General features: G+C 71.2%; 41 protein-coding genes and 1 tRNA gene (1 of these 42 running past the window's edge). 33 read left to right on the top strand and 9 right to left on the bottom strand.

What is annotated here, in order from left to right:
* Nucleotides 1-355: 355 nt before the first annotated feature.
* From WMF26_RS15140 to WMF26_RS15105, 8 genes are all read left to right on the top strand, one after another.
* Entirely contained in the window at nt 356-829 is a 474-nt protein-coding gene (locus tag WMF26_RS15140) for a hypothetical protein (RefSeq protein WP_438000902.1), read from the top strand.
* A gap of 621 nt (nt 830-1,450) precedes the next feature.
* A tRNA-Arg gene (locus WMF26_RS15135) sits at nt 1,451-1,584 on the top strand.
* A 132-nt stretch (nt 1,585-1,716) separates the two neighbouring features.
* On the top strand, nt 1,717-3,312 hold the full coding sequence (locus WMF26_RS15130) for a TROVE domain-containing protein (RefSeq protein ID WP_438000901.1): 1,596 nt from the start codon (nt 1,717-1,719) through the stop codon (nt 3,310-3,312).
* Nucleotides 3,313-3,480: 168 nt separating this feature from the next.
* On the top strand, nt 3,481-6,147 hold the full coding sequence (locus tag WMF26_RS15125) for a DUF2169 family type VI secretion system accessory protein (protein WP_438000900.1): 2,667 nt from the start codon (nt 3,481-3,483) through the stop codon (nt 6,145-6,147).
* Complete coding sequence (locus tag WMF26_RS15120) at nt 6,134-7,198, top strand: pentapeptide repeat-containing protein (protein WP_438000899.1); 1,065 nt, start codon at nt 6,134-6,136, stop codon at nt 7,196-7,198. The genes WMF26_RS15125 and WMF26_RS15120 overlap by 14 nt, the downstream gene beginning before the upstream one ends.
* Before the next feature lie 18 nt (nt 7,199-7,216).
* Nucleotides 7,217-7,885 (top strand): DUF3540 domain-containing protein, encoded by a 669-nt coding sequence (locus WMF26_RS15115; RefSeq protein ID WP_438000898.1) that lies wholly within the window; start codon nt 7,217-7,219, stop codon nt 7,883-7,885.
* Nucleotides 7,886-7,907: 22 nt separating this feature from the next.
* Nucleotides 7,908-8,300, top strand: coding sequence for a DUF4150 domain-containing protein (locus WMF26_RS15110; protein ID WP_438000897.1), 393 nt, complete (start codon nt 7,908-7,910; stop codon nt 8,298-8,300).
* A 472-nt stretch (nt 8,301-8,772) separates the two neighbouring features.
* Nucleotides 8,773-9,990 (top strand): hypothetical protein, encoded by a 1,218-nt coding sequence (locus tag WMF26_RS15105; protein WP_438000896.1) that lies wholly within the window; start codon nt 8,773-8,775, stop codon nt 9,988-9,990.
* Between the two features lie 303 nt (nt 9,991-10,293).
* Here WMF26_RS15105 and WMF26_RS15100 read toward each other — a convergent pair whose 3' ends face one another.
* Complete coding sequence (locus WMF26_RS15100) at nt 10,294-11,475, bottom strand: hypothetical protein (RefSeq protein WP_438000895.1); 1,182 nt, start codon at nt 11,473-11,475, stop codon at nt 10,294-10,296.
* Between the two features lie 146 nt (nt 11,476-11,621).
* A complete protein-coding gene (locus WMF26_RS15095) occupies nt 11,622-12,869 on the bottom strand; it encodes an aspartate kinase (RefSeq protein ID WP_437561932.1) in 1,248 nt (415 codons plus the stop codon).
* Nucleotides 12,870-13,264: 395 nt separating this feature from the next.
* On the opposite strand from WMF26_RS15095, the gene WMF26_RS15090 reads away from it, so the two are divergent.
* The 11 genes from WMF26_RS15090 to WMF26_RS15040 all read left to right on the top strand — a co-directional run bounded on the left by WMF26_RS15090 (nt 13,265) and on the right by WMF26_RS15040 (nt 26,143).
* Nucleotides 13,265-14,449, top strand: a complete 1,185-nt coding sequence (locus WMF26_RS15090) for an ATP-binding cassette domain-containing protein (protein WP_437337723.1) — start codon at nt 13,265-13,267, stop codon at nt 14,447-14,449.
* A 5-nt stretch (nt 14,450-14,454) separates the two neighbouring features.
* Nucleotides 14,455-15,189, top strand: a complete 735-nt coding sequence (locus tag WMF26_RS15085) for an ABC transporter permease (protein WP_437946863.1) — start codon at nt 14,455-14,457, stop codon at nt 15,187-15,189.
* 8 nt (nt 15,190-15,197) lie between these two features.
* On the top strand, nt 15,198-17,039 hold the full coding sequence (locus tag WMF26_RS15080) for a GldG family protein (RefSeq protein ID WP_438000894.1): 1,842 nt from the start codon (nt 15,198-15,200) through the stop codon (nt 17,037-17,039).
* A 27-nt stretch (nt 17,040-17,066) separates the two neighbouring features.
* On the top strand, nt 17,067-18,164 hold the full coding sequence (locus WMF26_RS15075; RefSeq protein ID WP_438000893.1) for a DUF4340 domain-containing protein: 1,098 nt from the start codon (nt 17,067-17,069) through the stop codon (nt 18,162-18,164).
* Between the two features lie 342 nt (nt 18,165-18,506).
* The gene (locus tag WMF26_RS15070; RefSeq protein ID WP_438000892.1) at nt 18,507-20,312 is read left to right on the top strand and encodes a fatty acyl-AMP ligase; all 1,806 of its coding nucleotides are present in this window, start codon (nt 18,507-18,509) and stop codon (nt 20,310-20,312) included.
* Nucleotides 20,299-21,183 (top strand): class I SAM-dependent methyltransferase, encoded by an 885-nt coding sequence (locus WMF26_RS15065; RefSeq protein ID WP_061625092.1) that lies wholly within the window; start codon nt 20,299-20,301, stop codon nt 21,181-21,183. Before WMF26_RS15070 ends, WMF26_RS15065 begins: the two co-directional genes overlap by 14 nt.
* A 3-nt stretch (nt 21,184-21,186) precedes the next feature.
* Nucleotides 21,187-21,438, top strand: coding sequence for an acyl carrier protein (locus WMF26_RS15060; protein ID WP_020734986.1), 252 nt, complete (start codon nt 21,187-21,189; stop codon nt 21,436-21,438).
* Nucleotides 21,435-22,313, top strand: coding sequence for an acyl-ACP desaturase (locus WMF26_RS15055; RefSeq protein WP_061625091.1), 879 nt, complete (start codon nt 21,435-21,437; stop codon nt 22,311-22,313). Before WMF26_RS15060 ends, WMF26_RS15055 begins: the two co-directional genes overlap by 4 nt.
* Nucleotides 22,314-22,372: 59 nt before the next feature.
* Nucleotides 22,373-23,704, top strand: coding sequence for a beta-ketoacyl-[acyl-carrier-protein] synthase family protein (locus WMF26_RS15050; RefSeq protein ID WP_438000891.1), 1,332 nt, complete (start codon nt 22,373-22,375; stop codon nt 23,702-23,704).
* Nucleotides 23,705-23,777: 73 nt separating this feature from the next.
* Nucleotides 23,778-25,946 carry a thioredoxin domain-containing protein gene (locus tag WMF26_RS15045; RefSeq protein WP_438000890.1) on the top strand — a complete coding sequence of 723 codons (2,169 nt, stop codon included), beginning with the start codon at nt 23,778-23,780 and terminating at the stop codon, nt 25,944-25,946.
* Nucleotides 25,943-26,143, top strand: coding sequence for a hypothetical protein (locus WMF26_RS15040; protein WP_437337716.1), 201 nt, complete (start codon nt 25,943-25,945; stop codon nt 26,141-26,143). Before WMF26_RS15045 ends, WMF26_RS15040 begins: the two co-directional genes overlap by 4 nt.
* Nucleotides 26,144-26,224: 81 nt before the next feature.
* Here WMF26_RS15040 and WMF26_RS15035 read toward each other — a convergent pair whose 3' ends face one another.
* On the bottom strand, nt 26,225-27,973 hold the full coding sequence (locus WMF26_RS15035) for an OmpA family protein (protein ID WP_438000889.1): 1,749 nt from the start codon (nt 27,971-27,973) through the stop codon (nt 26,225-26,227).
* Nucleotides 27,974-28,229: 256 nt separating this feature from the next.
* Here WMF26_RS15035 and rpmH point away from each other — a divergent pair, with 256 nt between their 5' ends.
* The 13 genes from rpmH to WMF26_RS14970 all read left to right on the top strand — a co-directional run bounded on the left by rpmH (nt 28,230) and on the right by WMF26_RS14970 (nt 46,467).
* Nucleotides 28,230-28,379: a 50S ribosomal protein L34 gene (gene rpmH / locus WMF26_RS15030; RefSeq protein ID WP_012235155.1), complete on the top strand. Its 150-nt coding sequence runs from the start codon at nt 28,230-28,232 to the stop codon at nt 28,377-28,379.
* A 10-nt stretch (nt 28,380-28,389) separates the two neighbouring features.
* Nucleotides 28,390-28,956, top strand: coding sequence for a ribonuclease P protein component (gene rnpA, locus WMF26_RS15025; RefSeq protein ID WP_438000888.1), 567 nt, complete (start codon nt 28,390-28,392; stop codon nt 28,954-28,956).
* 64 nt (nt 28,957-29,020) lie between these two features.
* The gene (gene yidD, locus WMF26_RS15020) at nt 29,021-29,404 is read left to right on the top strand and encodes a membrane protein insertion efficiency factor YidD (protein ID WP_438000887.1); all 384 of its coding nucleotides are present in this window, start codon (nt 29,021-29,023) and stop codon (nt 29,402-29,404) included.
* 156 nt (nt 29,405-29,560) lie between these two features.
* Nucleotides 29,561-31,342, top strand: coding sequence for a membrane protein insertase YidC (yidC, locus tag WMF26_RS15015; protein WP_438000886.1), 1,782 nt, complete (start codon nt 29,561-29,563; stop codon nt 31,340-31,342).
* The gene (locus WMF26_RS15010; protein ID WP_236644599.1) at nt 31,335-31,898 is read left to right on the top strand and encodes a protein jag; all 564 of its coding nucleotides are present in this window, start codon (nt 31,335-31,337) and stop codon (nt 31,896-31,898) included. The genes yidC and WMF26_RS15010 overlap by 8 nt, the downstream gene beginning before the upstream one ends.
* 311 nt (nt 31,899-32,209) lie before the next feature.
* The gene (gene rplS, locus WMF26_RS15005) at nt 32,210-32,563 is read left to right on the top strand and encodes a 50S ribosomal protein L19 (protein WP_020734977.1); all 354 of its coding nucleotides are present in this window, start codon (nt 32,210-32,212) and stop codon (nt 32,561-32,563) included.
* Between the two features lie 271 nt (nt 32,564-32,834).
* Complete coding sequence (locus tag WMF26_RS15000; RefSeq protein WP_437946854.1) at nt 32,835-33,983, top strand: FHA domain-containing protein; 1,149 nt, start codon at nt 32,835-32,837, stop codon at nt 33,981-33,983.
* Nucleotides 33,984-34,211: 228 nt separating this feature from the next.
* Nucleotides 34,212-36,356: an FHA domain-containing protein gene (locus tag WMF26_RS14995; RefSeq protein ID WP_438000885.1), complete on the top strand. Its 2,145-nt coding sequence runs from the start codon at nt 34,212-34,214 to the stop codon at nt 36,354-36,356.
* A gap of 42 nt (nt 36,357-36,398) precedes the next feature.
* A complete protein-coding gene (locus WMF26_RS14990) occupies nt 36,399-38,813 on the top strand; it encodes a protein phosphatase 2C domain-containing protein (protein ID WP_438000884.1) in 2,415 nt (804 codons plus the stop codon).
* Nucleotides 38,814-38,989: 176 nt separating this feature from the next.
* Nucleotides 38,990-39,124 carry a hypothetical protein gene (locus WMF26_RS14985; protein ID WP_438000883.1) on the top strand — a complete coding sequence of 45 codons (135 nt, stop codon included), beginning with the start codon at nt 38,990-38,992 and terminating at the stop codon, nt 39,122-39,124.
* Between the two features lie 225 nt (nt 39,125-39,349).
* The gene (locus WMF26_RS14980; protein WP_438000882.1) at nt 39,350-42,397 is read left to right on the top strand and encodes an FHA domain-containing protein; all 3,048 of its coding nucleotides are present in this window, start codon (nt 39,350-39,352) and stop codon (nt 42,395-42,397) included.
* Nucleotides 42,398-42,401: 4 nt separating this feature from the next.
* Nucleotides 42,402-45,233: a TonB-dependent receptor domain-containing protein gene (locus WMF26_RS14975; RefSeq protein ID WP_438000881.1), complete on the top strand. Its 2,832-nt coding sequence runs from the start codon at nt 42,402-42,404 to the stop codon at nt 45,231-45,233.
* A gap of 1 nt (nt 45,234) precedes the next feature.
* Nucleotides 45,235-46,467, top strand: coding sequence for a hypothetical protein (locus WMF26_RS14970; protein ID WP_438000880.1), 1,233 nt, complete (start codon nt 45,235-45,237; stop codon nt 46,465-46,467).
* Nucleotides 46,468-46,526: 59 nt separating this feature from the next.
* Here WMF26_RS14970 and WMF26_RS14965 read toward each other — a convergent pair whose 3' ends face one another.
* The 6 genes from WMF26_RS14965 to WMF26_RS14940 form a co-directional block, all read right to left on the bottom strand.
* Nucleotides 46,527-47,396: a PTS sugar transporter subunit IIA gene (locus WMF26_RS14965; protein ID WP_438000879.1), complete on the bottom strand. Its 870-nt coding sequence runs from the start codon at nt 47,394-47,396 to the stop codon at nt 46,527-46,529.
* A 5-nt stretch (nt 47,397-47,401) separates the two neighbouring features.
* On the bottom strand, nt 47,402-49,597 hold the full coding sequence (locus WMF26_RS14960) for a cation:proton antiporter domain-containing protein (RefSeq protein ID WP_438000878.1): 2,196 nt from the start codon (nt 49,595-49,597) through the stop codon (nt 47,402-47,404).
* Between the two features lie 241 nt (nt 49,598-49,838).
* Nucleotides 49,839-51,464 (bottom strand): SDR family NAD(P)-dependent oxidoreductase, encoded by a 1,626-nt coding sequence (locus WMF26_RS14955; RefSeq protein ID WP_438000877.1) that lies wholly within the window; start codon nt 51,462-51,464, stop codon nt 49,839-49,841.
* A gap of 106 nt (nt 51,465-51,570) precedes the next feature.
* Nucleotides 51,571-52,161, bottom strand: a complete 591-nt coding sequence (locus tag WMF26_RS14950) for a hypothetical protein (RefSeq protein WP_438000876.1) — start codon at nt 52,159-52,161, stop codon at nt 51,571-51,573.
* Nucleotides 52,162-52,340: 179 nt separating this feature from the next.
* Entirely contained in the window at nt 52,341-55,394 is a 3,054-nt protein-coding gene (locus tag WMF26_RS14945) for an SNF2-related protein (protein ID WP_438000875.1), read from the bottom strand.
* A 287-nt stretch (nt 55,395-55,681) separates the two neighbouring features.
* Nucleotides 55,682-56,512, bottom strand: a complete 831-nt coding sequence (locus WMF26_RS14940; protein ID WP_438000874.1) for a hypothetical protein — start codon at nt 56,510-56,512, stop codon at nt 55,682-55,684.
* A gap of 433 nt (nt 56,513-56,945) precedes the next feature.
* Between WMF26_RS14940 and WMF26_RS14935 the strand changes: the two genes are divergently transcribed.
* On the top strand, nt 56,946-57,671 hold the 5' portion of the coding sequence (locus tag WMF26_RS14935; protein ID WP_438000873.1) for a hypothetical protein. The gene runs 321 nt beyond the window's last position; the window shows 726 of its 1,047 coding nt (coding positions 1-726); it begins with the start codon at nt 56,946-56,948; its stop codon lies beyond the right edge, outside the window.

Below are 57,671 nucleotides of genomic sequence, written 5' to 3'. Positions count from 1 at the left end.
GAGGAGAATGTCCTCTTGGATCTTACCCGTCTCTGCTGTGCTAGACACCAACTCTTTCATATCATGAAAAATCAAGAGCAGAGGCCATATGGTGATAGCGAACATTGCTCTCGCCCACCTAGTAAATCTCCCGATGCGAGCCGGCGCCCGCCGCGGATCGGCCGCCACGTACACGACGAGCCACCACCGCCTCTTGACGCGTGGCGGATGCAGCGCAGCCCACACCGCGTCCGGCAACGCCACCCGCGCCCCGCAGTAGCCGCACGGCACGATCCGGCTCGACCCGTCCGCCACGAGCGGCCCGCCGCACTGGGTGCAGGCGACGTGCACGGGCTCCCGCGGCCGCTCCTCGGCCATGGCCGGCTCGTCGCTCACGAACCCGAGCACCGGGCTGTCCGGCGGCAGCCACGGCGGCTTCGGCAGGATCGCGCGCCCCGCGCCGCACGCGGCGCAGACGCAGCCCCCCTGCGGCGCGAGGCGCATCGGCCGCTTGCAGCGCGGGCACGGCGGCGCGTCGTGGCCGCGAAGCCACTCGACGTGCGGCCCCGGCGGCGGCCCCCCCTCGCCCCACTCCGGGCCGTGCCGCAGGTACCCGGGCGCGAACTGCACCACGTCCTTCTCGACGCCGCGCAGCGCCTCGTCCCAGGCCGACGGCGGCAGCGCCGACTCCATGAGGCAGCTCGAGCAGCGGCACCGGTCGGCCAGCGTGTTGACCGCCATCGGCGCGCTGCAGTGGGGGCACGGGCTGAGGAGCTCGATGCCGGCAAACTCGACGGTCGCGGTGCTCATCCTGTCCTGGGTCGACGGCGCGCTCGGGCGCGTTGCGTGAACTGTACACGAAGCGGCAGCGCGCAACGCGGCTCGGCGGCGCACCCCGCAGGCTCGACCACGACGACCACGACCTCACCCCCTCGTCTCGGAGCCCCTGCGGAGGCCGCAACCAATCCGCCCCCTCGTTTCGTGGGCCCCGCCCACATCGCGACCTGTCCGTTCCGTTGAAATCATGCCGCGCGACAGGTCGCGACCTGTCCGTTCCTTCAAAATTACGCTGAGCGATTGGTCGCGACCTATCCGTTCCGTCGAAATCATGCGGAGCGATTGGTCGCGACCTCCGCGCGCGCTCGTCACGAGCGCCCGCCACGGTCGCCACCCCCCGGCCCCCTTCCGGCCATCCGGCCGGTGCCGCGCCGGCCCCGTCCTCGGCCGTGCGCCCCGGCGCGCCCGCCCCACAGCCCCCATCGCTCACCGCCGGCCGGGCGGCGCGAGCTCCGCCGGCCACGGCGCGCCCCCGCGTCCCGCCGCGGCGCTCCCCCATCTATCCCAAGGTCTACGGTTTTATCCTCCAGGATAGGCCGCCCCCGAGCCCCGCGCTCGCTCCCCGCGGCTCCCCCCGGAAAACCCCGCCCGAGGTCGCCTGGCATCCTCCCTGCAATAACCCCTCAGCGTCCACGCCAGAGTAGCTCAGCGGTAGAGCGCGAAAACAACTCCGGACGGTGTTCTCCGGCGCGATGAGCGCCGGCAGTGAGATCCGGGGTTACTTCCCTCCTAAGGACGAGGTCGCGGGTTCGAATCCCGCCTCTGGCACAAGGGCGCAGCGCGGCAGTGAGCGTCACGGTTCCTTCGTTTTGACACGACAACCCCGTGACCACCCTTCTCCGCGCTGCGCCCGCTCTCTCGACCCCTCGCCGCGCGTGCGTCGAGGAAGGAGGTGTCCCCATGGCGTTCTTTCAGCATCTCAAGCGCAAGGCTCAGCGCGACGGCGTCTCGCACCTGAACTGGATGGGCGGGCGCTCCTACGACATCGCCGATCCGCTGAAGCGCCTCCGCCTCGCGGCCTCCTCGTGCTTCTTCGGCGAGCCCATGTACTACCACCGCGATCCGGCGGACCCGCGCCCGGCGAAGACCAAGAAGAGGGCCGCCGACCGCGCGCGCCTCTCCGACGCGGACGTGAAGCGCCTGCGCGAGACGCTCGGCGCCGTGGATCCGGCCGAGTGGCGCGCGCTCTCGCCCGCGGCGCTGATCGAGAAGGCCATCGACGAGGCGCTCGCGGCCGACCCGGAGGCGACGCTCGCCGAGGCGGCGCGGCTGCGCGAGGAGGAGCACCTCCGCACGACGCCGCAGGTCATCCTGGTGCGGGCGGCGAACGCCGCCGCGGTGCGCGGGACCGGCCTCGTGCGCCGCTTCGCGCCGCGCATCCTGAAGCGCGCGGACGAGCCGGCGGTCGCCTTCGCGTACCAGCTCTACCGCTTCGGCAAGCCGGTGCCGAACGCGCTGAAGCGCGCGCTGCGCGACGCCCTCCAGCGCTTCGACGATCACGCCCTCGCGAAGTACCGGCTCGAGGGCAAGGGGAGCAAGACCGTGGACGTCGTGAACCTCGTGCACCCGAAGAGCCCGAGCGTCGACCGCCTCGCGAAGGGCGCGCTCCGCGCGACCGGCCGCACCTGGGAGGCGATCGTCTCGGCCCGCGGCTCGAACCGGTGCGCGTGGCGCAAGGCGCTGCCGGCCATGGGCCACATGGCCCTCCTGCGCAACCTGCGCAACCTCATCGAGGCGGGCGTGCCGGCCGAGGCGTTCCTGCCGAAGCTCGTGGCGACGGCCGCGGAGGGCAAGCAGCTGCCCTTCCGGTACTACAGCGCCTACCAGGCGGTGAAGGGCTGCGCGCCGGGCGCCGTGCTCGACGCCGTGGAGCAGTGCCTGCACCGCGCGCTCGGCGAGGTGCCGCGCTTCCCCGGCCGGGTGATGGTGCTCTGCGACAACAGCGGCTCCGCGCAGGGCACCACCACGAGCAGCCTCGGGACCATGCGCGTCTCCACGATCGCGAACCTCACGGGGGTCGTGGCCGGGATGCGCGCCGACGACGGCCACCTCGGCGTGTTCGGCGACCGGCTCGAGAGCTTCGCGGTGCGCAAGCAGGAGAGCGTGTTCTCGCAGCTCGACCGCGCGGAGCAGATCGCCCGCACGATCGGGATGGCGACCGAGAACGGCGTGTGGCTGTTCTGGGATCGCGCGATCCGCGAGCGGCAGCGCTGGGACGCGGTGTTCGTGCTGAGCGACATGCAGGCCGGCCACGGCGGCCTCTACGGGTCGCGCCCGAAGGACTACGCGGGCTTCGCCTGGAACGGGCACTACATCGACGTGGCCAAGCTCGTCGCGGCGTACCGCGCGGCCGTGCACCGCGACGTGCGCGTGTTCCTGGTGCAGGTCGCCGGCTACCAGGACACGCTGGTGCCCGAGTTCTACGATCGCACGTACATCCTCGGCGGCTGGGGCGAGGGGCTCTTGCGCTTCGCCGCCGCGATGGCGCAGGCGTAGCGGCGCGCGCCGGACATGTGCGGCGGGATTCCGGCCGCTGCATTGACGGACGCGAACGGCTCGGAGACAGTGCCGCCGCGGCGCAGCACGCGGCGACCCGGCTTCACGGCCTCGCACCCCTCGGCGCGGGGCCGTGGGCATGCCGTCCCGCGGCGCGCCTCTCTCCCCATGAAGACGATCAAGCCCCAGAAGCTCGGCCTCCTCCACAGGGTCTTCGAGGATGGAAGCGACTGCTATCTGTCGGTCACCATCCTGGCCTTCTTCTCGTTCGGCCCCGAATCGGCCCTTTTGTCCGAGATCGATCTCTGGAAGTTCGCCGCGGCCGAGCTCGGCAGGGACGCCGTGCTCGACATGGGCATGCCCAAGCCGAGAGGAGAGCTCTTGATCTCCGGGCGGGCTTACCCGCGAGAGCGTCCAGCGCAGGCCTGCGCGGTGAGGGCGCGGCTCGGCGCGGTGGACAAGGCGCTCTACGTCATCGGCGACCGGACCTTTCGGCGCGGCGTGCCCACCGAGCCGGAGCCGTTCACCGAGATGCCGATCGTCTGGGAGCGCGCCTTCGGCGGCCCGGGGTTCGCGCCCAACCCCGTGGGCAAGGGTCTCCAGCGGATCGAGACCGAGGCGGGAGAGATCCACCCGCTCCCGAACATCGAGCTGCCGAGGCATCTGATCACCTCGCCGAGCGATCGCCCCGCGCCCGCAGGCTTCGGCCCGATCGATCTCACGTGGCCGCAGCGCTTCGCCAAGATCGGCACGTACGACCAGAAGTGGCTCAAGGAGCGGTTCCCCGGCTTCGCCGAGGACACCGATCTCGGCGTGTTCAACGCCGCGCCGGAGGACCAGCAGATCCAGGGGTTCTTCCGGGGGGACGAGCCGATGGTGCTGGAGAACATGCACCCGGAGAGGCCGGTGCTCGAGGCGGCGCTGCCGGGGATCGCGGCGCGGGCGTTCATCAACCGCAAGAGCGGAGAAGCGGAGACGTTCAGCGAGATCGCGACGCACCTCGAGACCGTGCACCTCTTCCCGCACGCCGAGCGCGGGGTGCTCCTGTTCCGCGGGCTCGCGCTCATCGACGAGGACGACGCGGCCGACGTGCTGCAGATCGTGATCGGCGCGGAGGCGCTCGGCGAGCCCAGGACGGTGGAGCACTACCGCGAGGTGCTGCGGCAGCGGCTCGACCCCGAGGCGGGGCACCTCGCCGCGCTGCGCGACGGCGATCTCCTGCCGCCGCTGCCCTCGGGCGCGCGGCCGCCGCGCGACAGGTCCGACGTCGAGCGGCTGCTGGAGAGCGACGATCTCCTCCGGAAGAACCTCCGGGACGGCGCGCGGCGCCGGGCGGAGGCGAACCGCCGAGCGGCGCGCGCCACCGTCGTGGAGCTCGGGCTCGACCCGGCGCAATTCGGCCTGGACCAGCCCGAGGAGCCGCCCGTCGAGGAGGCCATCCCCGACATCGAGGACCTGGGGCCGTTCGTCGAGGCGCTGGAGGCCCGCGCGGAGCGGGAGCGGGCCGAGGCGGAGAGCCGCCGGGCGAGCGCTGAAGCCGAGGCGCGCGCGGCCTACGCCGCGGCCGGGATGGACTACGACGCGCTGCAGGCAGACGCGATGAAGCAGGCCGCCGGCCCGCCGAAGTTCTCGGCGAAGGCCGAGCGCGAGCGGCTGGAGGATCTCGCGACGCTGCTCGCGAACGCCGGCTACCCGAACGCCGCGCTCGAGGAGACGCTCGCCGACCCCGACCTCGATCGGAAGCTCGCCGAGATGGAAGCGCAGGTGCTGGAGGGGTACCGGCAGACCGCGCACCTCGGCCCCGCGGCCGGCCGGCTCGCGGGCGAGGCCGCGCGCCGCGTCCGCGACGAGGTGGTCGAGGCGCACCGCGCGGGGCGCTCGCTCGCCGGCCGCGATCTGACCGGCGCCGACCTCTCCGGCCTCGACCTTCGCGGCGCGATCCTCACCGGCGCGCTGCTCGAGGGCGCGAGCCTCGCGGGCGCCGACCTGGAGGGCGCCGATCTGGAGCGGGCGGTCCTCGCGCACGCCGACCTCTGCCGGGCCGCGCTCCGCGGCGCGAGGCTCGAGGACGCGAACCTGGGGCTGGCGACGCTCCGGGGCGCCGATCTCTCCGGCGCGGACCTCTCCGGCGCCGTGCTCTACCGGGCGGATCTCACGGGGGCCTCGTTTCGCGGCGCGGAGCTCACCCTCGCCGACCTCTCCGAGGCCACGCTGCGCGACAACGACTTCTCCGACGCGCTGGCGCAGCTGCTCACGCTGCTCCGGGTCGATCTCGCGGGGTCGAAGCTCGCGGGCGCGGATCTCTCGCGGTCCACGTTCATCGAGTGCAAGCTCGGCGGCGTCGATCTCTCGGGCGCCCGGCTGATCTCGACGGCCTTCTTCTCGTCGGAGGGCCGCGGCGCCGTGTTCCGGGGCGCCGTCGCCGACAACCTGCGCATGGTCAAGGAGTGCGCCTTCGACGGCGCCGACTTTCACGGCGCCACGCTGACCGGCGCGAACCTCCGGGGGACGAGCCTCCCCGGCGCCGATTTCACCGAAGCGCGGATGAACGGCAGCGATCTCAGCGAGTGCGACCTGCGCGGCGCGAGGATGGCGTGGATCGCGGCGCGCGAGGCGCGGTTCATCCGCGCCGAGCTGTCGGACGCCGATCTGACGAACGCCGATCTGATGCTGGGCGTCCTCCAGAAGGCGAGGCTCGCGGGAGCCGATTTCACCGGGGCCAACCTCTTCCGGGCCGATCTCGCGAAGGTGCTCGGCGACGACCGGACGCGCTTCGAGGAGGCGAACGTCCGGGAGGTGCGGTTCGTGCCGCGGAGGCAGCGTGGACAGGGCTGAGCTCATCGCGGCGATCCAGGGCGGCGAGACGATCGCGGGCGCCCGCCTCGACGGCGAGGACCTGAGCGGCGCCGACCTCTCGGGCGGGCTCTTCGAGCAGGTGAGCTTCAGGGGAGCGCGCCTCGCCGGGGCCTCGTTCAAGGAGTCGATCCTCACCGCGTGCGATCTCAGCGAGGCGGATCTGACAGGCGCCGACCTGCACCACGTGGCGATGCACCGGTGCGTGCTCGCGCGGGCCACGCTGGTCCGGACCCGCTGGGCGGCCGCGCAGGTCGCCGCGTCCGATCTGTCGTCGGCCGACCTCTCCGAGGCGGATCTGATCATCGCGGCGTTCGCGCAGTCGCGCTTCCACGGCGCGAGGCTCGCGCGCGCGAGCCTGGATCGCACGGTGCTCGTCGACGCGGACGTGGCGCACGTGGATCTCTCGGGCGCTCGGCTGGAGTTCACGCACCTCGTCAGGGCGGACATGACGACGGTCGCGCTGGCCGGGGCGCGCTGCCGGAGCGCGGTCTTCATCGGCGGCCGGTTCGCGGGCATGGACCTCGCGGGGCTCGACCTCACCCTCTGCCAGTTCACCGAGGCGGATCTCACCGGGGCGAACCTGACCGGCGCGATCCTCGCGCAGTGCGGCTTCAAGGGCGCGAAGCTCACCGGGGCCCGGCTCGACGACGCCAGAGCGGAGAACGCGATCTTCGTCGAGGCCGATCTGCGCGGCGCGAGCCTCCGCGGCGCGTCGCTCAAGCAGGCGATCTTCGTCGACGCCGAGCTCGGAGGCGCCGATCTATCGAGGGCCGGCCTCGAGCAGAGCATCTGGCACCGCGCGCGCTGCGAGCGCGCCCGGTTCCCGGGCGCGGAGCTCACGTACGCCGACTTCTCCCATGCCGACGTGCGGGGGGCGGATTTCACGGGGGCCACGCTCTTCCGGGCGCGCTTTCACCGGACGCGGGACGAGGGGGCCGTGTTCACCGGCCGCGCGCTCGCGCTGGGCGACGACGAGCCGCTCGCCGAGGCGGAGACCTGGCAGGACGAGCGTCGAGGCAAGGCCGGCTGAGCCGGCGCGGGAGGCGTGATGCGAAGCAACGTTGCGAGGAAGCTCGAGAGGATCGAGACGGTCGAGCCGGAGGCCGCCTACCAGGCGGTGGGGCGCGTGGTGCGCGCCGCGGGCACGGCGTTCGTGGTGGCCGCTGGCGCCGCCGAGATCGAGGCGCGCCGCGCGGTGAGCTGCATGGTCGAGCCCATGGCCGGGGACGAGGTGCTTGTCTCGGTGCTGCCGGAGCGCCGCGCCTACATCCTGGCCGTGCTGGAGCGGGAGAGCAGCGACGTCAGCGTGGTGCTCGAGGGGGACCTGCACGTGAAGCTGCCCCGAGGGCGGTTCGTGGTCGGCGCCGCCGAAGGCGTGACGCTCGCGTCCGGCAAGGCGGTGGGGGTGGTGGCCGGCGAGCTGAAGGTCAACGCGCGCCTCGGCAGCGTCCTCGTCGAGAGCCTGTCGTACCTCGGGACGGCCGTGCAGGCCGAGATCGAGAAGGCGAAGGTGAAGGCGGCGGCGTTCGACGCGTCGGTGGAGCGGGTGACCCAGCGGCTGAAGCGGGTGTATCGCTTCGTCGAGGAGTTCGAGCAGCTCCGGGCGGAGCGCGTCGACTACGTGGCGAAGAAGAACATGAGCCTGCGCGGCGAGAACACGCTCGTCACGGCCGAGGAGCTGGTCAAGCTCGACGGCGCGCAGATCCACCTCGGCTGAGCAGAACGGGGGTTGAGAAGCGATGTTTGCGAATTCACAGATGATGGGCGTCGATCTGGGGCTGCCGGACGTGTGCTTGACGCCCACGCCCGCGCCTGTGCCCGTGCCTTACCCGAACATCGCCGCCGGGCCGATGGGGGTGCCGGCGGTCTACAACGTGCTGTTCATGGCCGCGCCGGCGCACAACCTGGCGACGACGATCCCGCTGACGAACGGGGACAACGCCGGGATCGCGATGGGGGTGGCGTCGGGCACGGTGATGGGGCCGAGCCGGCACCTGACCGGGGCGTTCTCGGTGCTGATCCGCGGGATGCCCGCGAGCCGGCTGACGAGCATGTCGCTCCAGAACAGCACGAACTGCCCCGGGATGCGCGTCGTCCCGAGCCAGGTGAAGGTGCTGATGCTGGCGCCGTGAGGGGGGCCGGCATGGCGCTGAAGGGATCACGGCGTGCCATGGCCCAGATCCACGTCGTTTTACAGGGGTGTTGGTCATGCGAGATCGATGGCTTCGGTGCTGTTCCCGCCTTCTCCTCGTTGCGTCTGCAGGGACCGGAGCGGGGTGCGGGCTGCTCCTGGGATTGAACGAATTCGAGGATGCTCCGTCGTCGGAGTCCGGGGGGACCGGAACCGGAGGCGAGCTTGCAACCTGCGAACCAGGCGAAGCTGTAAGCTGCTACGAGGGACCGTCCGAGACGAGAGGAGTCGGCATTTGCAAGGACGGGAAGACAACGTGCAGCGATGAAGGCAAGACCGATGGGGAATGCCGAGGGCAGGTCATGCCTGTTCCGGAGACTTGCGCCGACACGCGGGACGAAGACTGCGATGGGAGCGATTGCGTTCTGTGGACAAAAATCTTCGGTGATATCAGCAACCAAAGCGTGACCGGCGTGACCATCGACAAGGATGGAAACATCATCCTGGCAGGCACATTCTCCGGAAAGTTGAGCTTCGTTCAAACTGCACCCCTGGAGGCAAGCTCCCCAACGGTCTACCTGGCCAAGTTCGACTCAGATGGAAACCACATTTGGAGCAAGAGCTTTGCGGACAGCCTCACCAGCGCACAAGCACTAGCAACAACCAGCAAGGGGAACATCATCCTGGCAGGCAGATTCAAGGAATCTTTCACATTGGGAGACACAACACATAACGCGACCGAAGAGTACGACGAAGCCGTCTTCATAGCCGAGTTCGACGCGAACGGAGCACCACTCTGGAGCGCCATGCACGAGGACGGAGAACAGGGTACAGACGTCGCCGCTGTCGCCGTCGACTCATCAGATAGCGTCATCCTCTTTGGAAGCAGCTACTGCCACCAGGCATGCAGCTTGCCGTTAGAGAGACTCTGGCTTCGGAAGTATGACCAAAACCGAGCGGTTGCATGGTCCAAAGGATTCACATACACCGAGGTCGGCGTCCGCCGGCCTGGCAGCGTCACCATAGACACGTCCGACAACATCCTGATCACAGGTTGCTTTGACGAGTCCGAAAACTTCGGCGGAGGCCTGATTTCATCCAATGGTGGGGCAGACGCCTTCGCTGTCAAATTTGACCCCGCGGGAACTCAAATATGGGCACGCAATTACGGCGACAGCGCTAGCCAGTGCGGCACCAGCATCGCAACCGACAGATCTGACAGCATCATCGTTGCAGGCACATTCACCGGAACCATACGAATCGGAACCAGACACTACTCGTCCATCGGAACGCAGGACACGTTTCTACTCAAGCTAGACACAGACGGTTCCCCCCTGTGGCTCCAAACACTCGGAAACGAGAATCGCACGTATGCACCCACCGTCACAACCGACGCGCTAGGAAATATAGGTATCACCGCCGAAACAACAGGGGCCATTGGTCTCGGAGGTAAGGTTTTGATGCCCGGCGGGGCAGCCGACATCTTGCTGGCCAAGTTCGGACCAGACGGCGCCCACGGTTGGAGCAAGCTCCTCGGCGACGCGGCAGATCAGCGCTCGCGCGCTCTGGCAATCACTGACGAAGGGGAGATTGTTCTGGTCGCAAATGTACAAGGAGCAATCGACACCGGCGCCGGCAAGCTCTTCTCAGCCGGTGGATTCGACATCCTGGTAGCCAAGTTCGCCCCCTGACAGTACTTGCAACATCTGAGGCGATACCTCCAGCCGACCGAAGCGCACACTGACGCGATCACATGCAGCGCAACCAAACCTCTCGCCGACAAGCAACGTAGCCCTGTCAGATCGGGCTCGGGTTTCTCCCTCTTTGTGGTTCACGGGAATCCTCGACATAGGCTTCGATCGCGCGACTGGCGCCCGTTCTTGAACCTCCCCGGCCCGTGGGGGACCTGGTACAGACTCACTCGAGCGCGCTGTTCTCCGCCCAATTTCGAGGTTCACATCCGCCAGTTCTCCACAAGAAGGGCGAACCCCGAGTCAGGGGCACACCAAGTTGTCCTCGACACAATCATCACTCGGAGGATCGATATCAGTGCACTTGTTCGTCAGCTGCAAACTCCAGATACAGAAGTTCTTGTAGATAAAACCGTCGACCCGATTGAATGTGACATTCACGTCCGAATAGACCGGTCCCTGGTGGCAAGCGCTCTGCGCGCCGCCGATGTAATAGACCTTGTTACCCACCTGTACGAGCCCGCCCTCGGTCCCATTCTCAACGTGAATATTCCCATAGGACCCAACGACGGTCTCCTCGCCCATGGTATTGGTCCGCAGCACCGGGGATAGCGATCCTTCCAGCCGGACCTTCACTCCTCCCCACTTGTGATAAAAAGGTGTCTCCGTGGGTGAGCTGAGCTTCACCACTTCGTCGGCTGTGAGGACGTGGGGCTCCGGGACATCAACACGACCGGTTCGCATGGCGCTCTTGATCCACTCGATCTGGAACTGCCCGATCGCGCTCTGGGGGATGAGCTCGGGGCTCGTGCCGCAATCCTGTCTACAGTTGCTCGCATTCTCCGGCGGTTCGCTGGCGGAATCGCACGTCAGATCGCCACAGGCGTCTCGGCAGGACGAAGAGCTGAAGTAAGTCGTCTCTCCAACGACATCGAGCACATCGCCCGGCGCGACGTCGTCAGGGAAAGGATCGCCCGCCGATGCGCTCTCGAGGCTCGGGCAGACGGGCTCGCCGTTCCCGTCGGTCGTTGCTTTGCTGCGGGAGACCGCCAGGATGCCCGAGTTGGCCGCAGTCTCTTCGAGACCCGGGCTGGAGAGAAACACCCCCCAGAGACAATCTCCGGAATTCGTATCGTCGAGGAAGAACTTCCGGCTCATCGCCACGACGCCCTTCAGCTCGACTACGGTGTCCCTCGGCACGACCTCGGTGGTGATCTCCTCGATCGTCACCACCCGCGCCGGCGGATCCTCCGTCCCTCCCCCGCCCCCACCGGCGCTCCCCGTCGTGGCCGCCCCCGCCTCGCCCTGGTCGCCGCCCGCGCTCGCCCCTGCCCCGCTGCCGCCCGCGCCGGTCGTCCCTCCCGGCCCCCCCGGACCCGTCGACAGGCTGCTGTTCCCCTCCGGCTGACACCCGCCGGCGCCCACGAGCAGCGCCACTGCGCAGAGCGCGCCTAGCCCCAGCAGCCCGACATCCCTGCTACGCATGCGAACCTCCACGACGAGAAAAACAACGCCGTGCGCCCCTCGCGGAGCGATCGCGACGCCATAACGCAGCGCGCTGCGAGCAGCCGCACCGACCATGTCGGTGAGCCGCTCACAGCGAGCGCATTACGACCGTAGCACAGGTTTCGTTACGCTTTGTTGCCGAGCCCGAAGCCGTCGTGCAGCGCGCGGACGGCGAGCTCAGCGTACTTCGTCGAGACGAGGCACGAGATCTTGATCTCGCTCGTGGAGATCGCCTGGATGTTGATCCCCTCGGCCGCGAGCAGCTGGAACATCCGCGCCGCCACGCCGGCGTGCGTGCGCATCCCGAGGCCGACGATCGACACCTTCACGATGTCCTCCTCGTAGCGGATGCCCACCGCGCCCACGCCGCCGGCGATCTTCTCCATCACCTGCTTGGCCCGCGGAAGATCGGCCTTGCCGACGGTGAAGGTCACGTCGGCCTTCACCTCGCCGGCCGCGCCGCGCGCCTCCAGCCCGTAGCTCGGCGCGTTCTGGATGATCATGTCGACGCTGATGTTCTCCTCGGCCAGCGCGCCGAAGATCTGCGCCACGACGCCCGGCTTGTCGTCGACGCCGACCAGCATCACCCGCGCCTCGTTGCGGTCGAGGGCCACGCCCGTCACCGTCACGCTCTCGAGCGACTGCTCCTCGCCGACGACCCACGTGCCCGGCACGTCCGAGAACGACGACCGCACGTGCACCGGGACACCATACTTCATCGCAACCTCCACGCTCCGTATCTGAAGGACCTTCGCGCCCAGCGAGGCGAGCTCCAGCATCTCTTCGTAGCTGATCCGCTCGATCTTCCGCGCCGTCTTGCAGATGTTCGGGTCCGTCGTGTAAACGCCGTCGACGTCCGTGTAGATCTCGCACTCGGCGCCCACCGCCGCCGCGATCGCCACCGCGCTCGTGTCGCTGCCGCCGCGCCCGAGCGTCGTGATGTTGCCCGCGTCGTCCACGCCCTGGAAGCCGGCGACCACCGCGATCTTCCCCCCCGCCAGCGCCTCGTGCAGCCGCTGGGCGTCGATCGCCTTGATCCGCGCCTTCGTGTACGCGCTGTCCGTCAGGATCTTCAGCTGGTGGCCGAGGAAGCTCCGCGCCTTGCCGCCCTGCGCCTGGATGGCGATCGCCATCAGCGCCGCAGAGACCTGCTCGCCGGTCGCCGCGAGCGCGTCCATCTCCCGCGCGTCGGGGACAGGCGCGATGTCCGACGCCAGCTTGAGCAGCCGGTTCGTCTCGCCGGCCATCGCGCTCACGATGACCACGACGTCATGGCCGGCCTGCTGTGTGGCGAGCGCCCGGGCGGCCGCCCGCTGGATGCGCTCGATGGACCCGACGGACGTGCCGCCGAACTTCTGGACGATGAGGCTCACGCGAGGTGTGGCCAACTAGTCCAACATGGACGCCCGGGTCAAGAGGAAATTTGACAGGGCCGTGAAGCAAAGCCGTGAAGCAAACGAACACGGCACGACCAGGACATGCCGGAGAAGCGCCGCCGTCCCGCCCACCCACGTCAACCGTGGATACCCCGGACAACCACGCCCGGCGCGGGCCCGACCGACGGGAATAAACCCCCGGCTCAGCCGCTTCGGGTCGGCGCTGTTGACACAGATCCCCCCGTCGCTACGATGGCGCCCCCTTCGCCTGGGTAATGGGCGATCCAGGGGGCCCCGACGGCGAGGTCGCCGGTGAGGGGCGGGGGATCGCCAAGGGCGAACCGCGGAGCAGGGCGCTCCGCTTCTCAAGGAACCATCGTAAGGAGGTCATTTTGGCTAGCGATGTGATGATCGAGGCGAGCTCGCTGACCAAGCGCTATGGGTCGCTGCGCGCGCTCGACAAGGTGAGCTTCGAGGTCCATCGCGGCGAGGTCGTCGGCTTCCTCGGACCAAACGGGGCCGGCAAGTCGACGACGATGCGCATCCTCACCTGCTTCATCTCGGCGTCGGCCGGGACGGCGCGGGTGCACGGATACGACGTCTTCGACGAGCCGCTCGATGTCCGGCGCAAGCTCGGGTACCTGCCCCAGCGCGCCCCGCTCTACGGCGAGATGAACGTCTGGGAGTACCTGTCGTTCGTCGCGGACATGCGCGGGCTCGACCAGTCGGTCTTCAAGAAGCGGATGAAGGGGATCGTCGAGGTGTGCGGCCTCGCCCAGGTGCTCGGCAAGGACATCGGCACCCTCTCCCACGGCTATCGCCAGCGCGTCGGCCTCGGCCAGGCGCTCGTCCACGACCCGCCGATCCTCATCCTCGACGAGCCGACGAGCGACCTCGACCCGAACGAAAAGGCGGAGGTCATCCGCTACATCAAGGAGATCGGCAAAGAGCGGACGATCCTCCTGTCCACCCACAACCTCTCCGAGGTCGAGGCCGCCTGTGCCCGCGCCATCATCGTCTCCAAGGGGCGCGTCGTCGCCGACGGCCCGCTCGACGACATCCGCGCGAAGAGCGGCAAGGTCCGCTACGTCGTGACCGTCCACGAGAAGAAGGTCTTCGAGGGCGGCGACGGCTACCGGTCGGGCGCGCGCAAGCCCCCGACCGCGCAGGAGGTCCAGGAGGCGCTCGCCGGGCTGCCCGGCGTCACCAGCGTGACCGAGCTGCCGACCGACGACAGCGCCCACAGCTTCCAGCTCCTCGGCGCGCTCGGCGGCGACATCCGGCCCGAGCTCTTCCAGCTCATCGTGCAGAAGGGCTGGCTCCTCCTCGAGATGCGCCGCGACTCGCAGAGCCTCGAGGACGTGTTCAAGGCGCTCACGCGCGGCGACGAGCGCAAGGACCGCGGCCGCCGGCTGATCACCGACGACCTCGACGACGAGGACGAGGCGAGCGCCGCGGACGACGAGGACGAGGACGACGAGGACGAAGACGAGGAGAGCGCCGGCGACGAGGCGAAGAGCGCCGGCGACGAGGACGAAGGCGCGGACGACGAAGCGCCGGCGAAGAAAAAGGGCTGAACGGCATGAGCACCACCCTGACCATCGCGAAGCGGGAGTTCCGCTCCAACTTCGATTCCCCCCTGGCCTATGTCGTGATCTGCTTCGGGCTGATCGCGCTCGGCGTCACCTTCTTCTTCATGAACGGCGGCTTCTGGCAGGCGGACCGCGCCTCGCTCGTGCAGCTGTTCTCGTGGGCGCCGATCGGGCTCTCCTTCCTCATCATCCCCGTCATCACGATGCGGCTCCTCGCCGAGGAGAAGCGGAGCGGCACGCTCGAGATGCTGATCACCCTGCCCGTGCAGGACCACGAGGTCGTCCTCGGCAAGTTCCTCGGGGCGTGGGGGCTCGTCCTCGTGCTGGTCTTCTCGACCATCCTCTACCCGATCCTGATGTTCACGTGGCCCTGGCACCTCGGCGCGCTCGACACCGGTCCGGTGGTCGCGGGCTACATCGGGCTCGTGCTGTACAGCGCGGCGGCGGTCTCGATCGGCCTCCTCATCTCGTCGCTGACCGAGAGCCAGGTGATCGCCTTCTTCATCACCTTCCTGCTGCTCGGGTTCCTGCACGGCGTGGACAACCTCGCCGACTACGCCCCGTCGGCCATCCGCGACGTCCTCTCCTTCATCAGCTTCGACACCCGCCTCACGCCGTTCGCGCGCGGCATGGTGTCCACCCGAGACATCGTCTTCTTCCTCTCCGTCACCGCGGGCTGCCTCATGGCCGCGTTCAGGGCGCTTGAGCGCAGGAAGTGGGCGTAAGGATTACCATGGAACGCAAAGCCAAAGCCGCGACGCAAACAGGCGTCTATCTGGCCATCGTGGCCGCCATCCTCGTGGTGGCCAACGTCATCTCGCACGGCGTTTACAAGCGCTTCGACATGACGAAGACCGAGAGGTTCACCCTCTCGAAGGGCTCGGCCCACCTCGTCCGCGAGGGGCTCAAGCAGGATCTCCAGATCGACGTCTACGTCACCCGGGGGCTCCCGAAGCACGAGGCGTTCATCCAGGACCTCACCGACCTGATGAACGAGTACGAGCAGGCCTCGAACGGCAAGCTCCGCTACGCGATCATCGAGCCGAAGACGGACGAGCAGCGCGCCGCCGCCAAGGAGGCGGGCCTGCAGGAGGCCGCGTTCGGCGAGGGGAGCGAGACCGGCCAGGACCAGGCGACGATCACCCGCGGGTTCATGGGCATCGCCTTCAAGTACGGCAGCGAGAAGGAGGCGATCCCGATGCTCTCGCCCGATCAGGGGCAGGGCCTCGAGTTCTGGATCACGAACACCATCCGGGAGATCCGCGACAAGGCGGACGGCATCGACACGAAGATCGGCGTCGTGACCGGCAAGGACGAGATCAAGCTCACCGACCCGAACCTCGTCGCCTCGCAGGGCGGCCGGGGCGGCCCGTCGATGCGGGCGCTGCTCGAGCATCACTTCCCGTTCTACAAGTTCGAGGACGTCGACCTGAAGGGCGGCGACGCCGAGATCAACAAGGAGCTCTCCGGCCTCGTCATCACGCAGCCGGGCAAGGAGTTCACCGAGAAGGAGCTGCGCCGCATCGACCAGTTCCTGATGCTCGGCGACAAGTCGCTCGCCGTGTTCGCCGGCGCGGTGAACCTCAAGGCGTCCGACCCGTCGATGAAGGCGACGCTCAACACCTGGGGCCTCGAGAAGCTGCTCGACGGCTACGGCGTCGAGATGAAGAAGGAGGCGATCCTCGACTGGAGCCGCTCGATGGCCATCCCGGTCCAGTCGCAGTCGGGCCAGCTCATGTGGTTCCGCGCGCCGGGCATCCTCCAGCTCCAGGAGGACAGCCGCTTCGACGAGAACGAGCAGATCCTCGACTCGTCGTTCCCCGGCTTCTTCCGCCTCCCCGAGCTCGCCTTCCCCTTCCCGTCGACCCTCGTGCCGCACCCGGAGAAGCAGCCCGAGGCGACGATGAAGGTCGTCGCGCGCTCCACCCCGAAGACCACGGCCGACACGTCCGAGACCATCGACATGAAGTTCTCGGCCGACTGGAAGCCGAAGGGCGAGTACGCGCAGCGCGCGATCGGCGTGACGGTCGAGGGCAAGCTCAAGAGCGCCTTCGGCGGCCAGGAGGGGCTCGGGATCACCGCGCCCGCGGAGAGCGCGGCCCCGAGCCGGATCCTCGTGCTCTCGGCGTCGCAGTTCCTCGCGAACCCGTTCGCCCGCGCGGGCAACCCGCCCCCCATGCCGCCGCAGATGGCGATGATGGGCGGGATGGGCGGCGACGAGGACCTCCTGATGCTCTCGCAGCCCTACGCGCAGAAGTACCTGACCGCCACCATCCTGGCGTTCAAGAACACCCTCGACTGGATGGCGGGCGACAGCACGCTGCTCGCGGCGACCGCGAAGATGTTCGGCGAGACCAACCTGACCTACGCGGACATCGAGAAGCCGAAGCAGGAGGCCACGGACGACGAGGCCGCGCTGGCCAAGAAGGCCGAGGAGTACCGGGCGGAGCGCAAGACCGTGCAGCAGCGCGTGCAGTGGACGCTCACGCTCCTGCCGGCGGTCCTCTTCGCTGCGTTCGGCATCGTCCGGTGGCGGCGGCGCGAGAGCGCGCGCGAGAACATCACGCTCGACTGAGCCAGAGCCCCATGGGGTGAAAGAGCCATGAAGACCGAGCACAAAATCTACATCGCCCTCGTCGTCCTCGCGCTCCTCGGCGTCGGCGTGTTCCTCACGCAGAAGCGGCAGAAGGACCAGCTGGCCGCCCACTCGGCGACCGCCGCGACGGCGGACCTGCCGAGCGTCGGGGTCTCGAAGGACGACGTCGAAAAGATCACGAAGATCTCGATCAAGAACGCCGACAAGTCCGACGTGACGCTCGAGAAGAAGGGCGACACGTGGGAGGTCACGAAGCCCGTGAACGCCAAGGCGAACACGGCGAACGTGCGGAGCCTGCTCGACAACCTGAAGGAGCTCAAGCTGAAGGAGGTGATCGACAGGACGAGCGGCACCTACGGCCAGTACGAGCTCACCGACGACAAGGCCGTCCACGTGGTCGCGTACAAGGGCGACGAGAAGGCGCTCGACATGTACTTCGGCAAGAGCGGGTCGCGCGGGCAGATGTCGCGCGTCGAAGGCAAGGACGGCGTCTACATCGCGGGCGGCTACTCGAGCTACCTCTACACGCGGGAGCCGAAGAACTGGCGCGAGAACTCGATCCTCAAGTTCGAGGACGAGAACGTGGTCCAGGTCTCGGTCGAGAACAAGAACGGCCTGTTCAGCTTCTCGAAGAACGGCGACAAGTGGGCCGGCACGTTCGCGCCTCGCGACAAGGGCGGCAAGATCGGCGCGGCCTCCGCGAAGTGGGAGAAGTTCGACGAGGCGAAGGTGAAGGACCTGCTCCGGGCCTTCAAGGGCCTCGGCGCGGAGGACTTCGGCGACGGCAAGTCGGACGCCGACACCGGGCTCGACGCGGCGACCACGAACGGCGGCATCATCACGATCAAGCTCAAGGACAACGCGGGCGACCACACGATCAAGGTGGGCAAGACCGCGAAGGGCCAGAGCCGCTACGCCGTCAAGGAAGGCGGCGACGGCACGATCTACGTGCTGTCGTCGTGGTCGGCCGACTGGGCCCTCGCGGACCAGAAGCGGTTCGAGAAGAGCGAGAAGAAGGACGAGAAGCCCGCGAACCCCCATGAAGACGAGGCCGCGGGCCACATGGGCATGCCGGGCATGCCGGGCATGGACGACGGCGAGTAGCCGGCGACATCGCGCGGGAGATCGGGAGGCGCCGGGCGACCGGCGCCTCTTCGTTTTTTGTGCGCCGAGGCGGGCGGCCGCCCGCGCCGCGCGAAACCCGGTTCGCACACCGGGGCCGATGTGACGAATATTCGACGCACTCTGCGCACGGATTTTCGTCACCCGGGACGCCACGATCAGACGGATTCATGAGCTCGCATCGCGGAATCAGGCCCAAACCAGGATTCCATTGTTTTCTGTTTGCCCTGGCCCGGATTTCGCTTATGGCTGCGCTCACTCAAGCCCCGGGTGTCCTTGTCGGACGGACACCTACGTCCGACCGGTCTGAGTCAGCAGAGAGCCATGCGAACGTTCGTCGAAGTTCTCCAGCAAAATTCGGTGCACGCCGACCGAGCGATCACGTTCATGCGCAGCTCGGGGGAGGAGCGGTCGGTCAGCTACGCCGAGCTCTGGCTCGAGGCGCGGCGCAGGGCCCACGCGCTGCGCAAGCTCGGGCTCAAGAAGGGCGACCGCGTCGCCCTGATCCTGGCCGAGGCCGACGAGTTCGTCCTGACCTTCGTGGGCGCGCTCACGGCCGGCATCGTCGCGGTCCCGATGTATCCGCCGCAGTCGCTGGCGAAGCTCGAGGCGTACAGCGAGACGGTGCAGCACATCCTCGCCGCCTCCGGCGCGCGCGTGCTCGTCACGAACGAGCCGCTCAAGGAGATGATCGACGCCCACCTCGCCGCGAGCGGCGACGGCCCGGCGGCCCTGCGCGTCGTCCTGGAGCGCGAGCTGCGCGAGCCCGAGGGGTTCGACGCGTCGGACGCGGCGGAGCCGTGGCGGGTGTCCCTCGACGACCTCGCGTTCCTGCAGTTCACGTCGGGGAGCACCTCGCGGCCCAAGGGCGTGATGGTGACCCACCGCAACCTGACCGTGAACAGCCACGCGATCATGTTCGACGGGCTGCGCTCCACCCCGGAAGATCGCGGGGTCAGCTGGCTGCCGCTCTACCACGACATGGGGCTCATCGGCTTCGTCATCGCGCCGCTCTACGCGCTCGTGCCGGTGCTGTTCCTGCCGACGACGGCGTTCATCCGCCGCCCCTCCCTCTGGCTCGACGCGATCCACAGGTTCCGCGGCACGATCACGTTCGCCCCGAACTTCGCCTTCGCGCTGGCGACGCGCGCCGTCACCGAGGCGCAGGCGGGCCAGTGGGATCTCTCCTGCCTGCGCGCGCTCGGGTGCGGGGCCGAGCCGATCCAGGCCGACGTGCTCCGCGCGTTCCTCGATCGCTTCGGCAAGCAGGGGCTCCGCCCGGAGAGCATCCTGCCGTCGTACGGCATGGCCGAGGCCACGCTGGCGATCACCTTCAGCGACCTCGCGGCCCGGCTCACCACCGACCGGGTGGACGCGAAGGCGATGCAGTCCGGCAAGGCGCGGCCCGCGAACGGCGGCGCGTCGCTGGAGCTCGTCTCCTGCGGCCGTCCCCTCCCCTGCCACGAGCTCATCATCGCGGGGCCCGAGGGCGCGCCGCTCGGCGAGCGCGAGGTGGGCGAGATCTGGGTGCGCGGCCCGAGCGTCGCCGCCGGGTACTTCAACGAGCCGGAGGCGACCAAGGCCGCGTTCGGAGGGGGCTGGCTGCGGACGGGCGATCTCGGCTATACCGTCGCCGGCGAGGTGTACCTCTGCGGCCGCTCGAAGGATCTCATCATCCTCGGCGGCAAGAACTATTTCCCCCAGGACATCGAGCGCGTCGCCTCCTCCGTGGAGGGGGTGCGCGAGGGCCACTGCGTCGCGTTCTCGTGCCTCACGGCGTCGGGGGCCGAGCGGGCGGTCGTCGTCGCCGAGGTCAAGCGCGGCGTGGCCGGCGTGGCGCAGGCGATCCTCCAGGCGGTGCGCGCTCAGCTCGGCGTCCAGCTGTCCGAGGTCGCGCTCATCAAGCGGGGGACGCTGGCCAAGACGTCGAGCGGCAAGGTGCGGCGCCGCGAGATGAAGCGGCGCTTCGAGGCCGGCGAGCTCGAGGTCGCCTCGGACGTTGACGAGGGCGTCACGCCCTCCCCCCAAGCCGACGCGGTCCGCGCGAGCGGAGCGGCGGCGCGAACCGAAGGGGGCCGCGCGGGCGGCGCCCCGGCACGTGTCGAAGGAGTCATCGATGGGATCCAGTAAGGCCGAGGTCGAGGTCAGCTACGACGTCTCGAACGAGTTCTTCAGGCTGTGGCTCGACGAGCGCATGAACTACACCTGCGCCGTCTACGAGTCCCCCGAGCAGTCGCTCGAGGCCGCGCAGCTGAACAAGCTCCGGATCCTGTCGGACTTCGCCAAGGTGGGGCCCGAGAAGAAGGTCCTCGACATCGGCTGCGGGTGGGGCGCGGCCCTCGAGTACGTGGCCTCGACGCGCGGCGTGAAGCGCGCGGTCGGCGTCACCCTGTCCACCGCGCAGGCCGCGGAGGTGAACGCCCGCAAGATCCCCGGCGTCGAGGTGATCGGCGGCGATTTCCGGACCTTCGCGACGCCCGAGCGGTTCGACAGCCTGATCTCGATCTGCATGATCGACCACCTGTGCTCGCCGGAGGAGGCGCGCCAGGGCAAGGCGATCGACATCTACCGGGCGTACTTCAAGAAGGCCTGGGAGCTCACGAACAAGGGCGCCTGGTTCGGCCTCCAGACGATCCTCCGCAACCGGACGCCGCGGATGACGCCCTGGGGCGGGCTCCCGGCCGGCACGAGGCAGGAGCTGGAGGACATCTACTTTGTCACCAAGGAGATCTTCCCCGGCGGCTTGAACCCGCGGCTCGAGGACATCATCCAGGCGGCGAACCCCTACTGGGAGGTGATGCAGGTGAACACGCGGCGCGAGCACTACCAGCGCACCACCGCGGAGTGGCTCCGCCGGCTCAGGCTGAACGAGAAGACCATCCGGTCGACGTGGGGGGACAAGGTCTTCGACGACTACGATCGTTACCTGTCGACGTGCGTGAACGCGTTCGACAAGCACTACAGCTCCCTCGCTCAATACGAGCTTCGCAGGATCGACTGAACCATGACGGACAAGACCAATCTGCTCGAGATGTTCAAGACGGTTGCCGCCCGCGTGGACAAGCGCGAGTTCCCCAACGTCACCGCGGCGTCGGTGATCACGGAGCTCGGCATCGACTCGCTCTCGATGATGCAGATCGTCGGAGAGATGGAGACCGAGCTCGGGATCATGATTCCGGACGAGGATCTGGTCGAGCTCATCACCGTGGGCGACCTCTGCAAGAAGGTCGGGGAGCGGCTGGAGGCGGGCGCATGAGCCGGCTCGAGGAGAAGATCTTCCGGGAGTACATGACGTTCTTCGAGAAGGCGGAGCGCGAGCGCCGCTGGAACATCTTCGAGGACATCCCCTGGGACCGCGTGAACAAGGAGGCGAGCGAGGAGCTCGCGCTCTGCGCGGAGACGTTCTGCTCGGTCGAGATGTACCTGCCCGACTACGTGTCGAACGGGATCAACCTCGTGCGCAGCTACTTCGGCCAGGCGTGGTTCCAGGCGAACTGGGCCTACGAGGAGTCGAAGCACTCGCTCACGCTGATGCAGTACCTCCTCAGGTCCGGCAAGCGCACCGAGGAGCAGCTCACCGATCTGCAGCACCAGATCTTCGCGAAGAAGTGGGACCTCCCGTTCCACACGCCGCGGCAGATGACGTTCTACGGCTGCGTGCAGGAGATGGCGACGTTCGTCATCTACGTGAAGCACCGGGAGCGGGCGGCGGCGGAGGGCGACGAGTGCCTGCGGGCGATCTACGACTACATCGCCCGCGACGAGATCGCCCACTGCCGCTTCTACCAGAGCGTCATCAAGGTGCTGCTCGAGGAGGACCGGCAGGGCACGCTCGCCGACATGGCGCACGTGTTCGCGAACTTCGAGATGCCGGGCGTCGGGATCGTCCCCGACTACGACTCGCGCATCCTGAAGATGCGCGAGGCGGGCGTCGATCGGAACGTGTTCATCCAGAAGGTCTACATGCCGATCCTCAAGTACCTCGGGGTGGGCCGGCACGAGATGCTCGCGGCCCAGCGCGCCGCGCTCGATCTGCGCCGCGGCGGAGAGCGCCGCCGCGACACGTCGATCGAGGCCCTCGCGATCGCCCCCAACCTGAACGACGCCGCCCCGCAGGCGCTGTCCGCCTGAGCGCGTCCGCCCCTCCCTGAACCCCTTCCCCCTTCCCTGAAACGAGCACGAGCAGTCCCATGCGAAGGCGCGTCGTCGTGACCGGGATCGGCGCCGTCTGCCCGCTGGGCAACGACGTCGCGACCACCTGGCAGAACCTCCTCGCCGGCCGATCCGGCGTCGACTACATCCGCGATTTCCCCGTCGACAAGCTCCGCAGCGACATCGCCGCCAGCGTGAAGGGGTTCGACGTCGGGAAGTACCTGTCGCCCAAGGAGGCGGACATCTACGGCCGGGTGACCCACCTGAGCCTCGCGGCCGCGGTGGAGGCGCTGCGCGAGGCGGGCATCGCGCCGCTCCAGCGCGCCCCCGCGGCGGACGACGAGGCGGCGGAGGGCGCGGCGCCGCGCGCGGCGGGCGCGGCGCCGACGGGCTCCGCGGCGCCGGGCGACGGCGGCCTCGACAGGACCCGCGTCGGGTGCCTGATGTCGACCGGGATGGGCTCCGTCGAGATCTTCGAGGAGCAGATCGCGAGGAGCGCGGCGCGCGGCCCGAGGGCCGTGTCGCCTTACTTCATCCCGGGCGTCATGCCGAACGGCGCGGCGGCGCTCATCGCCATGCGCTACGGGCTCATGGGGCCGTCGTACAACCTCGCGAGCGCGTGCGCGACGGGCACGCACTCGATCGCGACCTCGGCCCTGATGATCGAGGCGGGGGAGGCCGACGTGATGGTCGCGGGGGGCGCCGAGGCCGCGACGCGGCTCAACACCGTCGCGGGGTTCGGCAACGCGAAGGCGCTCGCCAAGGCGGTCGACGGCGACCCGACGCGCGCGAGCCGCCCGTTCGACCGGCGGCGCCAGGGCTTCGTGATGGGCGAGGGCGCTGGGGCGCTCGTGCTCGAGGAGGAGCAGCACGCGCGGGCGCGCGGCGCGAGGCCGCTCGCCGTCGTGGCCGGCTTCGGGATGACCACGGACGCCGAGCACCTCACGCGGCCGCACTCGGAAGGGCTCGGGCTCGCGCTCTCGCTGGAGCGCGCCCTCGCCAGGGCGGGCGTCGCGCCGCATGCGATCGGGTACATCAACCCGCACGCGACCTCGACGCCGCAAGGCGACGCCGCCGAGGTGCTCGCCCTGCGGCGCGTCTTCGGCGAGCGCCTCCCGCGCATCCCGATCTCGGCGACAAAGTCGATGATCGGGCACCTGCTCGGCGGCGCCGGCGCCGTGGAGACGATCGCGGTCGTGTGCTCGCTGCGCGATCAGCTGCTGCACCCGTCGATCAACGTGGATGAGCTCGATCCGGGGTGCTCCCTCGACATCGTGCGCGAGCGCCGCTCGGTCGACCTGCGTCACGCGGTGAAGTGCTCGGCGGGCTTCGGCGGGCACAACTGCGCGCTCGTGCTGGAGCGGGCGTAGCCCGGCGCGGCCTCGCCCGCCGCCGCCCGCCGCCCGGCTGGCGGTCCCCTCCGCCCGGCGCTAGGTGGGCCTCATGGCATCCCCCACGAACCGGCTCGCGAGCGAGCCCTCGCCGTACCTCCTGCAGCACGCGCACAACCCGGTCGCGTGGTACCCGTGGGGCGCCGAGGCGCTCGAGCTCGCGCGGCGCGAGGACAAGCCGATCCTGCTGTCCATCGGCTACGCCGCCTGTCACTGGTGCCACGTGATGGAGCGCGAGTCGTTCGAGGACGAGGCGATCGCCCGGCGCATGAACGAGCTCTTCGTGAACATCAAGGTCGACCGGGAAGAGCGGCCCGACCTCGATCACATCTACCAGCTCGTCGTGCAGCTCATGGGCCGGAGCGGCGGCTGGCCGCTGACCGTGTTCCTCACCCCCGACCAGCGGCCCTTCTTCGCGGGCACGTACTTCCCGCCGAGGGACAAGCACGGCATGCCCGGCTTCCCGAAGGTCCTCGACGCCGTCGCCGACGCCTACAGGAACCGGCGCGGCGACGTCGAGCTCCAGGCAAAGGAGATCACCGAGGCGATCGAGCGCGTGCAGCGAGCGCCGGCGAGCGCCGCAGCGGCCGCGAGCGCCGCGGAGGCGGCGAGCGCCGTGGATCTCGCCTCGTCCGACCTGCTCCGGCGCGCGTCGCGGCAGCTGCTCGCGCGGTTCGACAACCGCCACGGCGGCATCGGCACACGGCCGAAGTTCCCGAACACGATGTCGCTCGACGTGCTGCTCCGCCGCGGCGTGCTGGAGGGCGATCGCGTCGCGGCGGAGAGCGTCGAGCTCGCGCTGGACCGGATGCGCGACGGCGGCATCTGGGACCACCTGCGCGGCGGCTTCCACCGCTACTCGACGGACGAGCGCTGGCTCGTGCCCCACTTCGAGAAGATGCTCTACGACAACGCGCTCCTCCTGCGCCTGTACGCCGACGGCTTCCGCGCGTTCAAGAAGCCGATCTACGCGGAGACGGCGCGCGAGATCGTGGGCTACCTGTTCGCCGAGATGCGCGACCCGGAGGGCGGGTTCTACGCGTCGCAGGACGCCGACTCCGAGGGGAGCGAGGGCAAGTTCTTCGTGTGGACGCTCGACCAGCTGCGCGCGGCCGTCGGCGACGATCCGCTCGCGTACGACGTGGCCCGCTTGGTCTTCGGCGTCACCGAGGAGGGCAACTTCGAAGACACCGGCGCGACGGTGCTCTCGCAGCACCGCACGCTGGAGCAGGCCGCGGCGATCCTCGACGCGGGCGCCGGCGGGGGCTCCGCGGCGCACCTCGATCGGTGCCGCGAGGCGCTCGCGCGCGCCAGGGCCAAGATGCTCGCCGCGCGCGAGGCGAGGCCCCGGCCGGCGCGCGACGACAAGGTGCTCGCGAGCTGGAACGGGCTGCTCATCGGGGCGCTCGCCGACGCGGGCCGCGCCCTGGATGAGCCCGCCTGGATCGAGGCCGCCGCGCGCGCCTTCGCGGCGCTCGAGCAGAAGCTCGTGCGCGGCGGCCGCGTCGGCCGCTACCTCAAGGACGGCGCGCCCGCGGGCGCGAAGGCAGCGGGCGGCGACGGCGCGGCCGACGTGCGGCCGGGCTTCCTGGACGACCAGGCGTACCTCGGGAACGCGGCCCTCGATCTCTACGAGGCCACCTCCGACCCGCGCTACGTCGGCGTCGCGCGCGCGATCGCCGACGCGATGGTCGCGCACCACTGGGACGACGCCGCGCGCGGGTTCTTCTTCACGCCGGACGACGGCGACGCGCTCATCGCGCGCACGCAGGACATCTACGACCAGGCCGCGCCGTCGGCGACCTCGATGGCGGCGCTGCTCTGCCTGCGCCTCGCCGAGATCGCCGACGAGCGCTACCTCCCGCCGGCAGAGCGGCAGCTCGAGGCCCTCGCCCCGGCCGCCATCGAGAACCCCTTCGGGCTCAGCCAGACCGTGTGCGCGCTCGATCGCCTCGCGCGCGGCAGCGTGACGGTCGTCGTGGTCGGCGAGGCGGGCTCGGCCGCGGCGGGCGAGCTCGCGCGCGAGGCGTTCAAGACTTACCTGCCGAACCGGGCGGTCGTGCTCGTGGATCCGGCGCGCCCGGAGACCGCAGCGGCGGCGCAGGTCGTCGCCGAGGGCAAGCCGGCGCGCCCGGGCGCGGCCGTCGCCTACGTCTGCCGCGGGCGGACGTGCTCGGCGCCGGTGACGACGCCGGCCGAGCTCAAGGCGCTGCTGGGGTGACGCGACACGCGCTGAGCTCGCACGGCCCGCGCGCCGGGACGCTCGTGCAGGAGCATCCGGACACCGGGCCGGGCGCGTGGGTCTGCGCGCAGCCGCGCCCGACGCCCTCGGCGCGGGCCTCGGCCTTCGAGCAGACCTCCACGTCGAGCTTCGCGTCGGCGTCGAAGTCGGTGACGAAGGTGCAGCTGCAGCGATAGGGCGTGCCCTGCTCCGGGCCGCACGCGGACGCGAGGACTGCACACAGCAGGACGCCCGCGCGCGCCGCCCGGATCTCGGACCTAGGGCGTGACCGTGCCGCCACTGTTGCCGCCGCCGGAAGCCTTGTTGCCGCCGGTGTTGCTCTCCCGGATGTGGAACTCGACGCGCCGGTTCTTCTGGCGACCGGCCTCGGTGTCGTTGGTCTCGATCGGCCGCCGCGGCCCGAAGCCCGCCGCCGTGAGCCGCGCCGGGTCGATGCCGCCGCGCTCGATCAGGTACGTCCTCACCGAGTGCGCGCGGTCGTTCGAGAGCCGCTCGTTGAGCTGATCCGACCCGCGGTTGTCCGTGTGGCCCTCGATCGCGACGAGCGTGATCTCGGGGTTCACCTTGAGCAGCCGGACGACCTCGTCGAGGATGCCGTAGCTGTTCGGCAGGATCCGCGCGCTGCCGGTCGCGAACTGCACCTGCTTCAGGATCTGGATCTCGCTCGAGCCCGTGATGCGGCGGATGAACTGCGGGCAGCCGTTCTTCGCCGGCTCCGGGCTCGGCTCGCCCGGCTCCTTGGGGCAGGCGTCCTTCGCGTCCGGGATCTTGTCCTCGTCGGCGTCGTCCTCCGGGCAGCCGTCGGCGTCGTTGATCTTGTCGAAATCCTCGGCCTCGTCCGGGCACTTGTCGCTGACGTCGGGGATGCCGTCGCCGTCGCGATCGGGCAGCGCCGGGCAGCCGTCGCTGGGGTTCGGCGGCTTGTTGTCCTCGGGATCGGTCGGGCAGAGGTCGATGTCGTCCGGGTAGCCGTCCTTGTCCGTGTCCGCGGCGCGCGGCGGGGGCGCCTGGAAGCGCCTGCCGGGCGACATGGGCTCGACGTCCGAGATGCCGAACGCGTAACCGATGACCCCGGTCACCCGGAAATCCGGCGCGTAGCCGCCGGTGAGCCGCGTTCCGCCGCCGACCCCGAGCCACGCCTTCTTCCGCTGATCGAGGGCGAGCCGCCCCTCGGCCATCCACTCGAGCGGCGTGTTGTCCCCGTCGAACGTCGTGCCCCGACCGAGCCCGGTCGATCCGAAGAGCTGCGCGCCGAGCCGCAGGGTCCCGTTCCGCAGCGGGACGAAGCCGCCGATGCCCCACCGCCACTCGTGCGACACGTCGAAGTCGTTGACCGAGGCGTACGGCCGGAAGTGCACCCCGGTGTTCAGCACGAAGAACATGCTCTTGAGGTCGATCTCGCCCGAGAGCCCGATCAGCGCGCTCGTGCTCTTGTCGCCGGCGAACGAGAACCTGTGGCCCGTCGGCACCCACGCCGCCGCGTTGACGCCGAGCTTGAAGAAGCGATCGTCGGACCGGTACAGGATCGCCCGCGCGTCGAGCCGCAGGTCCATGATCGCGGCGGCCGACGGGCTCGCCGCGTCCTGCGCGCCGGCGATGGTCGAGTCGTTCGTCTGGTTGCTCGTCTGGAAGGCGATGAACGGCAGCCCCACCTGGACGCTGAAGCGGTCGAGGAACTCGACGCCCCCGTTGAGGTACCCGATGAGCTGCGAGGACACCGGCGCGCCGTAGTCCCGGCTGAACCGCTCCGCGGCGTGCTCGTCGTCCAGCATGTTCTCGACCCGGAAGGGATTGAGGCCGAAGCCGAGCCCGAACTGACCGAAGAAGCGCGTGTCCGGCGCCACCTGCGGCCGCCAGAGCGCGATCGAATCCTCGGGAGCGCCGGCCATGTAGAGCCGGTCCAGGTAGAACGTCCTGGTCTGCGCGCTCGCAGGGAGCGCGCTCAGGAACAGGGCTCCCGCCGCAGCAGCGCCCAGCGCGCGTCGCCCGACGCCCCGCGCAGTCACGTGCTGCTTCTCCCCCACATGTCCACCGGTGCGCGTCAAATTCCCTCCTGTGACCCCTTGAGAACGGCCGTCGCGGTCGATCGGAGGCTACACGCTAACCCAGGTACCTAGAAAGGTGAGAGAGAACGGCGAACCGAGGCAACGCCGCGTCGTCTGGTGTTGACCTGGGCCGAACGTCGTGCTTTCTTGCGCGCCCGCTTGACGTGCGGCCAGGTCGCCGCCGTTCGCGGTCCAGAACGCCAAGGGACGACCAGCCATGAAGCGCACTTACCAGCCCCACAATACTCGCCGCGCCCGGACCCACGGCTTCCGTGCGCGTATGGCGACCGCCGGCGGTCGCAAGGTCATCAACAACCGCCGCCGCAAGGGCCGCGCCCGGCTCGCGCCTACCATCTACAAGAAGTAACGCAAGCGTGATGGCGACAGCGCATCCGCGCTCGTCGGCGTCCTCCTCCTCGTCGTTCCCGCGCGGGCGCCGCATCCGCAAGCGGGCCGATTTCGTCCGCATCCAGAACGGCGGTCAGCGCGTCACCACCCGACACCTGCTGATCCTCGTCGCGGCCCCGAACGACGCGGCGGCGCGCGGCGCGGGATCCCGCCGCGCGCCGCTCGCCCCCGAGCCCGTACCGGGGGCGCCTCGGCTGGGCCTCGTCGCTTCGCGCAAGGTCGGCGGCGCCGTGGCCCGCAACCGAGCGAAGCGCCTGCTCAGGGAGGCGTTCCGGAGATTCCCGGAGCTCTTCCCGGAGCGCGTCGACATCGTGGTGATCCTGCGCACCGGCGCCGGCGCGCTCGGCCTCGACGACGTGCTCGCGGAGCTGCGCAGCGTGGTCCCGGTGCTCCGGCGCAAGGCACGGGACGCGCTCGCCGGCGGGCCTCCCGCGCCCCCCACCACTGCGCGCGGCGCGCCCCCCGCCGCTGCGCGCGGCGCGGCCCCGGCCACGGCCACGGACGAGCGCGGCGCAGAGGATCCGACAGGCCGATGACGTAGCTCACCTTGCGCCGTGGTGCGCCGGGCCCCAAGCTCCCCGCTCATCCACGGGTCACCGCATGCTGGCGAAGCTCCTCCTCGCGCTGATCCGCGCCTACCAGATGACGCTCTCCAAGGTCATCGTGGCGTTGGTGGGCCCGGTCTGCCGGTTCGAGCCCTCGTGCTCGCGCTACGCCGCCGCCTGCATCGTGGGTCACGGAGCGCTTCGGGGGAGCTTGCTTTCGCTCAAGCGACTGTGTAGGTGTCACCCGTTTCATCCGGGCGGGTTCGACCCTCCGCCACCACCTCGTCTTCGCCGTGGCGCGGCGGCTCGGGCGCCAACGCCACGGGACGCTGACCCGCGGGATACGGCACGCTGTTCGTCTACTGGCACGGAGCTCGCCTCGCGCGCCTCGCCCCCCCGGCGAGCGGGCTCCAGCGGCCGGGTCACTCTCATGGACTAATCCCGCTCGACCATCGACACGGCCCCGGCGGCACGGCGCCCGACACCCCGCGGGGCGAAGCCCGTCCGGAGCGACCCTGGGCAGCCTCGTGAGGTGTCACGAGACGCCAGCAGCGAAGGGCGCGGGCTCGAGATCCTGGGATCGACGAAGGACTTCATGGAACGCAGCAATATCGCCAAATGGCTGTTCCTCGGCCTCGCCATCATCCTGTTCATCCAGTTCGGCAAGCCGCTCCTCTTCGGTGAGAGCGCGGAACAGCTCCAGCCGCTCGACGTCAACGACAGCACGGCCCCCGCGGAGCGCGCCCCCGCGGAGGCGTGCGTCATCGACGGAGATCGGTTCAAGGCCGAGCTCTCCACGCGGGGCGGGTCGGTCCGGCACATCTGGATGACCGACCCGAAGTACACGACGGGCAACGGCGAGCGCAGGCCGATGGACCTGGTCACGACCTCGCTCGAGTCGCGGATGCCCCTCCGGACGGATCTGCGCCTGCCGGGCGGCAACGCGCAGCAGGTGCCGTTCGACGACCTCGACTGGAAGCTCGCGGCGCAGGACGGCAAGAGCTGCACGTTCACCTACAGCGACGACGCGACGAGGCTCACCAAGGTCGTCGCCGCCACCGGGCGCCCGTACGAGCTGTCGCTGCAGGTGACGGTCGAGAACCTCGCCCAGGAGCCGCGCAAGCACCGGTTCGCCGTCGAGCAGACCGCCTGGCGGACCCAGAAGGAGACCGAGGGCCACCTCGGCCTGATCTCCGAGTGGATCACCGAGACGGTCGCCGCGACCGACCAGACGACCGAGCGCCAGCACCCCGACGCCTTCGAGCCCGGCGACTTCAAGGACAAGGAGTTCACGGCCGAGCGCTGGCGCCGCACGCCGGGCAACGCGCGCTTCGTCGCGGTCTCGAGCAGCTACTTCAGCAAGATCGCGATCCCGCTCGAGGGGCCCGGGAAGCCGGTGGCCGAGACCCAGATCGAGGAGATCTGGGACACGTCGAAGTTCCAGCAGAAGGCCAAGGACCCGAGCCACGGGCACGTCTACCGCGCGCGGCTCGCCTTCCCCGAGCACGAGCTCGCGCCCGGCGGCGCGGTCACCTACAAGGCCCTCTCCTTCACCGGCCCGAAGGAGCGCGACCTGCTCGGCGCCGTGGGCCACGGGACCAGCGAGGTCATCAACCTCGGCTGGTTCTCGCCGATCGCGAAGCTCCTCGTCTCGTACCTCTACGTCCTCTACCGCGCCGTGGGCAGCTGGGGCTGGGCGATCGTCCTGCTCACCATCACCGTCCGGCTCCTGCTCTTCCCGCTGAGCATCCAGCAGATCAAGAGCGCCGCGGCGATGCGCAAGCTCAAGCCGGAGATGGATGAGATCAACGCGAGGTACAAGGACGACGCCACCCAGCGCGGCCTCGCGATGCAGGAGCTCTGGCGCAAGAACAAGGTCGCCAACCCCGTCATCGGCTGCTTCCCGATGCTGCTCCAGATGCCGGTGTGGTTCGCCCTCTACACCGCGCTCCAGACGGCGGTGGAGCTCTACCACACGCCGTTCGGCCCCGTGATCCCGGACCTGTCGGCCCCGGGGAAGTACTTCATCATCCCGATCGTCCTGGGCGCCTCGAGCTTCATCCAGCAGAAGCTCATGCCCCCGCAGGGCGACCCTGCGCAGCAGAAGATGATGCTGTACCTCATGCCCGGCATCTTCACCGCGATGATGCTCTTCCTCCCGGCCGGCCTCGGCGTTTACATGTTGACCAACACTTGGCTCGGCATCGGCCAGCAGGTGCTCGTCGAGCGGTACCTGAAGGCGAAGAACGAGCGGGCCGGCGGCATCGAGGTGCGAGAGATCGCGAACGCGGAGCCCCAATCCGCGATGAAGAAGACTCAGGGCGACGACAAGTCGGCGCCTGCTCTCGGAAAGGGAAAAGCACGTGTCCGTGGATAGTGAAGCTGCCGAAAGGGGAATCGACGCGGCGGACGTCGATGTCGACGCAGAGGCGCAGGGCGCTGGAGACGCGGCCGAGTTCGAGGAGGACGGTCGCGCCGACATCGCGCTCGACTTCGTCATCGATGTGCTCGCGGCGATGGGCATGGACTGCACCGTCGACCTCCTCGAGAACGAGGAGGAGGATCCGCCCGAGGAGATCCGCCTCGAGATCGAGGGGAAGGACGCAGGTCGCGTGATCGGCAAGAAGGGGCAGACGCTCGCGGCGCTGCAGTTCCTCGCCAACCGCGTGATCAACCGGCCGGGCAAGAAGCGGCGCCACGTGATCATCGACGCCGAGGGCTACCGGCAGCGCCGCGAGGACACGCTCTCCTCCATGGCCCGCCGTCTGGGCAAGCAGGCGGTCGAGGAGGGCAAGATCATCACCTTCGAGCCGATGAACCCGCAGGACCGCCGCGTCGTCCACCTGGCCCTGGCGAAGTTCCCCGGCGTCGTCACGAAGAGCGACGGCGAGGGAGAGGCCCGCCGCGTCCAGATCATCCCCGTCCGCCGCTGAGCCACACGAAGCCACACGGAGACCGAGCGCTCGCGAGAGCGCGCACGTGCGCCGCGACCGGCGTTGACACAGGATCGCCCGCATGCATAATGCCGCACCTCTCCGGTACCCCCCGGGGAGGCGCGCGGGCCGCGCTCGCGCCCCATGCTCCCGGAACCGCAACCGGGCAAGCATCTGTGTCATGGCGTGATGCACCGGGCCGCGCGCGGCCCCCGCTCCGCCGGACACAGTCCACGAACTGCGGCGGCCCTGCCCCCTTGAGCACGGGACCGCGAAGACGGATCCCCGACCCCTTGAAGGATTGACCGACCATGCAGACCTCGAACATCCTCGCGAAGATCGAAGCTCCCCTGTTCCGCGAGGGGATCCCGGATTTCCGCGTCGGCGATACGGTGCGCGTCCACTACCGGATCGTCGAGGGCGAGAAGGAGCGCATCCAGGTGTTCCAGGGCGTGGTGCTGAAGCGCCACCGCGCCGGGGTCCGGAGCACCTTCACCGTCCGCAAGGTGAGCTTCACGGTCGGCGTCGAGCGCATCTTCCTCCTCCACAGCCCCCGCATCGACAAGGTCGAGATCGTCTCGCGCGGCGTGGTCCGCCGCTCGCGGCTCTTCTACCTGCGCAACCTCGCCGGCAAGGCCGCCCGCGTCCGCGACGCGAAGGATTGATCCGCGCCGGCCGGCGTCCCGGCTGCACAGCGCACGTTCCCGCAGAGCAGGAGGCCAGGGGAGCAGTCCGCCCCCTGGCTTGAGGCGCGCTGGCGTTCATGGCGCAGCGCCGCAGATGGCGCGCGCCGAACGGCGATGCGAGCAGGCGCGCGAGCCGCATTGCCGGTCTCCGGCAAGGATTCCCGCATACTTCTTCTTGATCCTCGGCCGAGCGCCCACGGTATGCTCGCGCCGCGGCGCCGCGGCGCCGCGAAACCCGAGAAGGATCACCATGCTCTGTCCGCGTTGCGGTGCGCCCGCGACCCCCGCCGATAAATTCTGCGCCGTGTGCGCCTCGCCGCTCGCCCCGTCCGGGCCCGGAGCGTTCGGGGCGCCGCCTCCGCCGCCGCCGCCTCCTCCTCCGCCGTTTCCTGCCCCTGGCTTCGGCTCGCCCCCCGAGCCCCCTCCCAACTTCGGCTCGCCGAGCGGCGGCTTTGGTCCACCGCCGCCGGCGCCCTTCGGAGCACCGCCGGGCTCGCCGCCCGGCTTCCCGCCGCTGCCCGAGAGCGCGTCGGGCTTCGGTCCCCCGCCGCCCTTCGGGTCGCCGCCCGGCGGCTACGGCGCTCCCCAGCCGCCTCCTCCGCTGCCGCTGAAGCCGCCGCCGTTCCCGCCGGAGCCGCCGATCTTCGGCGCCCCGGGCGGCAGCGGCGGCTTCGGCCCGGCCCCGAGCTTCCCGGAGCAGCCGCAGGGCGGCTATCCCGTCCCGCCGGTCCCGCGGCCCGGCTTCGGTCCTCCGCCGCAGCCGCAGGGCGCGCGCTGCGTGCAGGGGCACGCGATCCCGGCAGGCGGCTCGTTCTGCATGGAGGGCGGTCACCCGATCGCCCTCGACGGGATCCAGATGAGCGGCGACGCCTTCAACCAGACGGCGTACGCGCCCAACCAGCCGGGGCCGTCCGCGCCGCCGCCCATGCAGCAGGGGGGCGGCATCGGCGGTTACGGCGAGCCTCCGCCGGCCCAGCAGAACATGCCGCTGCCCGCGCCGCCGCCTCCGTACATGTCCTCCCCGCCGGCCGTGCGCCCGCCGACGCCGGCGCCGCCGCGGGGCCAGGAGCGGCGCACCCTCGCGGGCTTCCTCGTGAGCTTCCAGGACGACCCGCTCGGCAGGTTCTGGCCGCTCTGGCAAGGCAAGAACTCGGTCGGCCGCGCCGAGACCGGGCAGAGGGTCGACATCGAGATCGCCCACGGGACGACCTCGACCCACCACGCGACGATCGAGGTCGACGGCGGCCGGATCGTCCTCGCCGACCTCGGCTCCACCAACGGGACGTTCCACAACGAGGAGGCGATCGGCTTCCAGGGCCGACGCGAGCTGCGCGATGGCGACAAGATCCGCTTCGGCGGGTTCAGCGTCATCGTGTTCAGCGTGGCCGCGCGGGCCTGACCGGCCCATCGCACGAGGAGAGGCGTTGCCGAGCCTGGCCCCCTTCCCCCGCGACGTTCGACCGGCACCTGGCGCCCCGGCCAGGCTGCGTGAAAACCAACCGGATAGCCGCCGCCAGCGCGCGGCGGCCGCCCCGCTCGCGCGGGGAGCGCTCCTCAGCTCCCTCGCGCTCGCTGGAGATCCCCACGCATGACTCCCTCTCATGACGCGACTCGCCCGATCCACTCCATGAGCGCCTCCGCCCGCCGCGAACGGCGCCGGGGCAAGGCCCGCCGCTGCGCCCCGCTGCTCGCCCTCGCCGCAGCCGTCCTCGCGCTCCTCGGCGGACAGCCCCGCGCCGAGGCCGCGCCCGAGGCGCACCTGCTCCGCATCGACCCGCGCGCGAGCACCGTGGACGGCTCGCCCGTGCTCACGACCGTGCTCGAGGTCGTGCAGAACAAGCGCCTCAGCGACATCACCCGCAACTGCGCCGCGCTCACGGGCGACGCGAACCTCGACTGCGTCGCCGACGCGATCGAGCAGCCGTCGGCGCTCTACTCGTCGTTCGACTTCCCGGAGAAGAACGCGATCTTCTCCGTCACGGTCGACGGCACGGACCTGCCGGCGAAGTTCGAGTCGAAGGCGCGGTGGGGAGACAGCGCCGGGCAGCCGGGCGTCGGGACGGCGTGGCTCATCCTGATCGACGCCGCGTCGAGCATGGGCACGCGCTTCGACGAGGCGAAGGCGGTCGCGAGCGCGTTCGTCAACGCGATGCAGCCGAACGACATCGTCGACGTGATCTTCTTCAACGATCGCGGCGTCGTCGAGGACTCGAAGTGGGTAGGCAACAAGCAGGCGGCGGCGCAGGCCATCGCCGGCGTGACGCGCACCTACCCGACGCAGGGCCGCACGCGCCCGCTCTTCACGATCATCAAGAACGCCGCGACCGACGCGTTCAAGGAGCTCGGCAACGCCGGCCAGGGGGTCTCGGTGCCGATGCACCAGGCGATGGTCGTCCTCTCGAACGGCTCGGCCGGCGCCGACCCGAGCTCGACCGCGGCGGCGTCGAACCTGCTCCGGGACTACCTCACGAAGGGGCGGTTCCCCGAGAACAACGACGTCCTGCCGAAGACGCCGGTGCCCGTCATCTCGATCTGGTTCCCGAGCCGGCTCGTCGAGGAGTTCACGGCGAACGCCCGCGAGTTCATGGAGGGGATGGCGAACACCGAGATCGGCGGCTTCTTCAGCGTGGTGCGCGACGGCCAGCAGCGGCGCGCGGCCAACATCGTCAACGCGATCCGCACCCGCTTCAACAAGATGCACATCGTGAAGTGGCGGGTCTCGTGCGTCGCGCCGAGCATCACGCAGACGTTCAAGCTCGCCTTCGTCAACACCGATCCGCCGATCGCGGGCGACGCCACGTTCCAGAACGTCCCCGTCGGCATCGATCCCACCGCGTGGCCGCTCGACATCGATCGCGACGCGACCGATCGCGCCGCGAAGAAGACGCCGCTCTACCCCGGCGGCACGATCAAGATCTTCGGCAACTTCTGCTGGGGCGGCAACGCGCAGCGGGCCGAGATCTACATGATCCCGAAGAACCAGGCCGCGCCGCAGTCGCTGCAGGGCGGGAGCATCGAGGACGCGAGGAAGGCCCAGCGGACGCTGATCGACGGCGGGATGCGCGGCAAGGCGATCTCGGCCGGCGACAGCGTCGTCGAGTTCGAGCTGCCGGACACGGACAAGTTCCTCGTCGGCAAGGGCGACCAGATGACGGCGCGCCTCATCGTCTACGACAACCACGCGCGGCGGACGAGCGCGGTCACGGCCGACAAGATCCTCACGCTGAAGGCGAAGGAGGCGCCGCTGCCGTACCTCTTGATCGCGGGCGTGACCTTCGGCGGCGTCGTCATCGTGCTGCTGCTCGTCTCGATCTTCCGCGGCGGCGGCGGCCGCCGCCGCGGCGGGACGGCGGCCGCGGCGCCCCCGAGGCCCATCGTGGCGGGCGGCGGGTCGCCTCCGCCGTACGCGCCCGCGCCGCCTCCGCCGGGCGACTTCGGCTACGGTGGCGGGCCGATGATGGCGCCTCCGCCGGGCGGCGCCAGCCGCGCGACGCTCTCGGGGCCGGCGGGCATCTTCACGGTGCACCCCGGCGTCGAGGTGCGCGCGGGGCGCGACGGCGCCTCGTGCATGATCGCGCTCTCGGAGCCGCGCGTGTCCGGCACCCACGCGAGCGTGAAGCTCGAGGCCGGTCAGCTGTTCGTGCGGGACGAGGGCTCCAACAACGGGACGTACGTGAACGGTCAGCGCGTCGCCGCGGGCGTGTGGACGCCCGTGCCCCCCGGCGCGTCGTTGCGGTTCGGCCCGGTCGAGTTCAGCGTCCGTTTGGAGTAGCGTGTCCGGGGCCCGGCCTCACGCCCCAAGCGACGCCCCCTCATGATGCCCCCGACCGAGTCCTCCCCGCACCTCAAGATCGAGTTCGCCCAGGCCAGCGATGCGGGCCGGGATCCGAACAAGCAGGTCAACGAGGACGCGTGCGGCTACGCCGAGACCAAGTTCGGTTACCTCTGCGTCCTGTGCGACGGCATGGGCGGGCACTACGGGGGCAGCGAGGCGAGCCGCACCGCCATCAAGACCATCTTCGAGGTGATCGAGCAGACGCCGGCCGCGGTGGATCCGAGGGCGGCGCTCAAGGCCGCGATCGAGGAGGCGGGGCGCCGCGTCTATCAGCTGGGCGGGCCGGCGGAGAACCGCGTCCGCCCGGGCTCGACCGTCGTCGCGATGGTCCTCCACGACAGCGGCGTCGACGTCGCGCACGTCGGCGACAGCCGCGCGTACGTGATCCGGAGCCACCAGATCTACCCCCTCACGCGCGACCACTCGATGGTGCAGGGGATGATCGACGCGGGCATGATCACGGAGGCCCAGGCGATCGGCCACCCCGACGCGAACAAGATCACGCGCGCCCTCGGGATGAAGCCGGAGGTGGAGGTCGAGGTTCGACCCGAGCCGATGGAGCTGTATCCGGGCGACGTGCTGATCCAGGCGAGCGACGGCCTCACCGATCTCGTGCTCGGCGCGGACATCCTCGGGTGCACGCGGCAGGCGCTCGCGTCGGGCTCGGTCGATCACGCCTGCAAGATGCTCGTGCAGCTCGCGAACCATCGCGGCGGTCACGACAACATCACCGTCCAGATGGTCCGGGTGCTCGAGACGGGCAGCCGCTCGCTGACGATCGCGCACGGGCCGCCGGGGGCAGACGGCGCCGGCGACGGCGTCGATCTGACGCGCGCGTCGGGCCCGCAGGAGACCGTCGCGATGACCCGGCCCGGCGGGGCGGCGGGCGCAGAGAAGGGCGCTGCGGATGCGGCGCTCGCACGCGGGCACGGCGCGGCGGCGGCGGGCGCCTCGGCCGCCGGAGGCGCGCCGGCTGGAGGCGCCGTGTCGCCCGGCGACGCGACGACCGTGGTCCCGACGGGCAACACCGGTGCGCCCGCCACGGCGCCGAGGACCACCGGCGATGGGCCCGCCTTGGCGCCGAGGACCACCGGCGACGGGCCCGCCCTGGCGCCGAGGACCACCGGCGACGGGCCCGCCTTGGCCCCCACGGCGACCGACAACGTCGCTGCTGCCCTGGTCCCGACGGCGACCGACAACGCGCACGCGCTGGTCCCGACGGCGACCGACAACGTCCCTGCCCTGGTCTCGACGGTGACCGACAACGCCGCTGCCGCGGCGCCAGCAGCCGCGAGCAGCGCGCCCGCGGTGGCGCCGACGCTCACCACCGGGGCCCCGGCGGTGCGGCCGACGGCCGCCGACAACGTCCCTGCCGTGGCGCAAACGCTCACCACCGGCGCTCCGGCGGTGAGCCCGACCGCCACGGACAACGTCCCCGCCGTGGCGCCAGCAGCCGCGAGCAGCGCGCAGGCGCTGCGCCCGACCATCGACAGCACGCCGACGGTGAGCCCGACGGCGATGGACGCCGGCCTGGCGCGGCCTGCGACGGTGCCAGGGAGCCCTGCGCCCGTGCCTCACGCGATCGCGCCGGACGCGCCCGCCGTGCTGTCCCCCCTCCCCCTGAGCGCTCCCGCGGCGGCCGCTCCGCCCCCGATGGCCCATGGCGCGCCACCTCACCCGGGTTCCTTCGGCGCTTCACCTCACCCCGGCGCCGCCTTCGGCCCGCCGCCTCACCCGGGTTCCTTCGGCGCCCCGCCTCACCCGGGCGCCGCCTTCGGCCCGCCTGGCGCCGCCCACGGCCCGCCACCTCACCCGGGTTCCTTCGGCGCGTCACCTCACCCCGGCGCCGCCTTCGGCCCGCCTGGCGCCCACGGCCCGCCGCCGCACCCGGGTTCCTTCGGCGCCCCGCCCCCGGGCGCCCCGCCCCACCCGGGCGCCGCCTTCGGCCCGCAGCCTCACCCAGGCGCCCCGCCTCACCCGGGCGCCCCGCCCCACCCGGGCGCCGCCTTCGGCCCGCCGCCGCACCCGGGTTCCTTCGGCGCCCCGCCCCACCCGGGCGCCGCCTTCGGCCCGCAGCCTCACCCGATCGACCCGGACGCTCCTCCTCCCTCGGTGGCCTTCGCTGGGCACCATGGCGCGGCGCCGGGAGGTCCCCCTGCCGCCGCCGCGCCGCACCTCGCCCCCGGTTCGCCGCACGCGCCTGGCTACGCCGCGACCGCGCCGCGCGCCGTGCCAGCGCCGAGCTTCTCCGGGCCCGTGTCCTCGTCCACGGCCTCGGGTATCCCGAGCACCGTGCGCGTCTCGCGCGGCGTCTACATCGCCGCCATCGCGTCGATCTCGGTCGTGGTCGTCGCGCTGATCGCCCTCCTGCTCTGGAAGCTCACCGCGGATTGAGCCGAGCGGCGCGACGACGCCACCGCGCCCCGACGCAACCACGGCAACCACGCGACCGACGCAACCGCCGCAGCGTGAACGGACGCGCGGACGAACGCTGCGGCGCGATGGGGCCGCGGAATGCAATTGAAGAAGGACAGGATTCCGGATTAGCCTAGCTCTCCGGAGGTTCCTCCATGCCTGGAGATCAAGAGCTCGAGGTCGGACACGACATGGAGCGCGCACCCGCGGACCTGGAAGACGAGCCCCCGTCGACCCGTACGCTCTCCCTCGAGGAAGCCCGCGCCGGCTTCATGCTCCTCGACCTCTGATGCGCTGAGCGGCACGGCTCCCGGCCGCCGCCGCGCGCCGCGCTGAAGCCCTGTTCGCCCAGCGACGAAGACCTCCCGCCGCTCCACACGCCCCACACCGCGCGACGAAAGCCACGCGCTCCCCACTCACGCACCCGGCCGCGAGCAGCGTCGCGGCGAGCGTCGGCCGCAGCACGCGCCTCTTTCCTTGCTCTCCCCAACCGCCTGTGGTGAAACGCGGCCCGCATGATCCCGGGGCTAGGTAAACAAAGCATCACGATCGGCAGCGCCCCCACCTGCGATGTGGTGCTCGTCGCTCCCGGCGTCCTGCCCGAGCACGCGCGCATCGTCCACCAGGGCGGCGGCAAGCTGCTCTTCCTCTGCGGCCAAGGGCCCGCGTCGGCCAACGGGCGGCCCCTCGCGCCCGGCGAGCAGGTCCCGTTCGACTTCCGCACCCAGTTCGTCGTCGCGCAGGCGCCGGTCCCGCTCAATCACCCGGCGATCACGCTGATGATGGCGTCGCCCGGCCAGCTCGCGCCCGCGCCCGGCCAGGTCGTGATCGGGCGAGACCCCACGCGCGCCTCCCTGGTGCTCCAGCACCCGAGCGTCTCGAGCCAGCACGCCACCGTCACGCTCGATCGCATGATGGTCATCGACCACAACTCGACGAGCGGCACCTACGTGGGCGCGCAGCGCATCGCCCCCGGCGCGCCGACGCCCATCGATCCGCAGGGCGCCGTCGCCTTCGGGCCCGTCCCGGTCCAGGTCAGCCTGCTCGTGCAGCTCGCCCAGGCGGCCCGGCAGTCGTCGCTGCCCGCCGCGCCCGGCGCGAGCGCCCTGCCGCCGCAGCCCGCCGCCGTCAGCTACACGCCGCCGCAGGCCGGCTACGCGCCGCCGCCGCAGCCCGCCGCCTCCGGCTACGCGCCGCCGCCCGCACCCGCGGCGTCGTCCGGGCCCGCCGCGGGCGCGCCCGGCAGGAAGAACAAGACGGTCCTCGGCCAGCTCGACTTCTCCGGCGGCGGGCCGAACGTCAAGCAGATCGGCCGCACCCCCGACAACGACATCGTGCTCGCCCACCCCCAGGTGTCGAGCCACCACGCCCTCCTCCACTCGATCAACGGGCAGCTCTACGTCGAGGATCGCGGCAGCGCCAACGGCACCTACGTCCGCGGCAACCGCATCGCGCCCGGCCAGAAGATCGCCGTCCAGAGCGGCGAGAAGATCTACATCGGGCCGATGCCCCTCCAGATCGAGATGGGGGGCGCGGGCGCGGTCGAGGTCGTCCAGGAAGAGTACGCCGCCGACCGGTGGGCAGGGCGCCCGCTCTACGAGATCGAGGCGTGGAGCCTCGCCCTCCAGGTCCCCGACCGGGACAACCCCCAGGAGCAGAAGACGCTCCTCGACAACGTGTCGTTCAAGGCGCTGCCGGGCGACATGATCGCGCTCATGGGGCCGTCGGGCGCCGGCAAGACGACGCTCCTGCTCACCCTGAACGGCTACCTGCCGCCGACGAGCGGCGTCGTCCGCATCAACGGCGAGGACCTCTACAACATCTACGACACGCTCCGCGGCTCCATCGGCTACGTGCCGCAGGACGACCTCGTCCACCCGGAGCTCACCGTCTTCGAGGCCGTCCGCTACAGCGCGAAGTTCCGACTCCCGCCCGACTACAGCGAGGCCGAGATCGACGCGCGCGTCGAGCAGACCATCAAGGACCTCGGCCTGGAGGGCGTCAAGAACCTCCAGATCGGCAAGCCCGAGAACAAGATCCTCTCGGGCGGGCAGCGCAAGCGCGTCAACATCGCGCTCGAGCTCGTCACCGACCCCGTCATCCTCTTCCTCGACGAGCCGACCTCGGGCCTCGCCGCCGACGACACGACCGCGCTGATCAGCCTGCTGCACGACCTCACCAAGGCCACCGGCAAGACGATCATCATGACGATCCACCAGCCGGCGAAGGACGAGTTCGAGAAGTTCAGCCACGCGCTCATCCTCGGCTACGGCGGCATCCCGATGTTCTTCGGGCCGACCCGGCCCGACGCGTACCGCTTCTTCGGCAGCTGGAAGGAGCGGCACGGCCAGCCCAACGACGTCGACAACCCGCGCGACATGTTCGAGATGCTCGCCCTCCGCGAGCGCCCCATCTTCGATCAGCTCCGCGCGCGGGACCCGAACGCGTCGCGCGGCGAGGCGAGGCGGCTCGCGGCCCTCGAGTGGCGCAAGGAGTTCTTCAGCGACGGGAACCCGACGTACCGGCGGATGTACTCCGGCCGGCGGGAGATCGGCACCGGGCAAGGGCAGCGCGGCATCCCGGCCGGCCGCGCCACGACCAAGGGGCAGCTCGGCCTGCTCCTGTCGCGCTACTTCAAGGTGAAGAAGCGCGACATCGGCGGCACCCTGATCATGCTCCTCCAGGCCCCGATCATCGGCATCCTGCTCGCGATCGTGTTCGGCGGGCAGGAGAAGGCGATCCCGGCGTGGTGCCTCGGCGCCCTCCAGGAGCTCGGCCGGCGCGCTGGCGGCGCGGACCAGAGCACCGACATCCTCAAGGGGATGGAGGTCACCACCGATCACACCGCGGCGATCTTCTTCCTCGTCGTCGCCGCGGTCTGGTTCGGGACCTCGAACGCGGCGCGCGAGATCGTCAGCGAGCGGGCCATCTACCTCCGCGAGCGCATGGTCAACCTGGGGCTCGTCAACTACGTGCTCTCCAAGTACCTGCTGCTCGCCGGGTTCTGCCTCGTCCAGTGCACGATCCTGCTCGCGATCGTGTTCTTCGCCCTCGGCTTCCACGGCGGCGCGCAGGCGTTCGCCATGCAGCTCGCCGCGCTGACCGCCACCTCGCTCAGCGCCGTCGCGATGGGGCTCCTCCTCTCGACGGTGGTCGCCTCGTCCGAGGCGGCCATGGCGCTCACGCCGATCGCGCTCATCCCGCAGGTCGTCCTCGGCGGGCTCATGGTCCCGATGACGACCGTGCCGCACCTCCGGCCGCTCATGTACATCATCCCGGCGCGCTGGGGCTTCGAGGGCGCGATCGCGCCGGAGCGGCTAGCCGTCGCGGAGGACCCGGCCTGGGTCATCGATCTGCACCGCACCGACTCGAGCCCCGCGGACTTCATCGAGGGCGGCAAGTTCAAGTGCTCCATCGCGCAGATGGCCGCCGACAACTACGCGGGCGCGTGGGGCTTCACCACGTACGATCAGACCTGGATCCCCTTCGCGGTCCTCGCCGGGATGACCGTCATCATCCTCGTCACGCTCTGCGCGGTGCTCAAGCGGCGCGACCCGGTGTGACCTCGTGACGAAGCAGGAGCCGGCCCCCGCCCGCACCGATGTCGATGGCCCGCTCCCGGGCGCGCGCCCGCGAGGGCAGCGCGCCGCGGCGCTGCTCTCGCTCGCGCTCGCCGCGCTCTCGCCGGCCGCGGCGCGCGCGCAGCAGCAGGAGCAGCAGCAAGGCCAGCAGGGCCAAGGCGAGCCGCAGGCGCCCGAGGGCCCGACGAGCGTGCCCCGCGGCGAAGGCGGCGCGATCGTCACGCCGGCCGCCCCCACGGCCGCGCCGGCGGGGCGGGCGACGCCGCCGCGGGCGCTCAAGTACACGCCCCCGGCGTACCCGCCCGAGGCCGAGAAGCAGGGGCTCGAAGGGTCGGTGACCCTGCAGCTCGACATCGATCGCAACGGGCGCGTGAAGCAGGCGGTCGTCGTCGAGAGCGCGGGGCACGGGTTCGACGAGGCGGCGGTCGCCGCGGCCCAGAAGCTCGAGTTCGAGCCCGCCCGCCGCGCCGACGGCACGCCCGCCGCGGCTCGCATCCTGTACCGCTACTCGTTCACCCTGAAGACGGCCGCGCCGCCGCCGGCCGCCGGCGAGCAGGAGAGGCCCGCCGAGAACCTCCGCGGCACCGTGCTCGCCAGCGGCGGCGACGTCCCGCTCGCCGGCGCCACCGTGTCGGTCGCGCGCGTCGCCGCGGTCGACGCTCGCGGCGCCGCGCCGCCGGAGCGCACGACCGACGAGGGCGGCGGCTTCGTCTTCGTCGATCTGCCGCCCGGGCGCTACCAGGTCACCGTCGCCGCGCCCGGCTTCGAGCCGCTCTCGGTCGAGGAGGAGATCGCCGCGGGCGAGCAGCTCGAGGTGAAGTACCGCCTCCTGCCCCGCGGCGAGGGCCTCGAGGTCACCGTCCGCGGCGACAGGCCGCCGCGCGAGGTCACGAAGCGCACGCTGGAGCAGCGCGAGATCAACCGCATCCCCGGCACGAACGGGGACGCGCTGCGCTCGCTCCAGAACCTGCCGGGCGTGGCGCGCCCGCCCACCCTCGCCGGCCTGCTGATCGTGCGCGGCTCGGGCCCGCAGGACACGCAGACCTTCGTCGACGGCACGCAGGTGCCGCTCATCTACCACTTCGGCGGCCTCTCCTCGGTCGTGCCGACCGAGATGCTGGAGAAGATCGACTTCTACCCCGGCAACTTCAGCGCGAAGTACGGCCGCGTGCAGGGCGGCATCGTCGACGTCGCCCTGCGCTCGCCGAAGGAGGACGGGGAGCTCCACGGCCTCGCGCAGATGGACCTCATCGACGCGCGCGTCCTGCTCGAGGGGCCCGTGCCGTTCCTCAAGAACACGCGCTTCATGGTGGCGGGCCGGCGGAGCTACATCGGCGAGTCGTTCGGCCCGGTGCTCGAGGCCGCGGGCGCGGGGGTGACGCAGGCGCCCGTCTACTACGACTACCAGGCCCTCCTCGAGACCGAGCCGACGCCCTCGTCGCGCCTCCGCCTCACCTTCTTCGGCTCGGACGACGCCCTCGAGCTGCTCCTCAGCGACCCGGCGCCCAACGAGCCGGCCCTCTCGGGCAACGTCGGGCTGCACACCGCGTTTCAGCGCCTGCAGCTCCGCTACGATCACGAGCTCACCGATCGCGACCGGCTCGACGGCGTGCTCGCGATCGCGCGCGACGACGCCGATTTCGGGGTCGGGCCGATCTACTTCCAGCTCGATCTCAAGACGCTCTCCGGCCGCCTCGAGTACGCGCGGCGGCTGTCCAAGGGCGCGGTCCTCAACGCGGGGGTCGACGTCTTCGCCGGCCTCTACGCGGTGAACCTCCGCGCCCCCGCGCCGAACCGCCCCGGCGAGCCGCCGAACCAGCCGTTCTCGACGCGCTCCCTCCAGGAGGTCTCGCGCGACGGCAGCTTCTTCTACCCCGCGGGCTACGTCGAGCTCGAGTTCGCCCCGAGCCCCCAGGCGAAGATCGTCCCGGGCGTGCGCCTCGACTACCAGGACCTGAACGAGCAGCTCACCGTGAGCCCGCGCGTGAACGGGCGCGTCGACGTGGTCCAGGGGTTCCCGCGGACGACGGTGAAGGGCGGCGTCGGCGTGTTCCACCAGCCGCCGCAGTTCCAGGAGGTGATCCCGCCGCTCGGCAACCCGGGCCTGAAGTCGACCCGGGCGCTGCACTACGCGGCCGGCGTCGAGCAGGAGATCACCCGGCACATCGAGGCGTCGGCCGAGGGGTTCTACAAGCAGCTCGACGCGCTCGTCGTCGGCGTGAACCGCCCCGGTTCGATCCAGCTCGACTACCAGAACGCCGGGTCCGGCAGGGTGATCGGGGGCGAGTTCCTGCTCAAGTACAAGCCCGACGATCGCTTCTTCGGCTGGGCCGCGTACACGCTGTCGCGCAGCACGCGGGTGCCCGGGCTCGGCGAGCCGGAGCGGCTCGTCTCGTTCGATCAGACGCACATCCTGACGGTGCTGGGCAGCTACCGCCTCGGCGACGGCTGGGAGTTCGGCGCGCGGTTCCGCCTGGTCTCCGGCAACCTGGTCACGCCCAACGTGTGCAACGTCAACGAGCTGAGCTGCGACGCGTACCGCACCAACGCGCTCTTCTACGCGCCCACCGGGACCTATACGCCGATCCCGTTCTCCGGCCCGAGCAGCGAGCGGCTCCCGGCGTTCCACCAGCTGGACCTGCGCCTCGACAAGTCGTGGAAGTTCAAGCGCTGGCAGCTCTCGGCCTACCTCGACGTGCAGAACGTCTACAACAACGCGAACAGCGAGGCGATTCAGTACAACTACAACTACACCGCCCGTCAGTACGTCACGGGGTTGCCCATCCTGCCGAGCTTCGGGCTGCGAGGAGAGTTCTGAGATGCGATCGACGCGGGCGATGAGCGGCGCGGGCGGCGCGGGCGGCACGTGCGGCACGTGCGGCACGTGCGGCACGTGCGGCACGTCAAAGAACGCCGGCGCGGGCCGAGGGCGCAGGTGGCGGCGCGCGGTGCTCGGGACGCTCGCGCTGAGCGCGCTCGCCGCGCCGGCGATCTCCTCCGGGTGCGTCGCGGGCTTCGACCCGCCGAGCCTCGTGAACAGCCTCCGCGTCTTCGCCGTGGTCGCCGACGTCGCCCCGACCGAAGGGCACCCGAAGGCGAGCTCTTCGTACGCCTACCCGGGCGCTCAGGTCACCTTCAAGATCCACTACCAGGACGGCCTCGGCGGCCCCGAGGAGGGATCGCGGCCGGTCTCGGTCTACTGGTTCGGCGGGTGCGAGAACCCGGTCGGGGACGACTACTACGGCTGCTATCCGCAGCTCGCAGAGCTCGCCCCGAAGATCGCTGCATGGGCAGAACAGCTCGAGACCAACCCGAACGCCCCGCTGCCCGAGCTCAACGGCGTGCCCATCGGCATCTTCAGCGACACGTACACGATCACCATCAGCGACAAGATCCTCGAGGGGCGCGAGGCTCCCGCCACGGGGGGCCCGCGGTTCGGGAGCGCCTACGTCTTCTTCGTCGCCTGCACCGGGCAGCTCGGCGCGGTGGAGGACCAGGGCACCGGGCGCGCCGGGACCTTCCCCGTGGCCTGCTTCGACGCCGACGGGCGGAGGCTCGGCCCGGACAGCTTCGTGCCCGGCTATACGCAGGTCTACGTCTTCGAGGACAGCCGCGCGAACAAGAACCCGGAGATGCAGGGGCTCACCTTCGACGGCGACGAGATGTCGGAGGACTTCGCCGCGATCCCGACGGTGGAGCGCTGCCCCATCGACCGCGATGAGCGGCGCGACACGGGGTGCAGCGCGGAGGATCCGTTCACCGCCTGCACCACCCACGCGATCGACGCGATCATCCCGCCCAAGGTGGCGGAGGACGACCCCGACGCGAAGCAGAAGGCGCTGAAGGAGATCGTCTGGGTCAACTACTTCGCCGACATGGGCGACCTCGACGGGGGCATCAAGCTCGTGAGCGACGCGGCCAAGGGGTACCTCGGCGACCACGCCGTGACGTGGATCCCGCCGTCCGAGCCGGGCATCGCCACGATCACCGCGGTCCTGCGCGACGCGCGCGGCGGCTCGTCGGTCGTGCAGCGCCTCGTGCGCGTGAAGTGACGGCGGGCCTCACGGCGTGACGACGCGTGACGACGCGCGAGCTCGCGGGGCCAGCGGCGTCACCCGCAGCCGGCCTCGATCTGCGAGAGCTGCTCGATGAGCTGCTCGGGGCCGCGCGCGGCGCACAGCGCGTCGGCGGCGTTGTGGCTGGCGAGCCGGGCGACCTGGGCGAGCAGCTCGAGGTGCGCGCGGCCGCCCTCGCTGCAGACGAGGACGACGAGCAGCCGGAGCGGGGCGCCGCCCGGCGTCGGCACCGCGAGCGGCTCGGCCAGCGTCGCGATCACGGCCGCGGGGCAGGCGCCGGCGACGATCGCGTGCGGGACCGCGACCCCGTTGCCGAGCACGGTGGGCGACTCGCGCTCGCGCCGCAGGATCTCCTGGGCGAGCGCGCTCGCGGCCAGCGCGCCGCCGGGGGGCGCGAGCCGGGACGCCGCGACGTCGATGACGTCCTCGATGTGCGCGCACGAGAGGTGCAGCACGATGCGCTCGGGCGTGAGCAGCCCGCTGAGCCGCCGCGCGGGCGAGACGCCGAACGGCGCGCTCACCGGGAACTCGGCGTCGACGAACGCCTTGATCCGCGCGAGCTGCGGGCCGCTGAGGTTGCGGCGCGCGAGCTCGAGGAAGAGCGCGTTCGCCGCGGGGACGCGCTCGAGGTAGCGCGAGACGAGCGGCTCGACCTGGCGGCCGAGCTCGAGGAGCACCGCCGGCGGCAGCTCGAGCGCGCTCGCGATCGCGGTGAGCCGGTCGGGCGTGGGGATGGCGTCGTGCCCGTGCTCGACGCGGCTCAGGTAGGCGCTGGAGACGCCGATGCGGTGCGCGAGGGCGCGCAGGCTGAGGCCCGCCTCGACGCGGAGGAGCCGCAGCGCGGCCCCGAACTCGGCGAGCGCCCGCGCCCGCGAGGCGCTCTCGGCGTCGGAGACGGCCGGCATGGGGCTCAGGAGCGATCGGGCTCGCCCGCGAGGGCGGCCGAGAGGATCGGCGCGGAGGGCGCCGGGGCCGGGGCGCGGGCGGCGGCGGGCTCGTAGCTGCGCACGACGAGCAGCGAGGTCGGGCACCCCTGGATGACGTCCTCGGCGCGGATGCCGAAGCGGCGCTGCGCGAGGCCCCACTCGGCCCCGACGCCGACGAGGACGAGATCGTAGCCGCGCTTCGACTCCTCGAGGGCCGCGTCCGCGGGGGAGTCGTGCTCGACCACCTTGAGCACCACCTTGGCCTTGCGCAGCGAGCCGCCCTCCTCGCCCTCGAACACCTCGTCGACCGCGTCCTGCGCGCCGAGCGCGTCGCTGGACGCGCGCTTCGGCTTGACCACGTGGAGGATGGTGACGTCGGCGCCGACCTGCTGGGCGAGCCTGCGGGCGAGCGCGAGCGCCGCCTTGTCGTGCGCCGTGCCGTGGAACGGCACGAGCAGCTTGCGGACCGCGGTGAGCCCGCGATCGATGAGCACACCGACGTCGGTGCGGGCGCCGCGCATGACCTCGTAGACGGTGCCGCCGAGCACGGTCTGGCTGAGCAGCGGCTTGTGCCAGCCGACCAGCACGAGGTCGGCCTGCTTCACGTCGGCGACGTTGCAGATGTCGTGGCTCGGCTTGGGCGACACGAAGGAGAGCGGCCGGACCTCGGCGCCGAGCTCCTTGGCCCGCGAGAGCAGCGGCGCGAGCGCGGCCGCGCCCTGCCGCTCGGGCGCCTGGTCGAGGTAGAACGAGCCGCGGTCGGTCGGCGGGATGAGGCGCAGGGCGTAGAGGCGCCTCGCCTCGGGGCCGTGGCCGGCGAGCGCGCTCGCGAGCGTCACCATGCCGGGGCCGGAGCGCTCGTAGGAGACGCACATGAGCACGGTGAACACGTCCGCCGCGACGGGCAGGGGCGTGCGCTCCGGGACGTCGGCGAGCTCCTTCGCGAGCTCCTCCGGCGGGTAGATCCAGCGCAGGAGCGGCGTGGTCATGAAGGTGGTGACCAGCGCCATGAGCACCATCATCGTGAACAGCGTGGGCGAGATGATGCCGAGATCGAGCCCGAGGTTCAGGACGATGAGCTCCATCAGGCCGCGGGTGTTCATGAGGATGCCGAGCGCGCTGGCCTCCCGCCAGCGCTGGCCGGTGAGGCGGGCGGCCACGGCGCTGCCGCCGAATTTGCCGGCGCAGGCGACCACGATGATGAGGCCGCACATGATCCAGCCGTCGGCCGAGTTGAGCAGGCCGATCTGCGTGCGCAGGCCGCTGTAGGCGAAGAAGAGCGGGAGCAGGAAGACGACGGCGAAGTCCTCGAGCTTCTCGGCCAGGCTGTGCGCGAAGCCGGTGCCCTTCGGCATGATCGCGCCGAGCATGAAGGCCCCGAACAGCGGGTGGATGCCGATCATCTCGGTCGTCCAGCTCGAGACGATGAGCAGGAGGAGCGTGACGGCGACGAGGTCCTGCGAGAGCCCTTCCTTGCTGGAGCCGCGCTCGCCGAGCCGGGCCAGGAAGGGGCGGACCACGAACATCATGCCGGCGATGTAGGCGACGGCGAAGACGGTGGTCCAGACGGCGCCCACGAGCCCGGTGGCGCGCGCGATCGAGACGACGAACGCGAGGATGCACCAGGCGGTGACGTCGTCGACGGCGGCGCACGTGATCGTGAGGGCGCCGACCTTCGTGCCCAGCAGGCGCCGCTCGGTGAGGATGCGCGCGAGCACCGGGAAGGCCGTGATGCTCATGGCCACGCCCATGAACAGCGTGAACGACATGAACGGCACGGAGCTCTGGGAGAGCCGGGGGTACAGGTACAGCGCCAGGAGGCCGCCCAGCGCGAACGGCACGACGATGCTGGTGTGGCTGATGATGACCGAGGCGTGGCCGCGCCCGCGCAGGAGCTTCGGATCGAGCTCCAGCCCGATGAGGAACATGAAGACGATGAGGCCGACCTCGCTCACCAGCTTCAGGAGCGGCAGCGACTCCTGGGCGAACAGCACCGCCGACGCGTCGGGAAAGAGCCAGCCGAACAGCGACGGGCCGAGCAGGATGCCCGCCGTGACCTCGGCGATGACCATCGGCTGCTCCAGCCTGCGGGCGACCATGCCCACGAGCCGCGCGCAGGCGATGATCAGGAACGCCTGGATGAGGAAGCGGCTCAGCGGGTTGTGGATCAGGGTCTCCATGGGAGCGCTCCCTCCTGGTAAGTGTTAAGTGATCGCTTATCAGCGGGCCGCCTCGGCTGTCAATAACGAGGATGCAGAGCGTCAAAGCAGAGCTTGCTCTGACGCACCGGCGGCGGTGCGGTCGGTGGAGGCGCGTACCCCGTGAGCGCGCGGGACTGTCCGTCGCGCGGGGAAAGCTCCGTCCCGTGGGCAGCTGCTGCCGAGTTTGCTCGACTCCGGGGGCGTCCGCGCGCGGCGGCGCCTACCAGTCGGTCGGCATGTAGTCTTTGAGGAACTGGCCGTAGACGTGCTGGCCGCTGAGGAGCCCGGAGAAGATGGGGTCGCAGATGCGGGCGGCGCCGTCGACGATGTCGAGCGGCGGGTGGAAGCCGTGCTCCTCCAGCTTGCGGGCGGCGAGGGCCGCGGGGTCCTCGTCCGTCACCCACCCGGTGTCGACGCTGTTCATGAAGATGCCGTCCTTCGCGTAGTCGGGCGCGGAGGTGCGCGTCATCATGTTGAGCGCGGCCTTGGCCATGTTGGTGTGAGGGTGCCTGTCCGTCTTGTAGCGGCGGTAGAACTGCCCCTCCATCGCCGAGACGTTGACGATGTGCCTGTCGAACGTCGGCTGTCGCAGCATGAGCGGCTTCAGCCGGGAGTTCAGCACGAACGGGGCGACCGCGTTCACGAGCTGGACCTCGAGCAGCTCGACGGTCGGGACCTCGGCGAGGGTCAGCCGCCAGCTGTTCATCGTCCGGAGGTCGACCTGCTGGAGGTCCGCGTCGTAACGCCCTCTGGGGAAGAGCACGTCGTCGAGGGGCGCGTCGCCCGGGGCGGGGATCTGGGAGAGCAGCGCCGGCGCGCGGAGGCCGGCGGCGGGGTCGCCGCCGGCGACGAGGGGGAGCTCGCCGCGCGCGCGGAGGCCGTCGTACGCCTGGAGCAGCGGCCGCGCGACCTCCGGCAGGGCGTGGACCGGCGCGGTCTCGCCCTCGATGAGGTGCGCGTAGAAGCCCGGCGGGCGCCGCACGGTCTGACAGGCGTTGTTGATGATGAAATCCAGCCGGTCGCGCGTGTGGAGGAGGTGCCGCGTGAAGCGCTCGACGCTCGGCGTGTGGCGGAGATCGAGGCCGTAGATCTCGAGCCGAGAGCCCCAGACGTCGAAGTCGCGCTCGGACGAGTAGCGGCGGGCGGCGTCGTGCGGGAAGCGGGTCGTGACGATCACCCGCGCGCCGGCGCGCAGCAGCATGATCGCCGCCTGATAGCCGATCTTGACGCGGGCGCCGGTGACCAGCGCGACGCGGCCGTCGAGCGGCGCGGTCTGGCTGCGCTTGCGGTAGTTGAAGTCGCCGCAGGGGCCGCACATCGAATCGTAGAAGAAGTGCACCTTGCGGAACTCGGCCTTGCAGACGTAGCACTTGCGCGGCTTCGCGAGCTCCGGCCCGCCGCGCTCGCCCGGCGGCGCGGCCTCCTCGACGGGGGGCGGCGCGGCCTCCTCCGCGGGGGGCGGCGCCGGCGCGAGCGGGGCCGCCAGCGCGGGGACGGCTGGCGCGGCGGAGGCGGCGGGCGCGGCCAGCGCGGGGGCGTCCGGCGTGCGGAACACGGGCTCGCGGCGGGCGGCGCGGATGCCGACCGCGTCGAGGAGCGCGGTGTCGGCGGACCTCCGAGCGCGCCGATCGCCCTTGCGGAACGCCCTGGCGAGCTCTCGCTGCTCGGCGCGCTCGGGGCGCGAGACGCGGCCGGCGGCGAGGAGGAGCCGGCGGCGATCCTCGACGCCGATCGAGGCGAGCTGCGCGCGGTCGTCGACCAGGGACTCGAGCACCCGCAGGCAGGCGTCGAGATCGGCGGCGGTGAACGGGCGGCCTGCGCCGGCGGCGTCGCTCTCGGAGCTCATCGAAGCGGCGGTGCATAGCACGCAGGCGCGCAGGCGCGAACCAGCGGCGGCCGAGCGGCCGCGGCGGATTGCGGCGGATCGCGGCGTCGACGGCGAACGTGGCGGATCAGCGCTTGTACGGGCAGGGCTTGCCGCCGTCGCCGGTCTCGACGGGAGCGCCGGTCGCGGCGTCGACGGCGAACGTGGTCGGGAACGGCTGGCCGCCCGGCCCCTTCGAGGCCTCGGCGACCGAGAGGGAGAGGCTGTCGCCCGAGCGCTTGAACGCCCCCTGGCGCTGGATGATGCCCGACCAGATGCACGCCGCCTTCGGCGGACAGGGCGAGACGCGATCCTCTGCGGTGAAGCTGCCGCCCTTCGCGAAGGAGAGCACGCGCTCGTATTTGCGGGAGCCGCACGCCGCGGACCTCCACGTGCCGAGCAGCGCGTCGTCCCCGGGTCCAGGGCCCGCGGTCGGCGCCGTCGTGGGCTGCGCCTGCGCCGTGGGCTCCTGCGCGGTCGGCGCCGCGGTCGTCGGCGCCTGCGCGGTCGGCTCCTGCGTCGCCGGCGCGGGCGGGGTCGGAGCCGCCGTGGTCGGCCGCTCCACGGGCGACGAGGCCGGCGACGGCGGCTCGGGCGCCGGCTCTCGCGGGCTGTTGACGGTGCACGCAGCGAGCGACGTGAGCAGCGCGGCGAGGGGGAGGATGGCTCTTCGCGGCATGCCCGCTCATCCCATGACGGCCCAACCCCCGCAAGCCGGCGCGGCGCTGCCTGGGCGCGCCCAGCGCGCCGCTCAGATCCCGACGCGCCCGGCGCGCCGCTCAGATCCCGACGCGCCCGGCGCGCCGCTCAGATCCCGACGCGCCCGGCGCGCCGCCCAGATCCCGATCTCGCCTCGCGCTACCCCAGCAGCGCGAGCAGGTCCTCCCGGGTCAGCGCGACCGCCCGGTCCGCCTCGCCCAGCGCGGCCCCGGCGATCGCGCGCTTCCGCTCCTGCAGCGCGAGGATCCCCTCCTCCACCGTGTCCTTCGCGACGAGCCGGTGGACCAGCACCGGGCGGTGCTGCCCGATGCGGTGGGCCCGGTCCGCCGCCTGGTCCTCGACCGCCGGGTTCCACCAGGGATCGAGCAGGAAGACGTGGTCCGCCGCGGTCAGGTTCAGGCCGGTGCCGCCCGCCTTGAGCGAGATGAGCATCACCGGCGGGCCGCCCGGCGACTGGAACGCGTTGACCACGCCGGCGCGGTCGCGCGTCGCCCCGTCGAGGCGGCTCCACGGGATCCCGGCCTCGGTGAGGTGCGGCTCGACGAGGTCGAGCAGCGAGGTCCACTGCGAGAAGACGAGCGCCTTGTGGCCGTCCGCCACGCACTCCTCCAGCGCCGCGAGCAGCCGCATCACCTTGGACGAGGGCGCGGCCCGCCCCGCGGGCGCCGCGCCCGCCTCCGCGGGGCCGGCGCCCGACCCCGGGATCAGCGCCGGGTGGCAGGCCGCCTGGCGCAGGCGGAGCAGCGCCTCCAGCGCCGCCATGACGCTCGCCCCCTGCGCGAGCCGCTCCACGACGTCCTTGCGCGTGGTCGCGCGCACCGCCTCGTAGAGCTCGCGCTCGGCCTCCTCGAGCTCGCAGTAGAGCACCATCTCCGAGCGCGGCGGCAGCTCGGGCGCCACCTCGCGCTTCAGCCGCCGCAGCACGAAGGGGCGGATCTTCTGCCGCAGCTCCGCCGCCACGCCGGCCGCGCCCTCGGCGATCGGCCGCCCGTAGCGCTCCTGGAAGGCGCTGCGCCCGCCGAGCAGGCCGCGGTTCGTGAAGTGGAGCAGGCTCCAGAGCTCGTCGAGCCGGTTCTCGACCGGCGTGCCGCTCAGCGCCACGCGCAGCTCGGCGCGCAGCGCGAACGCCGCGCGCGCCGCCTGGCTGTCGGGGTTCTTGATCGCCTGCGCCTCGTCCAGCACCACGATGTCCCACGCCTGCGCCGCGAGCAGGTCGACGTCGTTGCGGAGCACGGCGTAGGTCGTCAGCGTGACGTCGGCCGCGGGATCGAGCGCGCGCCGCGCGCCGTGGTAGACCGCGAACCTGAGGCCGGGGCGGAACCGCCGGATCTCGTCGGCCCAGTTGTGGACGACGCTGCGCGGGCACACGACGAGCGTCCGGCCGCGCATCGCGCAGAGCGTCTGCAGCGTCTTGCCGAGGCCCATGTCGTCGGCGAGCACCGCCCCGAGCCCGGCGTCGCGCAGGAACGACAGCCAGTCGACGCCGCGGCGCTGGTACGGGCGCAGCGTCGCCGTCAGGTCGGCCGGCAGCGGCGCCTCCGGGAGCGACGCGAAGCCGTCGAGCAGCGGCATGAGCTTGTCGAAGCCGGACGGGCGCGGGTACTCGATCTCGTCGCACAGGGCGGCCAGCGCCGGGAGCGCCGCGGGCGGCACCTCCTTGTCGTCGCGCCGCGCCGCGAGCAGGTCGGCGACGCGCGCGCCGTACCTCTCGAGCCACGCCGCGGGCAGCGGCGCCCACCCGCCGCCGAGGAGCGGCACGAGCGGCAGGCCGTCCTGCCACGCCCGGATCACGGCCGCGGCGTCCGCGCGCTTCGGCGGCGCGCCGGCGCCCTCGCCCGCCCCGTCCTCGCGGCCGCTCGAGAGCTCGAACTCGACGTCGAAGGCGCGGTCGTCGATGACGAAGCGCGGCACGAGCTCGGCCTTGCCGAAGAGCTCCCCGCGCGCGTCGGCGAAGGCGCGCGCGTCCCACGCCTCGAGGCGCGAGGCGAAGCGGATCGCCTCGGCGCCGTCGAAGTCGACCCGGCGGCCCGGGATGAGGTGCAGCTCGTCGCGCAGCCGGATGAGCAGCTCGCGCTCCGCGGCCTCGTCGCGGACGGGCACGGGGCCCGACAGGTGCACGAGCCGGCCGCCCTCGATGCGCGCCTCGGGCGGATCGCCGTACACGAGGCTGGGCACGACCGAGAGCGTGTGATCCTTCTGGCTGAGCTCGAGGAGGATCCGCGGCTTGGACGCGCCGCCCGCGCGGGGCAGGCGCTGGCTCTGGACGGTGACCGGGACGCGCTTGGTCAGCTCGGGCAGGACCTGGGTCACCAGCTTGCCGAGGTCGCCCCGCGAGAAGATCCGCCGGAGCGGCAGCCGCTCGAGCTTCGGGCCCGTGAGGTCCGTCTCCCGCAGCAGGTGCAGCGTGCCGCCGCACCGGACGACGCCCGACGCGATCACCTCGTCGACGCGCGGGTCGCGCTCCACGACGAGCGCGACGCCGTCGTCCTGATCGCGCACCGCCGCGCGGGGGCCGATCGCCTCGCTGGAGACGCGGATGGGCGCGCCGTCGAGCTCCACGTCGGCGACGCCGGCCAGCGCGGCGAAGAGCTCGGGCTGGCGATCCGACGGGAAGTAGCCGTGCTGCTTGGTGCCCACGAGCCGATCGATCGCGAGGTCCTCGTGCGTCGGGTAGAGCTCGGGCAGCCTCGGTCCGGGCCGCTCGGCCCCCGCCGGGGCCCTGACGCCGCGCCCGGCGAGGCTGGCGAGCGAGATCCGGAGCGGCTCCTCGGCGCCGCTCGCGTGGACGACCATCCGCTCGAGCGCGAGCACGAGGCCCTTGCGCCGGAGCCGGTAGCGCAGCCGCGCCGCCGGGGCCGCCATGGCGGCGGCGCCGCCCCGCGCGGCCGGCTGGCCCTGCGCGGCCGGCTGCCCCTGCGCCGCCGGCTGGCCCTGCGCGGCCGGCTGCCCCTGCGCCGGCTGGCCCTGCGCGGCCGGCTGCCCCTGCGCCGCCGGTTGCGAGAGCGCGATCGCCGCCGCCACGGCGTGGGCGCAGGGGTCGACTTTGCCGCCGCAGTCGCACGTCCACTCGGCGTCCGCGGGGTAGAGGGTGACGGTGGGCGCGACCGGCTGGCCGGCGGCCTTGACGCGGACCACGACGGCATCGCCGCGGTCCTCCCGGCCGAATGCGGCGCCCTCGCGGGCGAGCTTCACGCCCTGGGACCAGAGGCCCGGAAGACAGGCTTTTCGGATGGCTTCGAGAAGACCCTGCACAGCGACTCCAGGCGCCGACCACCTGCCCTGACGAGGCGCGCGCTCGCGCGCTCTCCGGGGACCGGCGCCACTTCTTGAGAATGTTCACAGGAAGACGGAGAGGACGGGAAGAGGCTCAGGCGCCTTTTTCCGCCGCCCCGTCTTCCAGGTTCCAGGAGCTTGCCCGGCGAGCGCGGGGCGCTCCTGTAGCAGGAATTCGCGCCGCGCGCGGCTTGACCCGGCGAGCTCTACCGGCGCGTCAGGTGCTCGCGGTAGCGCGTCGTGAGCTCCATCCAGCGCAGCGTGAGGATCGGCTCGCGCTCGAGCCGGTCCTGCCAGCTGCGATCGATCGCCTTCCACAGGTCCCGGTCCGTGATGCCGTGGCGCAGGAGCGCCCGATCGAACGACGAGGCCACCCCGACCGACGACTCGGCGCAGAGGGCCGCGTACTGCTGCAGGCTGAGCGAGGGCAGCGCGCCTCGCTTGCCGGGAGGGTCCTGCGCGGCGGCCGGGTCGGGGGCCGCGGCGCCCGCCTGCGGGGCGCTGCCCGCGCCGGCCTCGCCGGGCGGGCGCCGGAGGGTCACCCCCGATCGCGCGTTGCCGCCGTCGAGCTCCATCAGCTCGGTCTCGGGCGGGGGCTTGATCGAGGGCAGCGGCATCGCCCGCGGCACCTCGACGGGCTCCTCGGCCTCGCCTTCCCCGGGTTGGCCCTTCCCGCTCGACAGGGGGACGATCGCGGACAGCGGCGGCGAGGCCGCGCGCCGCGGGGGCACGGACGACTCTCCCCTCCGGGGGCCCCGCCGCGACCCGGGGCGCTCGCCGTCGGGCGCCGCGAACGACAGCACCGGACCGGCGTCGGTGATCTCCATCTGCAGGACGATCTCGCCGTCCTTCCCGCGGACGATCAGCCGATCGCCCGCCGCGGCCGCCTCCATCTCGTAACGTCGCCCGGACGAGAGCTCGACGGTCGCGGACGGGACCGGCGCGCCGCACGGCGCCCCCCGGCCGCCGATGTCTTCCTGAGGATGGGTCGCCGTCGGATGCAGCGCAGGCTCGGTATCGGGTGGATCCCCACTCATCAGGACGCAGAGCCTAACGCAGCAAGCGCGCGCTCCGCGAGGGCTTTCGGCGGCCGCGCTCGGGCGCAAGACGACCAGAGGGTACGCGGCTATCCGCCTGGCAACCGGAAGGTGAGGCGGCCCGCGCGCCGACGGCGAACGACGTGGTTGCGCGTGGATGCGCGCGGTTGTGCGAGGTTGCGCGCCGCCGCGGAGAGCTTACGGGAGGTGGGGAGTCTTCGTTTCACAAAGTGCGTCGCTGCGCCGGCGCAGGCGCCGGTCCATCCCGCACGCGAACAAAAACTGCCTATCTTCACAAACGGTTAGAATTCGCCCACTCGATCCGCAATGGGTCCAGCAGCGCCATTCCTCGCACTGCACGGCTCGTTTTCGACGGCGTCCTCCGGATTTGTAGTAAGCCGGGGGCTGCGAGCTCTACCCGAAAGGAGGTCTCATGAAGAGGACCGATCTCGCGCTTGCGCTGCTGTTCGCCGCGTGCCTCGGAGGCTGCGAGATGCTCGGCGGCGGGACGTACCATACGTGCGCGGAACACTGCAAAACGGAGCTCGACCCCGACGCGTGCATCGAGGCATGCGGCACGTGCGCAGGCCAGTGTGTCAACCCGGTTCCAGAGGGCTTCGACGGCCCTGCGTTGCTCTGGGTGGGCAGGACGACGGATGAGCCGCAGTGCCCCAACAGCGCCCCGAGCACGGTGTACGTGGGGTACGAGACCCCTGACTTCCCGTTCGTGTGCGATCCGTGCCGGTGCAGCGAGCCAACGTGCGCCCTGCCCGACGGCCTCAGGACGGCGGCCTCGCTGAGGTGCGATGGCATCGAGCTCTCGCGGCACGATGCCCGGAACATCCAGGGCGGCACCTGCGTGGTGCCCAGCGAGGCGCTGGCGAGCGATCGCAAGGCGCTCCTGCTCGGCGCGCCCGAGATGACGCCGTGCGAGCCCAGCGTCGAGCCCCCCCCGGTGCCGCGCATCGTCTCGCGGTGGTATCGCTCCGGGAAAGCCTGCTCTGGCATCCTCCCGGAAGATACCTGCATGGCTCCGAAGAGGTGCGTTCCGGTCGATGATCGGCCGCTGGATCACGCGTTCTCGCAGTGCATCATGCACCTCGGGGCCGGCGAGGCGACGTGCCCGCCGGACTACCCGGAGGACGTCGTCCTCTACGAC

Origin of the sequence: Sorangium sp. So ce185 (genome assembly GCF_051526825.1) — a bacterium.
Lineage (GTDB): Bacteria > Myxococcota_A > Polyangia > Polyangiales > Polyangiaceae > Sorangium > Sorangium cellulosum_D.
This window is presented reverse-complemented; position numbering and strand designations above follow the sequence as displayed.

Coding starts and splice junctions, on each gene's coding strand:
- WMF26_RS15140 (WP_438000902.1), top strand. CDS start 356: ATGGCCGGCTCGTCGCTCACGAACCCGAGCACCGGGCTGTCCGGCGGC.
- WMF26_RS15130 (WP_438000901.1), top strand. CDS start 1,717: ATGGCGTTCTTTCAGCATCTCAAGCGCAAGGCTCAGCGCGACGGCGTC.
- WMF26_RS15125 (WP_438000900.1), top strand. CDS start 3,481: ATGAAGACGATCAAGCCCCAGAAGCTCGGCCTCCTCCACAGGGTCTTC.
- WMF26_RS15115 (WP_438000898.1), top strand. CDS start 7,217: ATGCGAAGCAACGTTGCGAGGAAGCTCGAGAGGATCGAGACGGTCGAG.
- WMF26_RS15110 (WP_438000897.1), top strand. CDS start 7,908: ATGTTTGCGAATTCACAGATGATGGGCGTCGATCTGGGGCTGCCGGAC.
- WMF26_RS15100 (WP_438000895.1), bottom strand. CDS start 11,475: ATGCGTAGCAGGGATGTCGGGCTGCTGGGGCTAGGCGCGCTCTGCGCA.
- WMF26_RS15085 (WP_437946863.1), top strand. CDS start 14,455: ATGAGCACCACCCTGACCATCGCGAAGCGGGAGTTCCGCTCCAACTTC.
- WMF26_RS15080 (WP_438000894.1), top strand. CDS start 15,198: ATGGAACGCAAAGCCAAAGCCGCGACGCAAACAGGCGTCTATCTGGCC.
- WMF26_RS15075 (WP_438000893.1), top strand. CDS start 17,067: ATGAAGACCGAGCACAAAATCTACATCGCCCTCGTCGTCCTCGCGCTC.
- WMF26_RS15070 (WP_438000892.1), top strand. CDS start 18,507: ATGCGAACGTTCGTCGAAGTTCTCCAGCAAAATTCGGTGCACGCCGAC.
- WMF26_RS15065 (WP_061625092.1), top strand. CDS start 20,299: ATGGGATCCAGTAAGGCCGAGGTCGAGGTCAGCTACGACGTCTCGAAC.
- WMF26_RS15060 (WP_020734986.1), top strand. CDS start 21,187: ATGACGGACAAGACCAATCTGCTCGAGATGTTCAAGACGGTTGCCGCC.
- WMF26_RS15055 (WP_061625091.1), top strand. CDS start 21,435: ATGAGCCGGCTCGAGGAGAAGATCTTCCGGGAGTACATGACGTTCTTC.
- WMF26_RS15050 (WP_438000891.1), top strand. CDS start 22,373: ATGCGAAGGCGCGTCGTCGTGACCGGGATCGGCGCCGTCTGCCCGCTG.
- WMF26_RS15045 (WP_438000890.1), top strand. CDS start 23,778: ATGGCATCCCCCACGAACCGGCTCGCGAGCGAGCCCTCGCCGTACCTC.
- rpmH (WP_012235155.1), top strand. CDS start 28,230: ATGAAGCGCACTTACCAGCCCCACAATACTCGCCGCGCCCGGACCCAC.
- rnpA (WP_438000888.1), top strand. CDS start 28,390: ATGGCGACAGCGCATCCGCGCTCGTCGGCGTCCTCCTCCTCGTCGTTC.
- yidD (WP_438000887.1), top strand. CDS start 29,021: ATGCTGGCGAAGCTCCTCCTCGCGCTGATCCGCGCCTACCAGATGACG.
- yidC (WP_438000886.1), top strand. CDS start 29,561: ATGGAACGCAGCAATATCGCCAAATGGCTGTTCCTCGGCCTCGCCATC.
- rplS (WP_020734977.1), top strand. CDS start 32,210: ATGCAGACCTCGAACATCCTCGCGAAGATCGAAGCTCCCCTGTTCCGC.
- WMF26_RS15000 (WP_437946854.1), top strand. CDS start 32,835: ATGCTCTGTCCGCGTTGCGGTGCGCCCGCGACCCCCGCCGATAAATTC.
- WMF26_RS14995 (WP_438000885.1), top strand. CDS start 34,212: ATGAGCGCCTCCGCCCGCCGCGAACGGCGCCGGGGCAAGGCCCGCCGC.
- WMF26_RS14990 (WP_438000884.1), top strand. CDS start 36,399: ATGATGCCCCCGACCGAGTCCTCCCCGCACCTCAAGATCGAGTTCGCC.
- WMF26_RS14985 (WP_438000883.1), top strand. CDS start 38,990: ATGCCTGGAGATCAAGAGCTCGAGGTCGGACACGACATGGAGCGCGCA.
- WMF26_RS14980 (WP_438000882.1), top strand. CDS start 39,350: ATGATCCCGGGGCTAGGTAAACAAAGCATCACGATCGGCAGCGCCCCC.
- WMF26_RS14970 (WP_438000880.1), top strand. CDS start 45,235: ATGCGATCGACGCGGGCGATGAGCGGCGCGGGCGGCGCGGGCGGCACG.
- WMF26_RS14965 (WP_438000879.1), bottom strand. CDS start 47,396: ATGCCGGCCGTCTCCGACGCCGAGAGCGCCTCGCGGGCGCGGGCGCTC.
- WMF26_RS14960 (WP_438000878.1), bottom strand. CDS start 49,597: ATGGAGACCCTGATCCACAACCCGCTGAGCCGCTTCCTCATCCAGGCG.
- WMF26_RS14955 (WP_438000877.1), bottom strand. CDS start 51,464: ATGAGCTCCGAGAGCGACGCCGCCGGCGCAGGCCGCCCGTTCACCGCC.
- WMF26_RS14950 (WP_438000876.1), bottom strand. CDS start 52,161: ATGCCGCGAAGAGCCATCCTCCCCCTCGCCGCGCTGCTCACGTCGCTC.
- WMF26_RS14940 (WP_438000874.1), bottom strand. CDS start 56,512: ATGAGTGGGGATCCACCCGATACCGAGCCTGCGCTGCATCCGACGGCG.